Here is a 56,116-nt window from a genome sequence, read left to right as displayed (position 1 = left end):
GGATTGCATGTGCAATGATTGCTCGTGCAAAAGCAACTGGGTCCGGATTCCGCAACGTCTCCATACCGTTCACAAGCGTATCGCTCGCTCGATCCACGAAGCGCCGGTCCTGCAGCGTGCCGAGGTTGACCGTGCCGCTCCCGATATCAATCACCCGCACGATGCCGAGGCTTGGAACAAGGAGTCCTGCTGCCACTCCTTCGGCCGCCACTTCGCATCGGCGGATGACAATGACGCGCCGCTCCCCGTTGATGGTGATCTCGTGCCGGCCCTGCAGCATCTCCTTGATCTGAAGCTTTTGCTCCGGCGTATGCGTTCGGATGGGCTGCCCCACGACGATCTGATGCTCCGATCCAGGTGCATACTGGTGAAGTGCGATCAGGACGCGCAGGCGAGCATCCGGATGTGCCTTCGAATCGCCCTTGGTGCTTTCCGCCAACTCGCTTTCATACATCGCCAGAGTCCCAGCAAAACCGCGCTGCCCACCGTATTCCCATTCGAAGTCATGCTCACCGTGGGTTTGCTGAAGATTTCGTTCCCGCCAGTCATAACCGATGGGGGAGGGGAACTGTTTGAACTGCCGACCGTCGTACAGCTTAACCGCGCTGCCGCCGGCGTCGATGCCAATGATACTCATGCTGTCATCCCCTTCTGGCGCTACTGGTGGCCCTAGTCGGTTTTGAAACCGAGTTTGTAGGGTCACTAGTAGCGCTACTTGATATGTCACTAGCCTATGGGGATGGCTTGGTTAAGTTTCGCAAGTTTGGGAAAGAGCATGTATCTTTTTTGGTAGACTCGGCCATCCTAAGACCGAAGAAACATTTCGGAGGGTGACATAATGGCTGGGTTGGGGAAAGAAAGAACCGCATTCGGCGAGTATTTAGACAAGATCGGGGTTTTGCAGGAAAGAATCAGCGAGGAAAGTGGACTTACTCGGAATACCATATCAAGAGCCTGCAACGATCTGGATTATGTCCCTAAGAAGGCAGTGCAAAAGATTCTTGTCGAGGCAGCACGGAAGTTATCCGGACGATTTGTCAGCAGTAAAGATTTCTGGGCATAAAAAATGACCTCCTTCGAAGGAGGTCATTTGTCGGATAAAAGAGGGGCCAAGTCAATAAAAGCACTTTCCCCTCCAGCAAGTAAAATGCCGCTCTTGGCTTTTAGCTTTAAACCTTTGACGCCTTTAGGAATTTCGAAGGCAAGTAATCCGGTTCTGGTGATTCCAGGATTAACTGTTTCAGATTTGAGATATTTATCACTAGCCATGCTGACAAATTCATATTTCCTACCGTCTTCATCTTGCAGCGTAAACAAAGTCGGACTTAAGTCACGAGCTCGGATATCACGGTTTGATATCGATAATTTCAGAACAAGAAATTGCTCATTTGTTTCCTTCTTGTCAAATAAGCCACCGTTAAGCTCCTGTTTGGTCTGCACAGAACTAATCTCAAATCCGAGTTTCCCTGCAGCTGATGAAATTGATTTAACGTTATCTCCGTTCGATGTCGATGTGTTGATTAGTTGACTTATAACAAAGACGAGTACCAGGAAAAACACTACTCCTAGCAAAATGGCTCCAGATTTTCCGCTCTTTTCATCGTCAAGAGCTTTCTGTGCATCTGTTCTAATGTCGTCCTTTTCCATAACCGTGTTCATCACCCCCATCAGACGGTATTCGAGATACGCCAAAAGATTCCTTTTAGATGCAAAAAAAATCCCCCACTAGCCTTCGTGGCTGGTGGGGGATTTGCTTTTATTCAAGGGGGATTCCGGCGCACGTCCTAAGGGCATTTGCCATTTGATTGTACCGACCGGGGTCTCGTCCGTCAGCCTTGGCCTTGTGCCATGCAGGGGAGAGCCAGTTGTAGATGATTTCCTGCGCATTGCTCTTGGGCAGTCCGGATCCGGCCGACGCGGCGCGAACGTTGGCCGCCAGACGCTCGAAGTGTCCAGCCTCCTCGCGCAGCCCCTGCTGTAGCGCCGCGTGCCGCGCTGGCTGGATATAGGAGATGATGACGTGGTCGCAGACGTCTGCCGGTAGTTTGGCCGCCGCCGGCACCGGCCGGACCTGTATCGTCATCTCGGTCGTCACGTCTCGGATCAGGTCGCCGAGTGTCTTGCCGCCAGTCGCAAGTGCCTGGTCGATGTCCGACTTTCGGGCCGGGTCCAGCTGCTTATGGCTGACGATGTGAGTCGATGGCGTCTTATTCCATTTAGTACAGCACATCGCGAAATACCAGACAAGGCGAGCGTAGGCAGCGGCGAAATTAATCGTACCGCCGTAGCATAGTTCAATCCCCAGGGCGGCATGGTTAGCATCGTAGCCAAACAGCTCGTTGTCCGTGGTTACATTGCGGATGACGTGAAAAGCCTGCTCCGCCGGATCCGGACCGGTGCCGGCGGGGAGGATTTCAAGGATGCGTTTGTCGTCGATGAAGACCTGTGCCGACGCCGATCGGTCCGTCTGCGTATTGAAATAGGAAAAATGGTTTTCGGCGGAAGCTCCGGGGTTCCCGGTATCGTGGGCAACTAAAAAGGCCGGGCTTCCGGTGACTAGCCGGATGCCTGGCCTGACGTTGGGGCGCTTATTGATGTAACGCCGCTCGATCTGATATTTATTACTGTCCATGTTGCACCCCAACCTGCGGGGTGACGATGCCCGCCTTGAGCTCGTACAATGCCTTTTCGATCGCCGCCTGAATCTCCTTGTCCTTGAGCGCATCGACGATTGGAGCCGGCAGGTTATCCTGTAGGTACTGTCGCGCCTCCAGGAACTTGTCTCGTGCTCCAGGGCTGTCAGCCGTTGCCTCGACATAAGCAACGGCCTCGGCGGCCATTTTGTGCAGCACAGCACGCTGCTGCTCGGTCGTGCGGGCATCCAGCCACGCCTCCACGCGCTTACGCGTCATTGCTACCCATGCGACCACAGCGGCGGCCAGAAGGCCGATAATGGACTGGACGACTGCATCGATTGCGGGTTGAATACTCATTTCGAATCATCCTTTCTCCCCATCCTCCGAAGGAACAGGTACAGGTCATATTTCTTGGTCTTGGTCTGATAGGCGAGCAGCAGCAAGCCGACAGCCGTGCCGGATGTAGCAATCAGCCAGCAGAGCAGTTGCGCCAGCTCAACGCCTGGCGTGCGAAAGCCGAAGACTTGGCTGGCGCGGATCCAGATGGCGACGAGCATCTTAATGTCATAGGCGGCCAAAAAAAAGAGCATCGCCAGCATAAATGCGCTGACCACGCCTGTGCGGAACCGCTCATGGAAATATTTTCGATGTGCGGCGATGATGTAGGTTGCCATGGTGATTATGACCGTGTAAACGATCAACAAAGCCACATCAATGATATGGAGGAGCATGGCTCACTCTCCCTTGTCGTGAATAAGATATCGTGCAAATCCATTCTTCGCGATTTCTTCTTGCAGCTCCCTCGAAGCATTCCGGTAACTTTTAATACTTAGGCTGACTCTTTCAGACGCTTCATCGAGATTGCTCGACATTGCCCGGAATGTGGGGAGGAGCTCCAGCAGCTTTTTGAGCATGTCGGTTATCCTCCTTTGCCCTCGTCCTTTTTATATGATTTAACCACATCAAGGAGAGGGCCCATCATGCCGGCACGTTCGTTGTCCAAAATATCCTGCAGACGGTCCCGGTCCTCCTCTGCTTTATCGAGCAAAGAGCGCGGAACCAGGCGGCCGCTTGTCAACATCCACAAGAAGGCAAGGACAACCCCTAGCAAAATAAGCATGAGAATCAACGAGAGGCCATATTTCTCAGCCATCTGCGCAATCCTCTCTGTGGCATCCAGTTGGGTTTCATCCACCCCGGCTCACCTTCTCTCTCTATTGAGGGATAATTTGCCCTTGTTCCTCTTCCGAATCCATGAGATCAATAATGTAGAACAGGTCTGCTTCGCGGTATTCATTCTTCTGCTTATTCGGCGAATATGGAGGATTAGCCGCCATCAGGAGGGCGTAATAATTCCCCGTGATGACATACCTTTTGCCGCCAACATTGACCTCGTTTTCATCGAAAAATCCAACCGTGACGTCGACCGTTTGAGTATCCTTGTTTTCATAGATGATCGTGAATGTCTCGTGATGCACCCTTGTCGGAATGTTCGTTACCGTCTGCTTGTTGTAGACCTTCAGTGATGGCCTGCTCATGCTTTTTCCCTCCTTATGTCAATCCGATCGTGACGCCGCTTTGGACCCAGTACGTTCCGTCGAACTGGAATTCGATGGTGTTGATTTTGTTCGGTCCTGTGTCAGGAGTCCAGTTCCGCTTGTAGAAGGATTGGAAGTATACGTTCCGTCCCCCGACGCTGTCCTGCTTCAAGATGAACTTCATCTTCATTCCTTTGTGTGCGCGGATCGGTTCAACCATCGTCAGGTTATTGGTCAGGCTGATCGTGATCGTCCCGCCGTTGTAAGGGTCTGGAGTGACAATGGATGAGTAGTCGATGGTCTGTACACCGTTCTGCCCGTTAACAGTGATAGAATTCCCATTTGACGTACTACTTTCGACAATATGGCCGTTTGCATTGTTGCTGGAAATCAGCTTAACTGTGTTGTTCCCGGACGTCCCGGCGAATTCGACGCCGTATCGCTGCGGGAAAACTCCTGTCTCGCGGTTCATTGTGGTTACGTCAATGTTACAGTTAGAGCTGCTGTCCAGTCTGACGCCATTCCCGCCGCCGTTACGTCCGTTTGAATCTGCGATGCATCCGGACAATGTCACCTCTTTGGTTCCAAGAATCAAGAAACCGTGCCCGGCGTTGTCCTGGGCTTCGCAGGCCGTTAACGAGATGCGCGGCTGTCTGATCATGAATCCGTAGGTATTCCCCGCCAACGCCAGCCGGCCAGAACCGTACGCCTTGCAGGCCGAGAATCGAGAATTCGGGCTCGCAATTCGGAACCCCGACATACCTGCCGCTCCGGTCGTACATCCCTCGTAGATAGAATCCGTTCCCGCAAGATCGAATCCATACATATCGGCACCAGTGACAAATACCCGTTTCGCATTGAGCTCGCGAACGTTTGCCGTCGTTGCAATACCTGACTTCTTGGGGATGTAGATGATGACGTTCTCGATGGTGTGAAGGGTGTCATAAAACGAGAATTTCCCGTCCGTGTTGTCGTAAAAGATAGCGTTCCCGCCTGCGCCATTTTGGTTGTCCTTGTTGCCGTGAATGAACAAGTCTCGAAGCGTTGTGTGCTCTACCGATGTGTTATCGAAGACAATAAAATCCACATTGCTGTTCGGCGCCTGGATAATTCGACTTCGCTTCCCCACGCCGCGCAATGTGATTTTTGTCTTCAGCCTTACCTGGGTGGCCTGGAACTGAACATCTGGAGGAATGAAGACGGCGCCGCCTCCGTAATTGTCATACAGAAAAGTGATGGCATCGTTGATGGCCTTGGTGTAATCGACGCCCGCGTAAGTCTTGAACCACTTGATATTCATCTCGCGATCCGCAAATTCTGTATCCACTTTGTTGAAGTTGCCGCTAATCTCCGCCCGTTTCGGACTATCGGTCCCGATCCAGTCGTCCATCCCCATCCGTGGCGTTTTAAGTGATGCCATTTCTTCTAAGCACCTCCTCGACTGGAATTAAAAACGTGGTCTCAAGTTGATCCCATGAAGGGATTTGCTCAACCTGATTCCACGTAAGAGAAACTTCTTCGATTTCGTCCCAAGGAAGGAATGTTGGAATGATTTCATAGTCAAGGTGAGCGGGCAACGTGCTGCCCACGACTTCATCCATCTCGACAATGTCTTCCGGTACCCCACGAACGCTCAAAATAGTGGTGGTGACTTTGTAATCTGCCGGAGATTGTGTCACCAGGCTGCCGTGAAACCGATTGACCACAGTCTTGAATACATCCGAAGTGATCGGTTCAGGGGTCTGCCTTTGACCAGCAAACATGTCCCTTCGCAATTGCTCAATCTTGGCCAGCAGCCGGATCATCTCCACCGACTGAATCACCTGAGCCTTAGAAAAAAGGCTCGAACCTCGCAAGAAATCCGGAACATAACCCCTAATGGCTTCTGAAACATCTCGATCAGATACGAACGTTTCAACTTCGGCACTTCCCGCCGACTTTCCCGACATGATGATGTAACGGGAAGTGGTTGGAGAAGAGACGGCTGCGCTCCCTCTCGACTCACCGGTAAACGTCAAGATGTTCAAAATCTCTGCTGTTGCCGAAGCTGAACCATTAGAAGAACCTGCTGAGATCATAATCACTACCGGAGAAACGTCATTCAAGGATCCTGCCCCTAAGGAAGTACCAGAGACGGTAACAATTAGAGCCGTTGCAGCACTTGCACTTGATGCGCATGAAATACTGCCGCTGACTTCATAGACGGCCATTGATCAGCACCTCAATCCTCTGTAACGATGATGGTCCCAGCGCTGAGTTTCAGTTGGTTGGAAGTGCTGATGGACTGTGTAGGCGTGACTGTCCCGTAATACAGCAGTTTGCCGGCGGTCGCAGCGTCAAAAATACCGAAATGAGTTATCGTGCCCCACGCAGCCGTCGCTACCGGGAATAGGACGTCTGCAAAGTTGCTGACAGACCCGGTTGTAGCTGAAGTGAATGTAACCGCCTGGCGGGCGTAAGATCCCCCAGAAACCTCGGTTCCAGTGGCTGCATCGGTCGGATCGCTCGTAAACAGACCGATGTACAGGGCGGATGGCGGCGTGTATACGGTACCGCGCAATACGTGATTCAACAGTTGATTTTCAAGCCAATCTGTTTTACCTGCCATGCTTGATCACCTCATATAGTTAGATTAATGGCACCCATTACAGGCACTTGGTCTTGCTGCAGCTGAAGGTTTCCTGTCGTTCCGTTAATCATCAATGTGCCGTATTCATAGTCAGAGACGCTATCAGCCGATAGAATCGCTTCTCCGATCCGATTCATCCGGACAACCGTTTCATCATAAGCCAAGTCCTTGAGGTAAGAGGCGGTGGCATCCTTTACTTGAGGAATCGCCTCGGCCAACGTTCCGCCATTCGCAAGAATCAGCTTGGCAGACACATCGATCAGCACTTCGGATACCCCGACTACCGTGACGACCGCGTTCACCGTTGCCATCGACTGAATGAGGGCATCCGCTGCAGCAACTGCAGATGCGCCTGGTGTCCGCTTTTCTGCCGAGATCAGAACGACCTTTACCGTCCCCCCTCCAGCCCAAGCGCGAAATACCCTGGCATCGGCAATTCCCGGAACGGTCTTGGCAAGCTGCTTGTATTGGGCAGGATTGCCGCTGACAGCCGGCTGGTCACGCTTTTCGATCGCTCTGGCCAGCAGCGCTTCTTTGCTCTCCACATCTGCGCCACCACGAGTTTCTTCGAGATTGGTCACTGTGACCCCTGGGATAGAGCATTGCGTAATTGATCCGGCCGGCACGTTGCCGGATGTCCCAGCGATTCGAGCTATGACGTTAAGAGACAAGACTCCGGAAACAGGAATCGTGGCTCCCGTCCCTTGAATGTCAAAGACCGTGCCGCTTTGGGTGGAAACGGTGGCGCCAGCTGTGATCGCAGTACCAGAGGGGCCATTGATCCGGACATTACCTTCAGATTTGACCGATGGCTTCCTGGTTACGCCCTGCTCAGCTGCGATCATGTCGACTTCCTCTTCTGATGCGTCCTCTGCACTACCTGCCCTGACTCGTTTGATCCGTTCAATCTCCTCGTAGGCCTGGGCCACTTCGAGAGCTACCGGCGCGAGGGCGTCATAGGTGAATGTTCCCTCACCTTTTGCTACGCCGCTCGTCGTATTGCCAAGCATGCGGGCTAAGAGCGTCTCATAATCTGTAGCCATCTATCCTTACCTCCCCATAGACCGTTTCTGCAGTAAAGCTTAGGTTAAGAACGTCATCCGACTGTTCGATTTCAAAATCAGAGAACGCCAAAACGTAAGGGCTGCTCAAGGCTTCCCGGATGAACCTCTCCGCTTCGGACTTATCCGGCGCGCTGCGCTGACCGAGAAGGCTATCGAGCTCGTGCCCATACTCCCAGCTGTAGGCAAGATAGCGGAAACGTTCGGTCCGCATGGTTTTGTACATCCAGATTTCAAGCGCCGGCAGCCCTTCCAGACGGACAGGGTTTCCGTCGACAAGAACAAAATCATTCGTCGAAAAGTCCCAGGCATATTCCCGCCAGATCGGCAAATCTGCTTGAGCCGTCTGGTCGATGGCCGTTCCGGTTGCTTCCTCCGAAATGCCATCGATAAAAGGGAATGGGCTATCAGCCATCTGCAGGCACCACCCTCGTCACTGCCCAACGCCCTCCGACCGGCTGAAGCACGACTTGCTCGCCGTTCTGATGCGTCCAGTTTGGCGGGATATAGAGGTCATCAGCCTCCAGTGTGAGATCGAAGGAAAATACGGTGATTGGGGACGGCCATGCGCTGGTCACGATCCCGAGAGACGCACCGGTCCGCTCCGCTTCCTGCTTTGCGACCTCACGGATATACGAAGTTATCCAGGCTATATCCCGTACTCCCGGCGCCGCTACTGCTCGCTTTGCTGGATCCACTGTCCACCTCTCCCCCTTCCTGCTCATCCATGAGATTTTGAAAATTGACCGTGAGCGTGATCGTTTGCATGCCGTTTTCCCAGACATGCTCGTCGCTGTCCACGTAAAAAAGACCCACCAAGCCGGTGAGTTGGTCCTGAATTCTGACGGCATTGCCTGTAATGAGATCGACCTGCCCATTGCCAAAAACAGTAACGTTCGCCGTCCTTTCCGCCCCTTTCAGCATGGCACGAGCAGGAGTGTAGGGGTCCTTTTTTTCTTCTTGTTGATAAATCTCTTGGAGCCGGCCGTATCGCTTCAAATTATCCGCTGCCGTGACCTCGCCAACATAGTTGTCGTTCTTGTCAACGATTTTGACAGCCGTCACAGCGTCCTCAATGCTCTCGGTGTACGAAGCCTCCGTGAGATTGGTATCAGCCGTCAGCATAACTGCCGCTGTTCTGGCGCCCTTGCGGATGACGCTTAGCCGGCCTGCTGACATGCGGGGGATGTATTTATGCCCTGTCGTCTTAGAAGCACCGGTGTAGCCGATCATGACGGCCTCATATGCACTCCTGTTGAGGGCCGTGAAGCGCTGGTTCCCTCCGGCATCCTCCAGGTATCCGACTGGCACGCCGATTTCAGCGCAGACTGTTCGTGCCACCGAAGCCGCCGTCGCCGCTTTGAATATTCGGTTGACCTTGGACTGCGTCAGATACCTAAGCCCGTCATAGGCTGTGTACTCGATGCTGCTGCCTGAGAGCGACTTCGACATCTTGAAGAGGTACCCTCGGAAAATCTCCTTGCCGTCGTCATCGTAGACGAAGATCATCTCCCCGAGCTCCATAGGCACCTTCGGAATGTTTTTGTCATTCGGTGCAAACAAGACAGAGAAAGTCACCGATCGGGCAGCCGTTGACTTGTCTCCGGACCAGGAGAGCCGGAGGAAGAGACCGGAAAGGTCCGTCTTCACCCCGGCTCTGGAAACGTGCTTAAGGGAGATCATATTTTCAACACCTGCCCGATCTGTAACTTACGGTCATCTGTAATCCCGTTCTTCTTTTTGATTTCCGGCCAACGGCTGCCGTCGCCGTAGACCCTCTTGGCAATCAAAAATCCGGTATCGCCTTTTTTGACGGTGTATGTCTTCGGCGGTGTTTTGGTCGATGTGCGTGCCGCACTGGCGCTATTCGCCGAGGCAGTTATCGCTGGGGCTGACGCGGCCTGCTGGGCAGTGACAAAGCGGTATTCTCGTAACGTCAATGTAAAATAGACGTCCAGCGGTCCCGGACGATGACCGTAGGCGAATTCCTCAATTGCCATTACTTGATTGAGGCTGAGCCCCCTCGCCGTGATGAGCAGGCGCAGAGGCTTGCCGCTCTCCTTCCAACGGTTGAGGGTGTTGACGAAAGTGACCGGCGGCGGGAAGTCCTTATAAACGCACAAGCCATCGTCTTGAATGGGGAAATAGCTTTCTAGTGTGATGCTATTTAGCTTCCGCTTGCCCATTACCAATACCTCACCAAGGTTGTGGACGTTTACTGTGCTATGAGCCATTCCGGTTTGCAGGTCATATGACGTTGGCGGCACCGGTAGCCGTAGTGTCTCCGTGCCGTTGTTATAAGACAAAACTACATCAATCGGCATTTACTGCTCCTCCATTCAAACTGACCTGCTCAATGGCTTGTCTAAGCATTTGGGCAAGTCGCTGGAAGTCGGATTCATCTCTTACCACTGGGTTATGGATGTTGACTGTGATTGATTGACCGCCTCCGCCGCTCTTCCGCTGGTTCGCTTCCTGGGCTGTAAGGACTTGCTCTCCTTGATGCAGCAAGGTCGGATAGTTGTCGTATGGAACTCGAGCTTTCCCCCAGGCGTTGGCCGTTGGCCTGAATCCAAACCATCCAGCAGCCCCGTTCGTCAAAGAATCCTTCCAGGAACTAAGCATTTCCTTCCATCCATTCACAGCGGTCGAAACTGTACCTACTGCGGCTCCGAAAGGTCCAGATACTCTTAAGGCCAATGCCCCCGCAGCAGGGCCGACAACCTCGAGATTGTCCCAGATCCCTCTAGCAAGTCCATCAATAATTCCTTTACCAGCGTTCATACCAAGAGTTTTTGCCGTATCAATAATAGGCTGAGAATTGGCTAGTGCCGCTCCTATGACATCACCTATTTTTGTACCGACCTCGACCAAAACACTTTTACCTTCCTTTTCGTACCAACCGTTGAATTGCTCACGTAGCTTTCCAAAAGCAAAATCTATCTTGGCCGAAAAAGACATTTCTTGGAACTCGGTATTATTGACAAATGTTTTCTCTATATAAGCCCAGGCCAACTTCCCCTTCTCGACAACACCCTTCGCCAACGAAGCCATCATCTTGCTGCCGGCATCGAACATTTTTGTGGCGCCGCCACCACTCAGATAATCGGCCCATCGCTTGAGTTCTGGCTTCAGGTATTCGAGTGTTCGTGTGCCCATATTGGTTACGCCGGAGCTCATTGTGCCTGTAACCGTCGACCATAGGCCATAGGCAGATTGCCCGAGTTTATCGGCGCCGCCGCGGAACATCTGCGTCAGTCCGATTCCCGATCCATTTTTGAGCTTGGACCAATCGCCGCCAGAAGCCTTAATTTGCGCTTGGCTGATTTTAAATCCAAACTCCTTCATCCGCTCCGTCTCGCCCGTCGCTAGGTCAGCAAGGGCTTCGATAGAGTCGCTAGGAGTCTTGCCAGGGGTAAGAGCCGTCATATCCTCAGCAAGCCTCAGAAGGCTCATAGCTGGCTTGGTTTTGCCCCCAGCTATACCGAGGGCCCTTGTGCCGGTGGAAATGACCTCGTCCGTATCGAACGGGGTGATGTCCGCATTTTTCCGGAGATCAGCGATGAATCGTTGCGCTTCCTCGCCGGCCCATGATTTCCCCTGCTTGGGGTTATTGACGCCAAGGAAGTGCGTCATAGAAATCATCTGCCGCTCCAGCATAGAGGCGCCTTCGAGGCTCTTTTTGATTAACGCGATTCCGCCCGCAGCAACGATTCCTCCCCCGATCAGTAACGGCTTGCTGAGCATCCCTACGATGCTCGTCAATCCGCGGAGCCCTGTTGAAGCCATATCCACGGCTCTAACTGAAACCTTGAAAGGCGCTTTAGTCATCCACTTGAGAGTGTTGACCGCCGGCTTGATCTGGGCACTGAAGCGCTGTGCATGAGCCGTCACCACTACCGCAGCGTTACGGATAGCCTTGGTCCGCTGTTCCACCGCCTTGATTGCCTTCATGGCTGGTGAATTATTAATCCTAATCTGCCGTTGTTTTTTGGCTTCGGCATCCAGCTGCTTCTTTACCGTCTGAACGGATCGGTTAAACGAATCGGTATTTTTCTTGACCCGCTGCATGACAGCGGAGTAATTGTCCCGCAGGCTGATAACCGATGTAAGTCGCGCCACCTCTACTCACCTCACATTACTGGGTACACCGGCCAGGCGGAACCTTTTTCAAGGCGTCCCCGCTCTTCCCGCTCATACTCGTAAAAAGCCCGGATGAGCAACTGCTCCCCGGGCGGCATGTTATATATTTCGCTCGGTCGAATGCCACGCCGGGACCAGTAATAATAAAGCATCCCGGTGTGCCCATCCGACTCTATCCGTTTTTTACTTCAGTCACCGCATCTTCGCCAAACCCAGAAAGATCAGAGATTTCCGAGTAAAGCTGAAAAAGTTCGCCTGGAAGGAGGAAGTTTGTCTGAAGCAGCAGCTCTTTCGGTGTCGCTACTCCCTGATGCTTCAAGAGCTCACTAGACTTCAGCGAAGGATCAAGCAATCCCTTGATGACTGTATGCGCACGGATAGAACCTTGGTCAATTTCGCCGTCACTGGCGGAGATTTCAGAAATTTCCTCCTGTTCTTCATAGGTGAGCGCCTGCAGCGTGAAAATGACAGCCTCGCCGGCGAGTGCAGAGAGCCGCGGAAGTTCGACCTTCTTTGTTGGCCTGACCACTTTGGTTCGGTCAATTTTCAGCAGCAAATCGAGTGTAGACATTTAAATTCCTCCGCCCGTAATAAGATCATTGGTTTCCCATTTTGTGAATGTGAATGGCGCTTCCGTCTCACCTTTAACGCCGGCTTCCCAGTCGGCCAAGGTGAGGTCGTTGAAACTGGCATCCGAGACAGTAACCCTTTCGGCCCCGAATGCTGCTGGATCATTCAACGAGCTCAGGATGGTCGCTCTAGGCAGAATGCCTTTTTGGATGGCGGCACTGTACTTCTTAATCATCCGCGAGTTAACCTTGTGCAGCCTGACACTGCCATTTCCTTTATAGCCCATGAATTTCGAATCGACGCCCATATTCCCCGCCAACTGCACATCCTCTTTGTTGAACTCAAGCTTGGCTTGGAATGCTTTGACCTCAGCGACATAGTCGCCATCGATCCAGAGTTCGCCACCCGTACCGCTGATAATCCTTTCGCCATTAAAGCCTGCTGGCATGGTTCATTCCCTCCTAGAGGTAAATTTGCATATCGAAGTCCTCAATGGCGTCGAGTGCTCGCAGCGGGCCGCCAATGAACACCTTGTCGCGAGTGTTTTCTTCTTTCACTTCCTGATCCGTCAGGAGTGCTACCACGTCAGCTCCATGGATCGTCTTGAGGAATGCCCGTTGGGCGGCTATATTGATGTCTGCCCGGCTAAGCCCAGGATCCAGAATGCCCTGGAGCTCCAATTCCCCGTAGTACGCATTAATGGCATTGAGCAGCAGAAGCTTATTGGTGTACGAGTTGGAGACCTTGCCGATATAGTTGTCCTCGATCGTTTGCTTGATGTCCGTGTATGTCTTATTGAACACCCGGACCAGTTTGATCTTTTGCCAATCGGCACCAAACGGATCGGCCAGCGTCGTAAGGGACGTTACCCCTCGAGCAATCTTGACCTTTTCGCCGTCATTGATCAGGACCAACTTGCCGGCGGCAATGGCTGTATTGGCCTCGGTTTTCGTAAGCTTCGGCACATCCGTCACATCTGGCAGCACCTGATAGGTTGGGGCCACGGTGAGCGATAGGCCGGCGAGCAGGCCGGCAATCCGGGCCAGGAAATTGGTCGTCGTGTAGTTGGTGGCACCAACATAGATGTTGTCGGTAGCAAAATTCACGATAGCCGGGTGGTCACCGGCATGGTTCGGCAGCACGAACATGATCTTCCGATCCTTAGCGTCCCACATGCCCTTCGCCCATGTAGCCGCTGCGGACACATCTCCAGTGGCGATCCCGGGGACAGTTCCGACGTTCCAAGGGATGGTTTCCAGATAGTTGTACGCAGCGGAATAGTCCGACGCGGTCGATGGTATTACGACGACCTTCACCATTGCAGGCGTGCCGATCATTGCTAGAGCGATATGGTTTTTGTTGACCACCGTCAGTCCGGCCGGAATTTCATCGCCTGGGCGCAGCTTGTACTCAACGACGCCTGCCGAGACGGACGTGTCCTTGAGTACAATCGCCAACACGCCCGCGCCGCCCTGCTGAATCGCTGCGGTGGCAATGGATTTGAACACGATATTTACATTAGGCAAACCGAGTGCCATTGGTCATCCTCCTTCTTGGTCCAAGTGGACCTCTTGCATGGTGTCGTACTCCGGCAGCTGCCGGTTGGCCTGACCCTCCAGGACAACGGTGATATAGACTTCTTCGTCCCTTGGCCCGCCGTCGATGCTTGCGATCGTGTAGACAGCACCATCAGGGGCTTTCAATGCAGGTGATTCCTGCAATGCCGTCATAAGGCGGTCCGAAACGTCGATTTGATCGAATGCGTCCGGTTCTTGCCCGCGGGCGAGTTTGGGGAAGTAGACGATCTGCCAGGTCATCCGCTGCTGCCGGTAATTTAGGTTCAAAAACTCGCCCGAATGGGTCGCCAATTGCACGAAAAAAGACGGCTGTTTAAAGCCGTCCGGAACCGTGTTGACGTATGTGGTCGTGACCTCGGGAATCGTGTCCTTCAGGAGGCGCCTTATGGCGTCCAGGCTGCTACGAAACATCGAAGCCCGCCTCCTTCCCGATCTCCCGGATGAAGTCGTCGACCATTTCAGGAATGTCTCGGTTCGTCTTCTCCAACGCCCGCTTGAAGAAATGAGTACCGGGGACAAAGCCGAGATTCTTCTTGGTTCTCCGAATCCGGCCGTTCTTCATCTTCTTGCGCGTCACTTTTACCAGCTTGTGGCCATCTTCAACCATGCGAGCGTACCAGACCTTGGTACCGACCTCGATCGTCTCGCCGGGATCGACGAAGAGAATCCATTCCTTTTGTCCCTTGTAGAGCTCACGCTTAAAGGATGCCCGGAGGCGACCAGAGCTTACCGGTACCTCGGCCGCACAATTCTGCAGATGCTTCTTCCCGACATCATAGCGCAGCTGGTTGTAACGCTTTTTGTCTCGAGCCGCATGCCCCAGTGCCTTGGAAAGTTGGTCGAGACCTTCAATTTTGAAACTCATGCGGAACCCTCCCGCTCCACCTGAACCTCTGTGTGGTGATTGTTGGGCCGATACGGCTCGCCCGCCCGGTACTCCCCAGCACCGTTGACTTTGACCAAGTCGCCGGCCTGTACGTTTGCTGCTGCAGGCATATAGAGCATGTACACTTCGGTAATGGCCGTATCAGGCTCCCCTCGCGTCGCCTGGATACTTTTTCGCGACAGGCGGCAGGCGTAGGAGTTGACCGCCTGGTAATCGTCTTCCCCATTTAGAGGCGTGTTGTATTCGTCTTTCTGTGGCAGCGAGCGCCAGATGGTGCAGCGCTGCGGCAGCATGCCGGGGCCCATTACACCGCCCACCTCCCAACATAAGGCGAGATGAGCGCTTGAATATGAGGCGGCAAGGAGCCACTTTCTTTCGCCACCTGGTATTTCACCGAGTAATCGGCAATACGCTCGGATTCAAACGCTGTCGAGCCCTTGAACAGGTCCATGGCATACATAATGCAGGCCACCTCAAGCGGGCGCGGCAGCGTGACACTGTCTTCATGATCAGCATCAGCCGGCAGTACATATCCCGCTTGATAGGTCACCTCGACATTCTCGATTCCAGACGCCCAAACGCCTCCCGGACGCAAGAGCATGCCCTTTTCGGGCAGAATTTCCGCATCGGTGACGAGCGTTCCGCCTACCTTAACGCTGGAAACATCCATTATCGGGTAGTTTTTCAGCTCCAGATAGGCCTGACTGCTCCCGCTCCGCCGTTCCGTGTACTCCTGCAGGCGGAAAGATCGTCTGCAGTACGCTTCAATGGACTGGCTCGCGGCTTCAACCATCAGCTGCAGGAGATCATCCTGCGATTCGTCCTCACTCGGGATCTGCAGCTTCTTTTTGACCTTGTCCAGGGTCGTCAGCATCGTTGTCACCGGCCTTTGTCTCCGTTTCCGGCTTTTGGGCCTCTTTCGGCTTGGAATGGAGCTGAATCATCCCATTCGGGTGCAAATACCGCCCAAAACCGAGGTATTCGACGCCTTCAGGAAGCTTCTTTTCATCCGCTTTCCCGTCGGCTTTGGCGTGTCCGCACTCGATCCATGCTGCAGCGAGCTCGGCGTCCAACTCCACCTGATCCCCCGGGGCGAGGGACCAGTCTGCGGAGCTGATGGAGACCAGCATTTTGACCTTTTGAGTCTTCATTTCATCACCTCCATGGCGTTTTTATCAAAATTAGGTCGCGGAGTTGGCGTAGTATTTCAGCGGTCCGCCGGCATCTTGGAGGGCGCCATCGTGACGGCTGAAGGCGATGAAGCCGACTTGACCGGATTCAGCGTATTTCTCCGCCATCCGGATGATCGTCACGTCCATGACGTCGCGGATGAAGTATTTGCTGAAATCGCCGAAGAGAACAGACTTGGCGTTAGCGGCCATAGCAGGCATGTCGCTGTTGATGATGTACGAGTAGTTGAGGATCGAGTCCGGCTGGTTGAGCGCGACTCCCGGAACCCAAAGCAGCCGGCCCGTATTGTCTTTCAGCTTCTTGATCGCTTTGAGCGAGCTGTCCGCGAACATGAACTGGGAAACGCCGCGGTATGCGGGGTCCACGCTGTGCTCGAGGTCGATCAGATCGTCGACAGTGATGGACGTGGTTTGGCCGGTAGCGCCCACCTTGCCTTGAGCAGCACCAGTGACAGCGCCTTGAGGCTGACCGACACCCGTGCCGACCGTGAAGTGCTCATTCGTACCGCGTCCGAAGCGCTCGGCGATCGCTCGGCGCAGATACGCCTCCAGGTCGAAGGCGCTGTCCTGCAGCAGCTCGATGGAGATGAGGATGGTCTTGGAGCTGTATTTATAGGCGCCCAGGACCTTTTGTCCGAAGCTCGGGTCCGGTCCGAGGCCGGCAGCTGCGTTTTCTGCGACGATGACTGCTTTGTTGCCCGTGTCATCGACATTTGGAATCGGCAGCGGGTTGCCGCTGGCCGTCCGGAGCACAGTTGCTCGGGACTGGCGCATGCCGCCATACCATTTCATGGCTTCGATCAGGCCGTTGTAGAAGCCCTGAGGGACCGTGTAGCCGGCGCCGGGAGCCGAGGTGGATGTGGAGAGCGCCCGATGTTCCTGCAGCATGGAACGCTGCTCGCTGGTGATTTCGCGGCCTGACATCATGTCGAAGAAAGCGCTGCGGTATTCTTCGGTCTCGATGGCCTTTTTGCTCCGAGATTCGGCGCCGCCAGCTGCCGGCGGTTGGGTGGCCCTGGACTCGAGCTCTGCTTGCTCCTGGATGAAGCGCTCTTCGCGGTCGATCGTCGCCTTCAGACGATCCGACTCGGCCATCAGCTTGTCGTACTGCTCCTGCTCAGCGGCGTCGAAGCCGCGCTTTTCGCTGGTCGCTTTGTCGTGAAGTCCTTTTGCCTGCTCCCAGAGCTTGGCGCGATCCTGCCGCATTTCGATGATCGTGGTTACTTGTGCTGCCATGAATGATCAACCTCCTAAGGTTTGTAAAGATGGAGTTGTCTTGCGCGCTGCTCTGCTTCCAGATCAGGCGTTGCGGGACTTGCCGGCATAGGGATGGTAGGGCGGGACTTGAAAACCTCTTCCTCCGATCGTGTTCCGACGCTGGATGAAGGGTAGGCAGGGCGAGTGACGGGGCTGACTTCGATCAATTCGGCCTCCGTGACGGTCCTGATGGGCATATCCGGGTTCGTTTCGTCCCACTCTTCCTTCACAGCGCGAAAAATAAAAGACGACCCTCGCACGTCGCCGCGCTCGATCGTCTCCAGGTATTTATCCGCCCAGGAAGGGGGCTCGATTTCGTAACGCAGGCCGATTTCATCTTCCTCCACCTGCAAGGTCGAAGGCGTGCGCCCCAGAATCTCCCGCTCGTCGTGCTGCCAGGCAGCGTAAACGTCGGCCATCCGGTTGGTAAAGGCACCTTTGCGGAACTGCTCTTGAAACATGCCCCAGATAGGGTTGGAAAGCTGATTCCAGCGAACCGCGTAACCGATGATCTTGGTCGGCTGGCCATCAATTTTGCGGACTTCCGGCTTGTTTTCCGGGATCAGGATTGATCGGATTTCCTTCTGTTTGTCCAGACTATTCACCTCCCTTCCCCGTGGCGCCTACTGGGGTCATGTTGCCGTTGACCAAGTACGCCTCGCCTTCTGGCCCGTCGATCGGATTCATATCCTCCATCTCGAGCCATGTATTGGCGTTGATGATTCCGTTTTGCCTCATGATGTTGAGACCTTCCTGCCGGCTCTTGTAGTCGCCGCGCATGAGGCCGTTGACGTTGAACAAGGCTTCGTATTTCTTCCGCTCCGGCCGGGTCAGCAGCTTGAGTTTGATTGCCTGTTCCCACCGAACAACCCATGGCCGAATCGTGTGCATCACGAATTCGATGGATTGATGCTCAATGTTGTTGTTCGTCGACCGCTCCAGGTCGCCGATCATGTGCGGCGGCACGCGGAAGATCCTTGCGATCTCGCCGAGTTGGAACTTTCGGGTCTGCAGAAACTGCGAATCCTCGGGAGGCAATCCGATCTGCTTGTACTGCATGCCTTCCTCGAGGATGGCGATCCTGTGCTGTTTCTGCAGGCCGCTGTGCATGTCATTCCATTGATTCCGGAAGCGATCAATCGCCGCCTGATCGCCGATTTTCCTCGTGGTTTCAATCACTCCGCCGGGACGCGCTCCATTCCCGAAGTAGGTCGCTCCGTATTTCTCAGTCGCCAGCGTGAGGCCAATGGCTTCGCGCTGCTTCGAAATGGGCGAGTATCCCTTCAGTCCATCGAACCCGAGGCCGGGAATATGAAGCACCCGGTATGCAGGCAGCACAACAGCGTCTCCGGTCCTCTGGATGATGGTGTGGAACCATATCGCCCCATTGGCGTCTCGGTTGACCCAGGTTTGGTCCGGCCGCAGGGGCCAAAGTCCAATCACCCGGCCAGCTCCGTCCCACTCGATTTCCGCATAGGCGTTCCCCCATGTGGCGAGATGACCCATCAACGTCTCGATGAACACGAACGCCGTCATCTCTTCATTCGGAGAGTCATGCAGGATGGAATGCAGCGGGTGGCTGTAGGCCACTTCCTTTCCGCCTTGTTTCCGCTGCTGGTACAGCTGCAGAGGAAGAGAAGCGATCGTTTCCGCCAGGATCCGGACGCAAGCGAAGACGGCCGTCGAGTGGAGTGCCGTGGTTTCGTTGACAAGGATGCCGGAGGAAGCCGGTTCGCCATCCATCAGCCAGTCCACCAACCATGAATCGGGATTGGCCAGCGTGGCAGACCTCTCTTCCAGCACCGCTTCGGCTGCCTGCCGCTGAACCCAGTTGCTCAGAAAAGGAATTCTCAGGTTGTTCACCTCCCTCCCTATGTTGTGATCAAGCCGCGGAACCGGTACACGGAGTCATTGCTTTCCTGGTTCACATACAGCGAATGCGCCGTGATCAGAGCCGCGACGGGGTCGATCCGGTTCTTGGACTTTTTCTTGTCCAGCATGATGTTCTCGTGGTGATCCTCCCTCGTGACTGCATTGCCCATCGCCCAATCCAGCACCGGGTTATTCCCGTGAATGACTCGTCCTTGGTAGACAAGCTCGCGAAAGTTTTTCGTTGGCTCAGACAGATGATTCATCCGCTGCGGCACCTCGACCATTTCATAATCGCGATCCTTCATCTCCTGTGAGATCAGGCCGGCTGACCAGTCGTCGTAACAAACCTCCGAGATGATCCAGCGATTTTCCCGCTCCTGCTCGTAGACATACTCCTGAACCAAGCGATAATCGACCACATTTCCCGGCGTGACGGTGAGATATCCTTGTCGGACCCAAAGGTCATAGTCGACATCATCCTTCTGCTTCCGGTCGGCCAGTTTCGATTCCGGGATAAAGGAATGGCTCAGAACAGCCACTCGGCCATCATCTAGGTCGAATTCAAAGCCCACGCTGGTCAAATCGATCTTCTTGGCGAGGTCAAGACCAACGCGGCAGCTGCGTCCGGTCAGGTCCGGCATCGGCTCTTTGCCGCACGCTGCCCATAAGTCCATCCGCATGTAGCCATCTTCCCGAGCGTTCAGCCACATGTTGAAGTTCTTGGTGAAGACGCCGCGCTGCTTGTCCGGGGAATCCATCGCAATGCTCAGCTCGCTCCGCAAGAAGGCAATGCCCGATTCGCTGCTGGCTAGGAGAGGATTGCATTTGATCCAATTCCGGTCATCCTTGATGTCGTCGTCCTTGTCCATCTGGGCGATGTAGGCGAAATACTCCTCGTTGACCACTTCGCCCTCGAGAAGCTTACAGCAGTATTGGTATTCCTTGTAGCAAGGCGCGTTGAGATCAAAGCCGGCCGTCGTGATGATGAACAAGAGAGGCTGCCGACGCATGCCCATGCCCGAGACAATGACGTCGTACATATCGCTGGTGGGATGCGCGTGGTATTCGTCGATGATGCCGCAGTGCGGGTTGAATCCGTCGAATTTCTTGGTCTCTTTGGACAATGGCTGCATGCGCCCATTGCTCTTTTTGTGGACCATCAAGCTCTTGGACTTGGTGAATTTGATTCGTTTTCGAAGCGACTTGGACTTCTCGGCCATCTGCTCCGCCGCGCCGTATACGATCCGCGCCTGCTGCCGGTCCGTCGCCGCCGTATAGACCTGAGGGCCACCTTCTTTGTCGCCGGCGAGCATGTAGAGTCCGACGATCGAGAGCGTGGTGGACTTGGAGTTTTTGCGGGCTACCTGCTCATAAGCCTTCCGGAACCGCCGCAAACCAGTTTCACGATGCACCCAGCCGAATATGCTGCCGACGATGAACTTCAGGAACGGATCTAGCGTAACAGGGTCGCCGGCCTTTACCGTCAACCCATCCTCGACGTGGCAGCAGAACGAGGCAAAATAAAAAACACGCTCAGCGCGTGTCGGCTCGAAGGTGTATGGGAAGTCCTCGGTTCCCTGGCGGCCCAAGTCTTTCAAGTGCCGCTCGCAGGCGAGCCGTACATACTTGCCAGCAACAATCCTGCCCTCCCGGACGTCGGCTGCGTACTGCGTCACATCGTCCAGTTGGGCAAGTACGTTGTACATCAATCGAACTCCCCTCCGAACTCGTCTTCTTCCTCCGCCTTCTCGTCCTTTAGGGCGATCCGGGTCCGGTCGTAGACAGTAAATCCGAAGCTTGCCTCGTAGGCTTTCAGGAGCTTGATGGTGGTGTTCAGCTGCGTCAGCGCTGGATTCGCGACATGCGTCACACCACCGCGAGAGTTTGAGTTGACGAACCGGGTGCCGTTCTGCCGGACATCCTCCAGAAGCACAAGCCGGCGGGCATGCAAATCGCAGTATGTGGCCAGCGCCGTCACGTCAAGATTGGTGAGCAGTTCCGTTTTCTCCATCTGCTTGACCAGATGCCGGAACATTTTTTTGCCTTCATCATCCAGCCACGTCGGGGGACGAATCTTATCGCGACCGAGACGAGAATTCATTTTCTCCTCCAGCTCGCGCCGTTTTTCCCGCTCTTCCTTGGTGATATTCCCCTCGACTTGATCAACCGGCTTCTTCGGTCGGCTCATAAGCGGCCCCCTTTCGTACCCAAAATGTTTTTTCAGGAAAAAAATTCACACGAAACTGGACGCGCGGTCTATAATGGACACTTTAGCAGACTAAAGCCCCCCTCCCCCATTTTTCGACATTTTTCAACATTTTGGGAAAGCCGGACTCAGCCCGGCCGTTCACGACCTACCTCGTTTCTTCCTGACTCGAAACAGCCTCTGCGCCGCGCTTTACGATTCCGAGGCCTCGTTCGATCGCATTGCATGTCGCTTTGATCCGGGCATTGATCTCGAGCTGCGTGCTGGCGTTGATCATGCCGATCTGCCGGAGCTCTTCCAGATAGTTGAGGCGCAGAGAGTTGAGAGTGATCATATCCATCTCGGGGGCACCTTGCGGCGGTGGAGGCTTAATCGCAATCTTGCACGCTCTATCCATCCCCAGATCTAGCCAGCCTGAGGCCAACGTCGGCCCTCCGCACTTCTCGCAGGAAACACCGTCACGGTTAGACCGCTCGACTTGTTCATGGTTACAGTTGCAGCACACGAGCCGTATCTTCCTACCCATTCCCGAATCCTCCATCCTCAGTGGCCGTCTTGATATCGTGGTGCCTCTTACAAAGCGGCTGATGGTTCTTCGGGTCCCAAAACAGGACCAGGTCGCCCTTATGCGGTTTGATATGGTCGACCACCTCAGCCGGCGTGTATGCTTCGTCTTTCAAGCAATGCTTACATAGCGGGTACTCCTGCAAGAACAGAGCGCGATATGCTCTCCATCGCGCATCATATCCTCTCTCAGCTGCCGTCCCACGATGCCGCTCTTTCTGGGCGCGTCTTTGCTTTTCGTGCGCCGGGCAATAGCCGCTTGCAACAAGTACAGCGCAGCCTGGCTTGTTGCAGCGCTTTTTATTCCTCGTCGGCAATTTAGATCAGGCCTTCCGCATGCCAGGCGTCGAAGTATGCCTTGTAACCCAGCTCTTCTCCCGTACGGGTCACGGATTCGCCGTTCCATTGGAACGTTTGCGGCCCTAACAGGGCTACGTATTTGTCTGGTTTACCTGTGTCTTCGATCGAGGCGCCGAAGAAAGTGACGAATGTCTCGATGTCGACCGATGCCCCCAAATCTCCCAATATGATTTGACCGTCAACGATCTTGGACCCGAGCTTTTCGTTTACCCATTCCGTTGCTGATGCTGCCATTTTTTATTCCTCCCCTTTACATAAATGTTCTGCGTTTCAGCACAAACGTTCTAGCAACGGTGTCGTTGTTCTTTACGTAATTCCGGTAATAACGCATCCTTGATTCGATCGATCCGCCAGCACTCGTCGCATTTGTGAGCGTAGCCATCCCAACGGTGTGGAACTTGTTGCCGGTGTTCACATCCGAAAATTGATGTTCGACATACCATGATGTCGTAGCTCCCGAATTCTCGGCCGTCGTGACGAAAACCGATCTATATCCATCCGTGTCGTTCCAAGTCGGCTCCGTGTACGCAGCTCCTGCTGCCAAAGATATCGTCACAAGGTCGGGTAGTTCTTTCGTCATACCAACGAACCGAACGTTTCTGCTGCCGTCAGGGTTGATGCCATCGCCTTCGTTGGCAATCGTTCCATTCGACCGATATAAGTCGCCTCCACGAGCCGAATAGCCATTATCCATGTTGTATCAACCTTCCTATTGTGAAATTCGGCCTTGCCGTCGTTCCTGTCGATTTCTCGGCTGCGGAGGATAGTAGTAGCCATGAACGGCCTGCCGCAAAAACCAACGAATGAACCTCTTCATCTATTCACCTCCCCATTTAGGCATAAAAAAAAGCCCCGATGTGGGGCTTGCCGTGTTTTATTCGCGCTCTTCTTCTGGAATTCTTTGGCCGAAAATAAAAAGGTCATGAGCCTCAGGGTCATCTTTGATCTTTTGTATGTATTCATTCGCTTGCTGGACAGCCTTTTCACTTCTCAAGGTAAAGAACTGTCGGCCATCTTGGAGAACAAACTTCAGCAGTTCAGGCTCCTCAGGGTTCTCTTCTTCAATGTAGTGGACGTCCTTGATATAAACGACATGAAAATTCCCATCTTCATCTTCCATGAAATTAACGGCTTTCTCTGGTCCTGTATACCCAGTATTGTAAAGCCTTCGTTTTTCAACAGTCATTTCCTCGCCTCCCGCCTCGTACTTTCGACGCATACCCACTAATTCCCTTTAATCGATGATGCCGATCGGCGCTCAGCTAAGGCAGCTTATCAGGCTCCCTCTTTGGTGCAACACCCTCCCGGTTGGGTCGATCAACAGCATCGATTAAAGGGTGACGATTACTTGCGCTCGTCACAGGCGCTCCCGAGCCGAACCTTGTCCTGTTGGGATCACAGGTGAAAGGAGGAAAGGTTGAGCCGATGGGAATGTCGATAGCGACTTCCCAAGGACTCCGCAGGCCGGCGTGAATGATGCTCCGGGGGAACGGAGATGAGCGGGTTCCCGGAATCGAACCGAGAAGGGGCCGGCACCCGCATGTCGGCCCCGCTCCAACTGAACCGAGTGGCACTCGGCCGTAAACGCTGGAGCAGAGCAAGCAGAGGCTGCCCGGAGCAGCATGCCGTATATGTGAGGCAAGGCCCGCAAGCGCAGGCTCTTGCTTGTCACCAGTAAAAAGGAGACGGCCAAAACAAGGCCCTAGAATCGATTCTGCGGTTGCCCCCATCCGAATAGAGGCACCGGACGCTAGAACGCGAATTTGGGCCGTTTCTGGCCGTCTCAGATAACATTGCGCTCGATGGCTAGACCCACAAGCGTTTGATGCATGGCATCCGGTGGAAATTCCCACGGCAAATCAGGTACGCGATCACGAGAGGAGCTTTGCACCGGAATGTAAAAAGCCGACCTCATAGGGCCGGCTGAAGGATTAGAGCGTTCACGCTCCGTCGGTGTCTCTCTCGATATCTCACTGATACAACTATAACACGGTTAGAGGACAATGGTTTACACTTTTACCCTAATTTTTCACTTACTTTCCCAACTAAAACCCATCAATATAGTTATGTGATTTGCACTATTCGACATATTGGATTTCCATATAATTCATACTTTCAAATTATTTATTTGCATTCGCAAATATAGCTGGTTTATACTCTCATCAGAACCCTCCCGGAAGGACTGATTGCATGCCTTTTTCATATAAGCCGCTTTGGCATAAGTTGATTGAAAATGACTTGAGCAAGACTGAGTTTCGTGAAAAGCTAGGTCTATCCACCGCTACCCTAGCCAAGCTAGGTAAAGACGAATATGTGTCTATGGAAATAGTGGACAAGATTTGCTCTCACTTTAATGTGCAGCCTGGACAGATTATGGAGCATAAGCTTGGACTGAAAGAATGAACACTGAAAGCGGAGGTTTGATGGATTATGTTTAGTGCTGAATATCTAAAGAGCCTCGGTATAGAGTTCATTCTCAACTACAATCGTAAATCCCGTAAGGATGAAGAACTAGAGAAACGAACTGGCGAAGACACGCTCATGGCAATGCGGGAACTCATGGATCGCATTTTGTCTCCTTTGGGGATTCCATATGAGCAACGAGATGAAATTGGGTCTGGCGATAAAATTTCCACTCGACCTGTGTTCCAGGGAATTCTTCGAGAGCTTCAAGAAAATAAATACCAAGCTATTGCTGTTAAAGAGATATCTAGGCTCGGGCGCGGATCTTACTCAGATATGGGTGTCATCTACGACTTAATCGTTGATAAAAGAATCTTCATCATGACAACTTGGCGAATTTACGATCCGAAAAACCCTGACGATTTGCGACAAATACGGTTTGACTTATTTATGTCCAGGGAAGAATTCGAGAGCACCCGCCAACGTTTAACTGGTGGTAGATTCAATAAAGCACTGGACGGGTGTTGGATGGCCGGCAAGCCTCCTTTTGGATATGACCTGGACACGAAGACACGCCGACTGGTAATCAACCCCGAACAAGCATTTGTCGTCCGATACCTGTATGACCTTTGGGTGAATGGTGTTCCCATCGAGGACAAAAAAGCAGACGTGAGGCATCGTGCATTGGCGACTTACCTCAGACAGCAAGGCGTAAAAACATCTACGGGAAAAACTCACTGGAAGACAGACATCCTGGAGAAGATGCTTGATAACCCCGTTTACATTGGTATCGTCATTTATCGTCGCACGGAAACCTTAGCTGATGGCACAGTCGTCGAACGTCCGATGGAAGAACATGTAATTGTTCCGTATGCTCATGAGCGCATCATTGATCTCAACACCTGGCGTAAAGCCCAGGCCAAAAACAACAATACCGATTACATCCCAAGAGTTAAGACGGACGTGGCCACCTATGAATTAACCGGCCTGTGCGTATGCCAGTCTTGTGGAGCAAAAATGGTCCGCAATGCTCAATTGCAAAAATACCAATCACGCATTGAAGGAAAAGACACTACTTACCACCAAAAGGAGTTCCTCGTCTGCCCTAATGGCTGCTGGCGGCTTAAATACCAACCCGTCGTCGAGCAGTTGATTGAAACCCTGCACTATTTCAGGGATCTCACTTCAGAAGAAGTCGAGAGCGTGCTTGTGCCTATACTCGCCGACAAGCCAGCTCCTAAAGGCATCAACCCAATCCAGGACATTGAACAGTATGTCGCTCGGAGATCAGCCGAGTTGAAGACCCGGATGAAGTTCATCCGCGAAAAGTATGAGTTAGGAAAATACGACGATGAAGAATTTGAAGAGAGCAGAGCGGAGATTCGAGCAGAACAAGAGAAATTGGACAGAATGGTTTTTTCGCAGGAGTTTGAAACACAGAAGGCAAAGCCCACGATATCCATTGATCAAGTTCGCGGCAGCTTTGATTCTGCTTTGACCGCATTCAACTTGGCCGTGGACACTCAGGATAAAAACCAGGTGCTGAGAAGCGTTTTTGAAAAGGTTTATGTTGAGCGCACGGAAAAGGGCAGCGGGAGCCGGGCTTCAAAATTCGTTGTTTATCCAGTAATCAAGCACGATTTCATCTATTCTGATCTTTTAATGTTATGAGTACCCTGACGTTAAGACGACAAGGGATATCGCGCAGCTGCTGTTCATCAGCGAAAAAACTGTGAGGAACCATATCTCCAACGTGATGCAGAAGCTGAACGTGAAAGGCCGTTCGCAAGCGGTTGTCGAGTTGATCAAGCTTGGGGAACTTACGATCTGACCTTCGTCAGGCCGGAGAGCTCTCTTGACGAACCTTCCATGCCGGATGCGTTTTCGCATTCGGCGGGAAGGTTTTTTAAGTTGCAGGAGAACCTCCGCTGCTTCGGAGCCTGCCCGGCATGCCGCCCTTCAACCCTCTCGGGATGCGGGCAGCAAAAAAAGGCGGCAGCTCCGCAGGAATGCGGAACTGCCGCAAGAAGACCTTTCGGCCGGGGGCAACTAGGATGAGGCGGGGATGCCGGAATGAATCCGGAAGGGAGGGATGAAGCTGGCGTCCTTCATGATCGTCTTGGCCGCTTCCGGCGGACTTCCGTCCGAAGGATGCAAATAAACGATTTTTCCATTCAGCAGTCCCATGTCCATCGGTGCAGGAAAATCGGGATGGTTGAATCGGCGAATCAGCAGATCCAGCATAAGGAACCCTCCCATTAAATATGTAAACTTATCTTACGCGTTGTGGTTGATTATATCCCGAATTCCAATTCGCGTCAACTAATCTATCATACAAGAACCGGATAGAAGAAACGGCACAAAAACGGCCTTGAACCCTCCGCCCCGGCGCTTAGCCGCTGCGGCATGATTCAAGGCCTTTCCGTATCTTGAAGCCAATTCGGCCTCCAACGAGTTTTCCTTCTTTAATGAAGCTTTATTTCACCGCTCCAGCTACCAGACCGGAGACGATATGGCGCTGCGCCATGATATACACGACCAGAACGGGCACGATGGTGAACAGCAGCCCCGCGAACAACGGACCCCATTCGGTTTTGTACTGCATTTCGACCTGCATGGCGGCGAGTCCGATCGGCAGCGTGTACTTCGTTGGATCGATGACGAGAATCGTGCCGACGATATACTCGTTCCATATCTCCAGCACATTGATGATGCCGACGCTGATGATGCCCGATCGCGACAGCGGAAGCATGATGCGGAAGAACGTTCCGAAATAGCCGGCTCCGTCGATGGCGCCTGCCTCCTCCAGCTCCTTGGGGAGAGTCCGGAAGAAGCCGATCAGGACGAAGATGCCGAAGGCGAGCGTATTGGACGCATACACGAGAATCAGCCCGAAACGGTTGTTGGCGAGGCCGAGGTCGTTCACGAGGAAGAACAGCGGAATCAGAGCAAGCGCGAACGGAACCATCATGGAAGAAATATAGACGGTATACAGCACTTTGCTTCCGAAGAACTTGTAGCGGGCCAGCGTGTACGCCGTCATAGCCGCAAGAACGAGCCCGAGCACGGTCGAGCCCGCCGTGACGGCGATGGAATTGATGAAGTATTTGCCGAAGTTGTAGTTGGTCCATACATATTCGAAGTTCGACCACAGCAGCGGGAACTTCGGCAGCGACCAAGGCATGTTGAAATAGAACTGCTGGTTGTTCTTGAGAGAGTCGGTCAACGTCCAGAACAGCGGATAGATGACCGATATTCCCCACAGGACGAGGAAAGCATAGAAGATCGATTTGAACACCGGATGAACGGTTCTTTGCAGCATGTAGTCCCTCTCCCTCCATATGATCTGATGCTAGCTGACTTCCACCTGTTCCTTGCGCAGAAGCCATTGCAGGAGAAGGGTCGTGATGAGCGATGTGATGAGGATGACCGTGCCGATCGCGGCTCCGTATCCGAAATGGGCCTGCTTGAAGGCTTGCTGGTACAGGTAGGAGCCCATGACCTGGGTCGAGTTGTCGGGACCGCCGGCCGTCATGATCGTCACGATGACGAAGGAGCCGTTGAGCGTCGTCATCATGATGTTGATGACCGAGATTTTCATCTGCTCCCAGATGAGGGGAAGCGTAATATGCCGGAACTGATGCCACTGCCCGGCACCTTCTATATCAGCAGCCTCGTACAGAGAAGCCGGAATGCTCGTGATCGCGGCAATCAGCAGGATCATGTAGAACCCGATGCCCGCCCAGACGGCAGGCGGCAGCAGCATCCAGATCGTGTGGCTTTCGAAGCCGAGCCAGTTGATCTCCACCTTGCTGCTGGTGAACAGGGACAGGAAGCCGTTCAAAAAGCCGATTTGAGGATTGTAGATGAAGTTCCACAGAATACCGACGACAACGGCGGACAACACGTTCGGAATGAAGAAGATGGAGCGGAAAAAGGCGGTTCCCTTCAGGCGAAGGCGGGTCAGCGCCACGGCGAAGAAGGTTGCGATCGCCATGATGCCGATTATTTTGCCGATGACAAGGAAATAGTCGTTGCCGATCGCTGTGAGCATGATGGGATCGTCGAAAATGTCCTTGAAATTTTGCAGCCCGACGTAATCCTTGTGCTGCGACATTCCGGACCAGTCAAAGAAAGAATTGTAGAGCGCCTGGATCAGCGGATAAATCGTAAACACGCAGAAAAACAGAAATGTCGGGATGATGAACGCCGCGATAAAGAGGTTTCTCTGCAGCTTGGCTTTTCCGATATTCATCTCAACTCACCGCCCCTTAAATCGGAGCATCCCCGAGACAGCTGTCCCGAGGATGGTCCTCAATCTGACTTGCCTTGACCTCGCAAATGATGGACGTGGAATGTCGCCTCTGCCGGCGGATAATCGTTCCGATCGCTGTTGAAGCCGGGTTTCCCTGAACTGGATTCATCGGAAGGAAACCCGTCTTCAAAGGCGAACACTATCGTTTCTTCACGATTATTCCGCAAGCTTGGGCAAGTCCGTCCTTGTTCTGCTCGGTTATTTTTTTACTTTTTCCACGACTTTCACAACACGGTCGACCCAGCCTTGAGGATCGATCTTGCCGATCGTCAGGGCGTCGGTCGCATCCTGCATCGCCTTGTCGACGTCGGCGTTGAACGTGACCGTCGGCACGACGACCGTTTTGTCGCTCGTCAGGTAGGCAGCCGCTTGCTTGACGAAGTCAGGAGCGTTGGAGGCGCTGATGTCGCCCTTGATGTTGGAGGGAGCGCCGCTCAGCTCGGCGAACTTGGAAGCTTGGGATTGCGAGAAGATGAACTGCAGGAACGCTTTCGCCGCTTCCTTGTTCTTGCCGTTTTTCGAGATGGCGACGGTGGACGTGGACGTGTTGGCCACGACTTTTCCGCCGGCTTTTTGCGTTACGGAAGGAATGAAGCCGAATTTGAAGTCGGCCGGAACGTCCTTGGACATTTCGTTGGGCAGCCAGAGGCCGTTCGGAATGAAGGCGTCCTTGTTTTGCAGGAACAGCATCTGCGAATCCGTATGGTTGATGGAGATGGACGTCTTGTCGATGAAGCCCTTGTCGCGCAGCTCGACGATTTTGTTCAGAGCTTCCAGGACGGCCGGGCTCTTGAACGCATCGACATTGCTGTCGCCCATGTCCTGGAGCAGCTTGTAGTCGTCGTTGTTCGCCGATACGATGGCCGGGTACAGGATGGCGCCGTTGATATAGTACGGGTATTTGCCTGTATGGATGAACGGCGTCGTGCCGGCAGCCTTGATCTTCTCGGAAGTGGCGATGAAGGAATCCCAGTCCGTAGGCTCCGTCCAGCTGTTCTTCTCGAACAGGGCTTTGTTGTAGAACACGCCCCATGAGTTCAGGACGAGCGGAATGTTGTATGTCTTTCCTTCGTAGGAAGGAGGCTGCTGCGCCAGCAGGTCGAGGATTTTGACGCCGTCGACGTTTTTGGCGTCCTTGATCCAGTCGGTGAGATCCTCGAGCTGCCCGTCCTCCGCCAGCTGGCGGTCGTTGAGCTCAGGTCCGTCGATGTAGACGAAGTCCGGAGGCGTGCCCGCAATCCATTTCGGTTTGTTCTGCGTATTGATCTGCGGGCCTGCGTCTTCGACGATTTTCAGGTCCGGGTTCGCTTTCTGGAAATCGGCGATGACTTGCTTCCACCACTTGTCGCCGTAACCGCCGACGAAGTACTGGATTTCGAACGTGCCCTTCAGACCGGTCGTCGCGGGGGCGTCGCCGCCTGTGTTGCCCGCTGCATTCGCGGCCGAATTGTCGGCAGGCGCGCTTGCCGTCGGCTCAGGAGAAGCGCTTGACGCCGTGTTGCCGTTGTTGTTGTTGCTGCCGCAGCCGGCCAGTACGGCCAGGGACATCGCGACTGCCATTGCGGTTGCCGCCGTTTTCTTTACCGTGAAAGTCATCTAGCATAACCCCTCCCAAATTGGAACGTTTCCCGCACCAGGACCTTGCTGCCGTTTTCCTTTGCTTCAGGTGCTTATCTGTATACTAACGGGAACAGGGCTCCCTCTCCATGGAATATCTTCCGTAAATCCATTAGTATTTTATGATTTTTTCATTCAAAATTTTGAAGGAAAATTGAATATTGATTCTGAAAACGAAAAAAAGCCCCTTTTGAGGGGCTTGATTTCAGGTATGAAAGGAGCTTGATCGGGCCATCATGAGTTCTTGGCCGAATCGCCGCTACCCGGTTTCTTGATCCGCTTCCAGCGCGACTCTCTGCAGCTCGTCGAGAGCGGCTTTGGGCGTATAGCGGCCCGACAGGACGGCGCTGCCGAGCTTGCGCGCCGTATCCATCACCCTCGCCCATGCCGGCTTTTCGATTGGGATGAACTGCGCGCTGGCCAGAGCATGCAGATCCGCCCTCATGGCGGCGTCGGATGCCGACATCGCCTCGCCGGCAGAACGGGTGACCGGCACGAAGCCTTCCTGCTCCACCATACTGACGTACTGCTCGTCGCCGTAGAGGAACTGGATGAATTGGGAGAGCGCCTGCTTGTCCGTATGGGCGGTCTTGAAGGAAATCAGGACGTCGTGGACGCCGAAGGTCATCGGAGGCTGTCCCTCCTTGACCGGAATCGGGCCCGAGCCCCACTTCAGTCCGGGGAATTCCTTGGGCACGACGGAGCTGAAGTAGTTGCCCGATATCATCATGGCGAGTCCGTCGTCTCCGAGAATGCGCTGCTTCTCGTCCCGGGTCGTCACCGTCGGCTCCTCGTCCGTCAATCCTTCGTCATAGATCTTCTTGAGGAATTCCAGCCCTTCCACGTTGGCCGGCTGATTGATCGCCCACTTGCCGTCCTTCAGCCAGCCGCCTCCCGCGCCTATGAAGAAATAGGACAGATTGGCATGGATCTCGTTGTCGGTCATATCGATGCCGAATCCTCTCGCGGGCGTATATCGGCGGATCTTCCGGGCGTCATCCGCGAGCTGCTCCCAGGTATGCGGCGGCCCCGCAATGCCGGCCTGAGAGAACAAAGCCTTGTTGTAGTAAAGGCTCCTCACGGAAGCGACATAAGGAATCGCGTACTGGACGCCGTTGTAGCGGTCCTTCTCCAGCAGGAAGGGATACAGATTCGACCGGAAGGATTCCGGCAGGATATCGGCCATGTCATTCAGCAAGCCCCGCTTGGCGAAGTGCGAGTAGAAATTCGTATTCAGCAGATCCGGGGGCTCGTTCTGGGCAAGCATATTCGTGTAGACTCCGTCCAGGATGTCCCAATTGACGACCTGGAGCTCGACGTCGATATCCGGGTGCTCCGATTCGAACCGGCTGACGATGCCGTCGAGAATCGGCTTGGTCGACGTGCTGTATTCGGAGGTGACGAATTTAATCAGAGCCCGCTTCTCTTCAGGCTCCTTCACCTCGGACGCATTCTGCTTTCCGGAGCAGCCGGAAGCAACCAGCAGCGCCGAGGCCGCGCAGGCCGCCGCTGCCCGGAAGCAGCTGCGGCGCCAATGGGGAGTCTTCATCTCGGTTCAACTCGTTTCGGACTATTCTTAATAGACGAAAGGAAACAGCAGCTTCTGGTTCTCCGGCGCATACATGTTGGCTCGGGTAATCGTGGCGGAAGGGATGTCGACCGTCGCGCTGCCGCCGGAATCGTCAAGAGCAGCCTGCACGCTGAGGAATCCCATGTTGAACGGATTTTGAACGATCAGGGCATGCATGGCTCCCTGCTCGAGCAGCTGGATCTCGGGAACGGAGCTGTCGAAGCCGATGAGCTTGACGCTGCCGCTGAGACCGGTTTCCTTCAGCGCCTTGGCCGCGCCGGCCACGCCGATGTCGGTGAGCGCGATAATGCCGTTCATCCCCGGGTAGGCGGCCGTCAGCGACTTCACGGTCCGATACGCCTGCTCCTCGGATTTGCCGACATTGATCATGCCGAGGTTGTAGGCCGAGCCGGCCGGAAGAGCTTCCATAACTCCGTCCCTGCGCTGCATGGCGACCGTTGACTTCTCATCGCTGGTCAAAAAGGCGTAGACCGGCCTTGTCTTGCGTCCGGGAGCGAGGATGCCCGCCGCTTCCCTGCCCTCCTCGACATGGTCGCTCGATACATAGCTGTCCGCCTTGTGATGCAGGAGAGGCGTATCCATGATGATGAGCCTGATGCCCAGACGGGAAATCTCCTCCAGCTGCGGCGCCAGCGCATCCTCGTCGATCGGAGCGAGCACGATAGCCCGCGGCCGCTGCGCGATCGCTCTCTCCAGCAGCCGCGCCTGCTCGTCGGAGTCGATGCTGCGAAGAGGGCCGGACAGCTCCGGCGTAACCTCCAGCTCCTTGGCCGCGGCCAAAGCTCCCGAGCGAACCGTCTGCCAGTAATGGGAGTTGGCGTCGGTCGTTTTCATGATGAAGGCGATGACGTTGTCCTGCGGAGACGATTCGCCCCTGCCGAGTCCCGTCCAGACGACCAGAACGACGAATCCGAGCAGCAGAAGCGGCAGCCACAGCCGCTTGGTTCTCATGACAGTGCCCTCCTCAGCGTACTTGCGGAATCTTGATTGCGACGGTCGTGCCTTCGCCCGGCTCGCTCTCGATGGAGACGCCATAGTCGGAGCCGAACGCGAGCTCGATCCGTTCGTTGACGTTGCTCACCCCGATATGATCGCGGTCCGAGTCCCTGCGGACAGCTCCCATGATCAGCTTGATCGTCTCCTCGGACATGCCCTGGCCATTGTCGGCCACCCGGAATTCGATGCCGTTGTCCGCCTGCCGGGCAGAGATGGCGATCATGCCTCCCTCCGGCAAATTCTTGATCCCGTGATAGATCGCGTTCTCCACGAACGGCTGCAGCAGGATTCTCGGCGTCTTGAAGGCATGGAGCTCCCTCGGGACGTCGATGACATAATCGAGCTTGTCGCGGTAGCGCATCTTCTGGATCTGGAGATAGCTGTCGATATGCTCCACCTCCACCCGGATCGGGACGAGCTCGTCGTCCTTGGCGATGCTGGCCCGGAACAGCTTGGCCAGAGCCGATGTCATCAAGACCACTTCCTCGTTCTTCTGCTGCTCGGCCATCCAGATGATCGAGTCCAGCGTGTTGTACAGGAAATGCGGATTGATCTGGGACTGAAGAAGCCTGAGCTCCGTCCGCCGCTTGATCTTCTCGGTCTGGACCCTCTCGTCCAGCAGCCTGCGGGTCTGCCCGACCATCATGTTGAAGGCGCGCCCGAGCTGGCCGACCTCGCCCGCTTGGCCGACCTCCGCCCGCACATCGAAGTCTCCCCGCTCCACCTGCCTCATGACGGCTTGGAGCCGCCGGATCGGGCGGGTGATCCGATGGGAGATGATGAAGGAGATGATGAGGGTGACGGCAAGGCCGGCGGCCGCCCACAGCAGGAATGAATTCCGCATCGCGGACGGATTGGAGATCAGCTCGTCCTGGTAGGCGACGCCGACGATTTTCCAGCCGAAGCTCGTATCGTGGATCGTATAGATGCGTCCGCTGTCCTTGTCCACGAAGCTTCCTTGCCGAGACGCCATGACGCGGCCGATCTGCTCCGTGCGAAGCTTGCTGTAGATGAGCTGCTGCTGCGGATGATAGACGATGTTCCCGCTGTCGTCGACGATGAAGACGTAGCCGCGCTGGCCAAGCTTGACGTCGCGGCAGATGTCGTTGATGACGTTCAGCTTGAGGTCGACCAGGGCGACGCCCTGGCCGGTCATGCCGTTGATGCTTTTGAGCTCCCGGCTCAAGGAGACGACCCAGCTGTACTCCCCTTGCAGGACATTTTGGACATGGGGCGGAGAGATGACGGACCTTCCGCCTTCCTTCACCGCCTGCTTGTACCAGTCCTGGTCTTGGGGCGGGACGTTCGGATTGAGCTGGGTCAGCCTCCGGTCGGACACCACTCTGCCGTTGTACCCGAATACCATGATCGATGCGATATCCTTGCGGGTATACAGCAAGGACTGGAACAGGTCCGAGATGTTCTTCTGATAGGAGCGCACCTCTTCGCGGCTGATGAACGGATTGCTCGAGATATAATACTTGACGTCCTTGTTGGTGAAGATAATGAGGGAGATGTTCTCCATATTGTCGATGTAGGATTGGATATTGTTGTTGACCTGGGTAATGATCTCGCCCATGTAGGCTTCCGAATTGGTGATGACCGCATCCTCCGAGACGTTGTAGCTGATCAGGCTGGTGACGGCGATGGCGGCCAGGATCAGCAGGGAGAACGCCGTCGAGATGGCGGCATGGATCGTCTTGGGATAATAATCCAGCAAGCGCCTGCCTCTCATGGCTGCTCCCTGGATTTCTCCCGGTATTCGCGCGGCGTGAACCCGGTATGCTTCTTGAAGGAGATGCTGAAGTAGTTCGGATCGGCGTATCCGACCCTGGCCGCGATTTCATACAGCTTGAGAGGCGTGTTGCATACAAGCTCCTTGGCCTTTCCGATGCGGATGCGGGTCAGGTATTCCACGAACGTTTCGCCCGTCTGCTGCTTGAACACCGTGCTGAAATAACTCGTGCTCATCAGCACATGCCGGCAAATATCCTGGAGCGTGATGCGCTCGTCCGCGTAATGCTCCTCGATATAGGCGATGGCCTGTCCGATCTGATTGCGCATCGTCTGGCTCCGGTTGTCGGACACGGTCTCGATCGCACCGACCGCGATTTCCTCGAGCCATTGGCCGACCTCGTCCAAGGTGCCGAGCCTGTACAGCTCCGAGAACAGCATCCGGTGCCTGCTGACGATGCGCGTCTCGTCGATGCCCATCTCCTGCATCGTGTTCATGAGCAGGACGATGACCTTCTGGATCTGCAGGTAGCATACGTCAAGCGGCGCATGGGATTGCTTCAGTCCCGCGATGAACGGCCCAATGAGGCTGCGGATTTCGGCCGCGGAACCGGTGCGGATCGTCCCCGCCAGCAAACGGCTCCATTCGAGGCTGACCGATGCGGGCGCCGTCTCCTTGCCTTCGAGGTCAAGAATGCTGAGCACTCGGTTTTTGCCGTATTGAAAACGGTAATCCAGCGCGGCCGAGGCGCTTTTGTACGAATCGGGAAGATCATGCGGCCCTGCGGCGGCGCGCCCGATGGCGGCCGTGACCGTATAGCCCAGATACCGTTCGATATGATGGCGCGCCTCCTCCGCAGTCCGCAGCGCCAGCTCATGGAGCAGGCTCTCCGGCTGGCCTCCGATCAGGGCGGCGATCCGGTCCTCGCGGGTCCGGAAGACGACGCCGCCCTCCCTGGAGATGATTTCTTCGATGATGTTGAAGCCGGCGAAATGCAGCAGCTCCACATCCTGCTCGGAAGCATCGGAATGCCTCGGAGCCCCGTCGTAGTCGTACAAGGTGACCAGATAAGGAGGCTTGAGATCCGGTATGCCGAAGTAGGCCAGGCGCTCGGCCATGTTTCGCGCTCCCGCCCCCGTGGCGGCGAGCCGCTCCAGAAACCGCTCCCGCAGCAGCGGCAGGCTCTGGTTGAGCTGGCTGTACAGCCTGCCGACATCCTCGCCTCTGCGCTTCTCCTCTTCCATCTCCTCGTGGACCTTGTCCAGCAGCGCCCTCGTCTCGCTGGCCGTGATCGGCTTGAGGATGAAGTCGTGGACCTTGAGGCGCAGAGCCTGCTGCGCATATTCGAATTGGTCGTATCCGGTCAGGATGATGATCTTGATATAGGGATACCGCTGCAGAATCTGCTCGCTCAGCTCAAGGCCGTTCATGAACGGCATGTTGATATCCGTCAGCACCAGATCCGGCCTCAGCGTCTCGATCGCTTCAAGCGCGTCCCGCCCGTTGGTGAAGTCTCCCGCCAGCTCGAACCCGTGGCGGGGCCAATCGATGATGTTCCTTAAGCCTTCCCGGACGACGGCTTCGTCATCCACCAGCATGACCTTGTACATGGATGCCTCCTGCAGCACGGATGAAAAATGGGTAGTATGTACTCCATACTGATGACCGCAGCGAAATTTGTCAATTCTAAGGAATGCGGCCAGATCCGTTCGTCCAAGCCGAAAGGCCGCCTCGCGGCGGCCTCCGGACGTTATTGGAACAGATGCTCGTTTTTGCTTCCGCGCGTTCCGTTGTTCATGTCCGCGTTCGTGCTCATGCCCTTGTAGGAGGAGTTGCTGGCCGATTCGGCCGGGAACACCCGCTCCACCATGGCATTAAACTCGGCCACGAAGCCCTTGATCGGATGGCCTTGCTTCACGTCGTTGGCGTAGCCTTGCATCCGGCTGAAGAAGTCCGGATTCGCAGAAACGTACACATTCTGGATGCCGGGATGGTTCTTATGGACGATGTCGGCGACCTTCGCCTTGAACTCGCCCGTCAGCTCCCGGTCCATATACCGGTTGTTGTTGTCGGACAAGCCGTTCATCATATGGCCGCGGTTGTTCGTGGAAGCTCCCGTGCCGTAGGCGTTAAAGCCGTTCGTATACGAGCTGTACCCGTTGGAGCCGGGACGATCCATGAACGTGCCGTAATTGGACTGGCCGATGACGCCGCCGGTCAAATCCCGGGCGCCGCGCTTGACGTCGTTCGTCAGCGCACGCGCTCCCATGCCGACGTCGTTCGTCAGCGTACGGGCTCCCATGCCGACGTCGTTCGCGAGGCTGCGCACGCCGCTTCCAATATCGGCTCCCATCCGCTCCATTCCGCCGACGATGCCTTTGCCGTCGCTGTACCCTTGGGCCGTACGGCCCGTCGAGGTCAAGCCGGTCACGCTGTGCCCGTCAAGCCCGATGGCGACATAAGCGTTCTTGTCCGACGTGAACACATGAGCCGTCCGCACCCCCGGCAATTTGTTCAGCTCATCCGACAGCTTCTTGTTCGTGGATAAATGATAATTTTGATGATTGCCGACGATGTTGTTCCCGTTTTGCTGGTTGCCCTTCACGCGGTTCATTTCGTTCATGCCGTCATCGGCAAAGCGCTTGCTGAGCAGATTGTAATTGCCGGCCGCATTGTTGCGGATGTTTTTGTTGCCCAGCTCACCATGGTGCGTTCCGCATCCGGCCAAAGCCGTACTGATCACGATACCGGCAGCAAGCACTTTCCAGGGCTTTTTCATTCGGTTACCTCCAGTAGAGTCCAATGGTGTCCGCAGCCTTGTTCAGGTACGGCTAGATTAGCTTCTCCCGACACGGCGAAGCTATCCCGCTCAATGGTTCCCATCCTAGGCGGATGCGGGCTTGACCGCCTGTCCCGCTCCGTTGAGCCCCGGCATGCGAAAAAAGCCGCAAGCTCCCGTCGAGGGCTGCTTGCGGCTTCCAGGATCTCTATTCAAGGCTTGGCGGCTTCAGCCCCGTTCAGCACAAGCTTGTAGCTGATGTCGGCCTTGAGCGAGTCGGACACCGCGCAATACTTCTTGCTGCCCATCTCGATCGCCTTCCACACCCGGACTTCCGATATGTCTCCGTCCACGCGGAAGGTCAGCTCGATCGCGGTGAAGCCGGTCGGAGCTTCCTCCTTGCGGGCTCCATCGGCCTCGATCTCGATGCGCTGGATGGAATCGAGGTAATGGTTGAGGATCATGGTGACGTCGATTCCGATGCATCCGGCGAGGCCGGCCAGCAGCAGCTCCATCGGCGTAGCGCCCTTGCCTTCGCCGCCGTACAGCGGCGTCGCGTCCATTCCGACCGGATAGCCGGACTCTCCGACGGAAGTAAACGCCCGCCGGCCGTTCCAAGTGGTCATGACTTTCATTGTGCATACCCGCTTTCTCGTGAAAGTAGTGGTGCTGCCCCTTAGTGCTCGCTGAGCTGATTCAGGAATTTCCGGGCCCGTTCGGACCCCGGACTGCGGAAGAACGCCTCCGGCTCCCGCTCCTCGACAATGATGCCCCCGTCCATGAATACAACCCGGTTGGCCACCTGCCGGGCGAACTTCATCTCGTGGGTGACGACGACCATCGTCATCCCTTCCTGGGCCAGCTGCCGCATCACTTCCAGCACTTCGCCGACCAGCTCCGGATCGAGCGCCGATGTCGGCTCGTCGAACAGCATGACGGACGGCTCCATGGCGAGCGCGCGGGCGATGGCGACGCGCTGCTGCTGGCCCCCGGACAGCCGGGACGGATATTCGTCCTTTTTGGCCGCCAGGCCTACCCGCTCAAGCAGCCGACAGCCGATGCGCTCGGCCTCCTCCCGCGGCAGCTTCTTGACAGTCAGCAGCGACTCGATGACATTGCCCAAAGCCGTCTTGTGGGGATACAGGTTGAACTGCTGGAAAACCATTCCTGCGTTGCGCCGGATCTCCCGGAAGCCCGCGCTCTTCTTCCTCGCCGGCATGTCCGAATCCACGCGGACGCCGTTCACTTCCACCGAGCCGCCGCTGAGCTCCTCGAGCCCGTTGAGACAGCGCAGCAGCGTGCTTTTGCCGGAGCCGCTAGGTCCGAGAAGGACGACGATTTCCTTCGCCGCAACCCGAAGATCGATGGTTTTCAATACTTCCGTTCCGCCAAACGATTTCGACAGCCGGTTCGTCTGGATCATCATTCGGTTCGCGCCTCCTATCTCAATAAACTTTGGACAGCCGTTTCTCGATCGCTTCGAGAATGGCCGAGAACAGAGTGCTCATCACCCAATACATCGCCGCCACGCCGAGGTAGAACGGCATGTACACATAATACTGGGCGACCAGCAATTGAGCGGACCGCAGCAGTTCGGTTACGGTAATGACCGAGACAAGCGACGTTTCCTTGAGCATGCCGATGAACGTGTTGCCCATCGGAGCGATCGCCACCCGGGCCGCTTGCGGAAATATGATTCTTCTCAAAGCTTGCCAAGGGGTCATGCCGGTCGCGTAAGCCGCTTCGGTCTGCCCCTTTGGAATCGCCAGTATCGCCCCCCGGAACGTCTCCGACAAATAGGCGCCGACATTGATGCTCAACGCGACATAGGCGGCTGTCAGCGGCCCAAGCGTAATTCCGTAATCGACAAGCCCGTAATAAACGATAAGAATTTGTACGAATGCGGGCGTGCCGCGAACGACGGAGACGTATGCGCGCGCCAGCCAGCGGATAGCAAGGTTCCCCTTCAGCCGGGCAAGCGCAACGACGATGCCGATCAGCAGGCCGAAGAACATGGCTACGACGGTAATCAGCAGCGTATAATAGGCGCCCTTCACCAGGAAGAGCCCGTTATCCCATACCAGATTCATGAACGCTCGAAGCTCCTTTTGATCCCATGGGGTATCGCAGAGGATCATGACGCTGCCGCATCACAGCCCTCTGCGCCCCTGCCGCTTATTTGGAGGCAGGCTCCTCGCCGAACCATTTCTTGAAGATGGCCGTGTACGTTCCGTCGGATTTCATATCCGTCAGAGCTTGATCCAGCGCCGCCAGAAATTCCGGGTTGTTCTTGCGTACGGCGATTCCCGCGGAATCGGATTTGATCGCTTCTCCAACCGCCTTCACTTTGAATCCGTTTTTGTCCACGATCGGCTTCAAGGCGTACAGATTGTTGATCGTGGCGTCGATCCGGCCCGCATTGAGGTCTTGGAGGGAGGTGATGACGTCGTCGTAGGTTTTGATGTTGAACTTGCCGACCTTGGGCAGCACTTCATTGCGCAGATAAGCCTCATCGTTCGTGCCGAGGCCAACGCCGATGTTTTTGCCTTTGAAATCCTCAAGCTTCGTGATGGAGTCGTTGCTTTCGCGGACGATGATCTTCACTTGGTTCGTAATGTACGGCTGAGTGAAGTCGATCTGCTGCTTGCGCTCGTCGGTGATGGTCACCTGGCTGATGATGACATCGATCTTGCTTGCCTGCAGGCTCGGAATGAGGCCGGAGAAGTCTTGAGGCGCGAATTCCGCCTTCACTCCAAGACGTTTGGCGACATCCTTGGCGATGTCTGCGTCAAAGCCGTCGATTTCCTTGTTATCGTTCATGAAGTTGTAAGGCGCGTAGGTGCCCATGAGCCCGACCTTCAGCACGCCGGCAGCTTTCACCTGAGCGAGGAGATTGTCGTCTCCTTCCGATGGCGCTGCGCTTCCGGATTCGCCGGCAGGAGCCGGGCTTGCGGCATTTTGGGCATTGTCGTTCGTCTTCGCTCCGCAGCCGGCCAGCGCGAAGGCGAGCAGCATGAGGATGGATGCAGCGAGGTAAAGCGATTTCCTTGGTTTGTTCCGCATTGGATTTCTCTCCCTATACTCTTTTTGTTATGGTGTCCGGCTCTGACCGGATCATTCCGCTGCCGGACCGTTAAATGCCGAGCAGCCCGAAAAATTCGAATCTGGCCGTCTCGGACGCCAGCTGCTCCGCTGTCTTGGAGCTGATTCCGCTGCCCGGCGCGTTCAGGCCGAACAGCCAGCGGGCAATGACGCCTTCGATCAGGCTCATGATGAGGGCGGCCCGGACTTCGGCATCGATCTCGGCAGGCAGCATTCCAAGCTCGATCGCCCGGCGGATGTTTTGCAGGAAGGCTCTTTCCATCGCAGCGCGCGTCTCCGCGATTTCCTGACGGATCGGCTCGATGGCTCCGATGCCTCCGAGCAGCATCTCCATGAGGTCCCGATTGGATTCCGCGAACAGGAACAGCCTGGCGAGCAGGGCCTCCGACACTTGCACCATGTCCTGCACCGTGCCCGTCTCCCGGCGGTACCCTTGCGCGATGACTTCCAGCAGCTGGCGGCGTCCGTCCAGCACGATCTCCAGCGCGATCGCTTCCTTGCTCTTGAAATGCCAGTAGAACGTGCCTTGCGCCACGCCTGCTTCGGCTACGATATCCGAGATTTTCGTGACATGGTAGCCGTCCTTGGCGAACCGCCTCAGGGCGATTTCCATGAAGCGCCTGCGCCGCTCGCCGCTGGCCTGCGAATCCTTATCCTCGTTCAAGATGCTTCTTCACCTCTCCCGATTGACTAGTCAGTCAGTTATGTTTTAAATCCTATTGGATTGCTTAGGTATTGTCAAGCGATGCCGCCGATTTGCCCGATCAGCTTGTAATCGGAGCAAGCTTCTACGGATCGAAACGCAAAAAAACCCGACCATGAGGAGATCGGGTTCAGCATTCCATTGAATTCCTATCTGTCTGCAAGAGCCGCTTGCGGCGCAGCTCTTCCATGGAGCCTATCTCCTTCCGGCAGCTAGCCCAGCTTGTTGTTGGACGACTGCCTGAGCAGGCATTTATGCGGAATAACGATCCGGACCGGCACGGAGTGCTGATTCTCCGCGTATTCGACCAGCAGCTTGACGGCGAACATGCCCATCTCCAGCTTGGGGACATAGATGGTGGACAGCGGCGGAGACGTGAACTCCGAGATGCTGATGTTGTCCACGCCGAAAAAAGAGATATCCTCCGGAATCCGGAGGCCCCGTTCCGTCGCCGCCCTCATGGCGGCAATCGCCATCATATCGCTGGCCGCAAAAATGGCGGTCGGGGAATTGCCATTGTTCTCGAAAGCTTCTTTTGTCAGCTCGTAGCTCAAGGCGACATCCCACTTCACATTGATGACCCATTCATCCTCGATTGCCAGGCCGGCCTCGATCATCGCATCGCGATAGCCGAGGAAACGCTTCTCCTCGCGAAAATCGCCGTCAAGCTCCGGACCTCCGATGTAGGCGATCCGGCGATGGCCCTGTCCGATCAGATAACGGACCGCCTCCTTGGCCGCTGCCGCCCGGTCATAGCTGACTACCGGAACTTCGGGATCCGACAGATCGATTCCGACGATCGTTTTCACGTTCCCCTTCAGCCACTCGTAAGCCTCCTGATGGATGCGCTCCACGACAAGCATGCCGTCGATCCGGTTGTCCTTCACCAGACGCTTGAGCTCGTCGATTCCGGACTGCTCCTCGATGCTGTAGACGAACTCCAGGCGCATGCCCAGTCCGGCGAGCGTCTTCTCGATGCCTTCCAGAATGATGGAGAAATAGGGGCTGTTGTATTTGTTCTGCGGCATGGCCACGACACAGCCGATATTGTAGGCGTATTTCAATTCGGATTTCTTGGTTTTGTTCTGGCGCAAGGAGCGGTATCCGACCTGCTCCGCCGCTTCCCAGATCTTTTTGCGGGTCTCTTCGCTCACCGATCGGTTCGAGTCGTTTTTCATCACCCGGGATACGGTCGAAATAGATACGCCTACCCGGTCCGCAATATCCTTTAGTTTGGCCATATTGATCCTCTCTCCACAATGAATCTATTTATCTGCTCTATCGTTGGTTTGCTCAAATAAGTTGCGGCAAATATAGTGTATATTTCTCACATAGCGATGTCAAGAATTCCTATCGAGTAAATGGAAGTTGTAAAGAGAGGATTCTTCCCCGATTTAGGAACCGAAATAGATTGATTCAGCCAAAATTTTCCTTTATAATTCCACTTGATGGACGCAATTTTTTGTTACATTTGCGCCAAATTTTACGGACAGGAGGGAATCCTTGACGAACGCTTCAACGGGCCGCGACGGCTGCCGGCAGAGGCATCCTTTATGCGCCCAAGCTTCTGTAATTCCGCAAGGCCTGCATTCGACCCATTCATCGAAGGAGAGGATTTCGTTGAACATGAAGCGGTACAAAGCCAGTCTAGCCCTTCTGCTGTGGACGTCCCTGCTGTTTGGAGCTTTATCGCCATCGGTTTCCGCGGCGGATCCCATCGCCCCGCTGCCTCGTCTAGGCATTTATTATGGCTGGCCCTCGCTCGTCAATGGCGCCGCCGGCAATCTGACGACCGCCGCCAATACGTTCAAGCAGTTCGACGTCGTTGTGTTCGGCGACGGCATCGAGCACGCCAGCCACGGCGACCACGCCAATACGACGGCGATCATGGGCGACCTCAAGGCGGCGGGCAAAAAGGTTTTCGGTTACGTGGACCTTGGCGTCAGCACCCAGAATCTCAGCCTTGCGACGATCCAGACTTACGTGGACGAATGGAAAAGCATGGGAGCCTTCGGCATCTTCCTCGATGATTACGGCTTTGATTACGGAGTTACGCGCGCCAGGCAGAACGCCGTCCTGACCTATATCCACAATGCCGGGCTGAAAGCCTTCATGAACGCCTGGAATATAGACGAAGCGATGGGGAATCGGGATGAGACCGGCGCATCCAATCCGCCGAGCGTGACAGCGGGCGACTATTATCTGGCGGAGAGCTGGCTTGTTTCCGGCAACGCCTATCAATCCGTCTCCGCCTGGTCCGCCAAGGCCGACAAAGCCCTCGCCTATTATCGGAGCAAAGGGGTCGTCACCGCGGCCCTATCGACCAACGCGCCCGGAGCGGCAGCACCCTCCGACAGCTCCACGGATAGATTCAAAATGGCATGGTGGGCCGCAGCCATGTACGGCTTCCCGTTCCAATGGACCGACCTCTGGTATTCGGCCAGCAATAATACGCTGAACGTGTACAGCAATCCGAGCGGCTCTTACGGGACTTCATTCCTTTCCGACCCTGTCCACCAAAGCGGCTCCTCAGTCAATACGCGGACATCCAATACAGGCACGATTACGGTATCCGGCGACGGCTCCTCCACGGGAACAGGAGGTTATGCAGCAGCGGGCAGCTCCTACCCGTCCATCGCAATCGACGGCAATGCATCCGATTGGAGCGGGATCGCGGCGGCGGCTTCCGGAACGACGACCGCACAGATTCTCAAGGCAGCCAACGACGCTTCCAGCCTCAAGCTGCTCGTCCAAGGCAGCGGACTGAACGTCAAAAGCCAGTTCTACATCAATGCGGACAACAATACGGCAACAGGCTACAGCCCGTCCGGGTGGACAGCCGGCGGCGCCGATTACCTCGTCGAGAACAACGTCGTCTACAAAAACTCGGGAACGGGATGGAGCTGGACTGCCGTCCGCACGCTAGCCGCGACCGGTTCAGACCTGGAGTTCAGCAAATCGGCATCGGTCATCGAGCTGAAAATTCCGCTGTCCGCACTAGGGCTGGCCCCTGGAGCGGTTGTCCGTATCGGCTACATCAAAAACGACTCGGCAGCCGACAGGCTCCCCGGCGCCAACGGGACCATGCCGAGCATAACCTTGCTTCCTTGAAGGTCGGATGTCGGCTGAAATAGCAGGACGCTGTAGCGGCCAGTGCAAAAAAACCGATCGTCTGCCGGATCCTTGCTTCCGGCAAACGGTCGGTTTTCTTCGCTTCAGCAAGCCTTTTACAGGCTTCGCCAACTCATTCAAGCGAGCTTATTTGACGATTCCATTCCTTCCCGATCGGTTGTGAAAGCTCCAGCCAGCGGGACAGCAGCACGGCCGCTTGAGCTCGGCTGACGGTTCCCGCCGGCTCCAGTGCGGCAGCCGCCGTTCCGTTCATGAGCCCGTTCCCTACCAGGAAACGCAGCGCGGCCCGCGCCCATACCGCAGCGCTGTCCCGGTCGGAGAAGGCATCCAGCACATCGCCTTCCGGCTGCCGCAGCGCCGCCGGGCTTCCCGCGGCTTCATACGCCCTTTGCAGCATCAAGGCGGCTTCCTGTCGGGTGACGGCATCCCTCGGCATGAACCGGCTGCCGCCTATAATGCCGAGCTTCGCCAGAGCTTCCGCGTAACCGGCGTAATACGCGGTAGAAGCCGCATCCGTGAAGCCCGGCTTCGTCTTCTCGGGCTGGACATCGAGCGCCTTGGCCAGCATCACGGCGAACTCAGCTCGGGATATGCCGGATCCGGGCGCGAACCTTCCCGCCCCGATCCCCTGCACGATTCGCTTCGCTGCGAGAGAGCGGATGTCCTGCAGGGCCCAATGCCCTTGCGGAACATCCGTGAAACGGATGTCCGCAGCCAGCAGCACGAAGGTGGCGCCGCCAAGCTGCCGCAGGCCTGCCCGCCATTCATTGCCGGAGAGCCCGCCGCCGAGGTAAGCCGGTTCTCCTCCGGCTTCGACGGAGTAAAGGCCGGTCAGCTTCGGATCGGCTCCGGCAGCGGGCTTCATGCTCAGGATGGCGGGCTCGTCCAAGCGGGCAAGCGGAATGATGACGCCGCCTTCCTGCCGAAGTCCAGCCTCCAGAGCAATCGCCTCTCCCGCCGCATGATACGAGCTGCCTTCTGGAAGCTGCCGCGCCGACAGGCCCGAAGCCAGAGCGGCCGCATCGGCGGAATGCCACTTCAGATACAGGTCCGCATCACTCAAGCCTTCCCGGCCCGACCATTCCTTGAGCTGCCGGATCAAGCCAGCGGGCAGAGCGAGGCTGAACCGTTCCGCTGCGAATGTCAAAGTCATCCCGGCGTCGACGGCCAAGGCAACGGGAATCCGAAGCTCCTTTTTGCCGGCCTCCAATTGGACGGCAACGATTCCGTCCGCGCTCGCCGGCAGGTAGCCGACCCGCTGCACCTCCGGTTCGGACGCCGGAGGCGACGCTGATGGAGCCGGACTCAAGACCGGCGGAGGCGTTTCCGCCGGAGTCGGCGTCGGGGTTGGCGTTGGCGTCGGGTTTGGCGTTGGCGTCGATGACGATGTCGGCGTTGGCATCGATGTTGGGGTCGATGTCGGCGTTGTCTCCGGACTCTTCACCTCCAAGCGGTCAAGCGAATGCCAGCCGTCCTCCCGGCCTCCATCAATCGCGAGCGTTAGGCCGGGTTGGCCGGTATCCGGATCCAGAATGCCGGCAACAACTGTATAGGCTCCCGGGCGAAGACCTTCGGGAACATGCAGCGGCAGCTCCGTCTGATGTCCGCCCGGAAGCCACTTGCGGATATCCGCTTCCGCCTTCGTCACGGTAGCAGGAATGACGCGGCCTTCGGCATCCGCCAGCGCGACTGCGACCGGCCAATTCAAGTAGAAGGGAGCCACGCCCTTGTTGGTCCAATCGGAAGCGATGGAAATGCTCCGGCCCGCCACCGCTTCGTAAGGATGCTTGACGGATTCCAGCACGAACCGGTACCCCATCGTCTTCAGCATGGAATCCATGTTCTCCTGCACTTCCCCGGTCACGCTGCCGGCACCGACCCTGTAATCCGCCGGAGCGGAAGGCCCCAGCCAGGACGTATGGGAAGCGCGCGCTTCCCGAAGGGATTCCATGATGGCGTCATCACGCAAGGAGAGCAGCGGATTGCCGCTTGTGAATTCGCCTCCCGAATAGTTGCTCTGCCAGAAATCCGGCATCCGGGAAGCGGCCTTCACCTCGGAAGCGTCCTGTCCGGGATCCATATAAAGCCCGATGTCCGACCATCCTTCCTTCGTCCAGGACAGCCATGATTGCGTAGAGCCTTTGTCGCCGAACACGTCGTTGAACAGACCGAGCTTGTTGTCGGCCGCGATCGGGAACGGCTTGCGCATGCCGAGCAGCTTATGGGGGAAGCTGTCCACGTACGCCTGGACATACGAGTCGGATATGCCGAGATTCGGGAATTTCCCCGAATCCTCCTCCGGCCAGTTGTGGAATTCCCCCCAATGCCCGAGCGAGCCGATCTGGATGAACGCGATGCGGGGATCCCGGTCATACCGCTTGCCCAGCGCTTCGATGAGCCGCTTGTGCTCCTCGATCAAGACGGAGCTGCTGTAATTGGGCGCAAAGCCGGAGCCGATGGAAGCGGTCTGATATGATTTTCCCGCCCCGGACGCTCCCTCGCTTGCGACTAGCTCGTCGTACAGCCAGTCCGGAATATCTCTGTGAGGACCATCGCCCGGAAGGTCGAGCACAACGCGCAGGTTCACCTTTTTCCCGAGGCTTGCCCAGTAGGCGAACTGGTATTTGTCCTCGATTCCCGCCCAGTCGTAACGGCCTTTCTCCGGTTCGAGCTCTTTCCAGGTCATGCCCGCATATACAAGGCTGTGAGGCTGGACGTAGGGCTCGCCGGACGGCTTGTCCCCGTCCCTGGACCATGCCGCCCAGCCCATGTACGGATTGTTCAGCACCTCGAAGCTTTCCCGGGGATAGAATGCTTGCGGATCGCGAGGCTGCCGGACGGAAGCGCGCACGTCGAGCAGCGGCGATCCCGGCGCAGGCAGCGAGACCGATTGCTTGGACACATAGGCGGCGCCGATCCGGCTGGAGGCATCCGCCCCGATCATGCCCAGATACACATACGCGAGATTATGATCGGGATAGGACTCGTTCCACGCTTTTCCCGCCGGAATCCAGCCTCCCGAACCGTCGTAGCGGTACAGCGAGTTGCGGCTCAGCTTGTAGTCGATGCCGCTGCCCGGCCACTCCGCCGATTGCCAGCCCGTCGATGCGTCGGAGTCGCTGTCGATGAAGAACTCATTCTGCGTGTTCAGATCGGTCCCCTGCGCCAGCAGATACAGCTTCTCCTCGTCCCGAACGGCTCGGAGCGTTGTCGTCCCCAAGCCGGACATCGCCCTGTTGTCGACGGAAGCCCACTCCTCGTCCCGGCCGTCGACGATGATGCCCGTCCCGCTCTCGGTCAGCGCAGCGGCCATCGCAGCCGAACCGGCAGCCGGAGCGTAGTCATCCCCGACTCCCAACGCCACCCGGACCGTGCCCGAGCGCCCGGGCCAGCCCGCCATATCGACGGTTTCCTCCAGAATGCTTTGACCCGGCGGGGCATATACGGAAGAGACGACGCTTTCGGCCGCTCCATGCTCCCTCCACTCCCAGCCCGAGCCCGCGCTTTCGTACACGATGCCGTTCTGGACCAGGTAATCGGCGCCGGTCGCGCCGTATTGCCAGCCCTGGTACCCGGTCGCGCTGTCATTGTCGCTGTTGATGAACAGATTTTTCTCCCCCGACAGATCGGTCCCGTGCGCCAGCACGTGGAGGTTCCCGTTCTTGACAAAAGCAGAGAGATCGTTCAAGACGCCGGTACCGGAAGCGGCAGCCCGCACGCCTGTCCATTCGGAATCATTTCCGTCCACCTTCACCCGCGGCAGGGACGGAGTGACCTTGGCGGCGGCTCCAGAGGCCTTGGGCGCATAGCGGTCGCCGCCATTGAAGCCGATCCGAATCGGGGCCGCAGCCTGAAGCCCGAGCAGGGAAAGGGGAATCGAGGCCTCGAGGATGCGGTCGTCGCCTGCGTCTCCCTCCCGGTAGCTGATCCCTTCGCCCTCCAGTGCGGCCCAATCCCAGCCTCCCCCGCGGTTGGCATAGAGCTCGCCGTTCTCGAAGAGGAAGTCGAAGCCGCTTTCCGGCCATAGCCAATTGGCGTTGAAGCCGGTCGCCTTCTCCCGGTCCGTATCGAGGAAAATATCGTTGAAGTCCGCCGCCTTGCCCTTCGCGAGAATCGAAAGCGCCTCGTTGTTTTCCGCCGCGTAGAGCTTCGTCAGACCGTCCTCCGATTCCGCTGCCGGGAGCAGGCCGGACCAGTCCTCCGCCTGCCCGTCCACGACGACATCAGGATCCGGACCGTACGCTTCGGCCTCCGCGTCTGCCGCCAGCATCGGCTTGCCCGGATCGGGCAGGAAGGAGTTGTCCGGCATATGGCTGTAAGCGACCTTGATCGGACCCGGTCTCCCGCTTCCCAGCAAGGAGAGATCAACCGCCGTCTCCAGCGCCGAAGCCGTGCCGGCGGCTTCCGCAATCCCTGCATCCTCCCATCCGCCTTCCCGATAGCGGTACAAGCGGCCTCCTTCAATCTTGTAATCCACGCGGGAGGAGTCGCTCCAATGCTTCACGAACGCCCCCTCTGCCGCGTCTCCTCCTGCCTGGATATAGAACACGCCATCCTCCCGCACGTCAGAGCCTTTGACCAGCATATGCAGCTTGCCTTGTCTCTGCACCGCCTTCAGCATCTGCAGCGGGCTATCTCCGGACACGGCGTCGGCTTGGATGCCGTCCCACTGTCCGGGAGCTCCGGTGAACCGCTTCGTTTCGACCTTCCCTTCCGCGCGCGACTCAGCAGGAGCAAGACCTCCGGCCAGCACCAGGCAGGCCAGCAGCGACACGGCCGTTCTTCTTCCTTTGGCGAGACTCCCTTTCCACGCCATCAAGATTCCCCTCCCCTTCAACCCGAATGGAAACCGAACCCCAAAAAAGGCTGAACAAAAGACGACGGGCTGATGCCTTTGATTGTCATCAAAAGTCAGATTCATCTTCCCGCCGCCTTGTTCAGCGTATGATCGGCCAGCTATCGCAGGCTTGCCCTTACTTGCCGTAAAGGGATTTGATCTCCCCGAGGACATCGTCCAGACTGCCTTTGCCGGACAGCGGCTGGGCGAGCTTCTGAGGAATGATCTCCCATAACAGCTTCTCCTTGCCGTCGAAGAACGGCGTCGTGATGGCGAATTTCTGGGCGTCGATGAACGTGCTCTTGTTGTAGCCTTCATCGGTTCCCAGATAAGTGTCCGCCGCCTGCTTGTTCGCCGGAATCGACTGTCCCTGCTTGGCGAGAGCGACCTGGCCTTCAGGACCGGCGAGCCAGCTCAGCAGCGCCCATGCCGCCTTCTCGTTTTTGGAATACGGACTGAGCGCGTTGCCCGCCACCTGAACGACCGTTTTCGTTTCCTTGAACTTTGGAGGCAGCACCGTATCGAATTTGATATTCGCCTTCTTGAATTCGCTGGCCGACCAGGAGCCGGCGAAGCTCATCGCCACTTTGCCTGTGGTCAGCGTGAGGAAAGGCTCCTTGGACAGCGATTGGCTCTGGCTGGCGGTAGGCGTCACATGCTCTTTCGTGACGAGATCGCGGAAGAACTCCAGCACCTTTTTGTCCTCCGGACTGTCGATCGCCAGCGACTGGTCTTCCGTGACCAAGGCGCCCCCGGCCGAGATGAGCTGCGGCTCGAGCACGGAGTCGGCAGAGCCTGCCGGATCCATCGTCAAGCCCCATTGGACGATGTTCTTCGGATCGAAGTCCGGATCCTCGGCCGTCTTGCCGTTTTTGTCGATCGTCATTTTCTTGGCGATGCCAAGCGCTTCATCCCATGTCATCTCGGCTCCCGGATAGGCGGCTCCGGCAGGATTGCTCTTCTTGTCGTCAAACAAGCCCTTATTGTAGTAGAGGACGATGGTGTTCGCGTCGCGGGGCAGCGATACCTGCTTGCCGTCCACTTGATGGGCGGCCAGGACGCCCGGCTCGAAGTCGCTCAGGCTGAAGTTCGAGGAAGAGATGAGTCCGGTAAGGTCTTTAAGGGCTCCGAGCTTCGCATATTTGTCCACATAGGCGTAGCTGATTTTGTAGACGTCGGGCAAATCCTTGGACGACGCCTGTGCCGTGAGCGAAGTCCAGTAGGTTCCCCAATCCTTGCTGACCACTTCCACCTGGATGTCAGGATAGGCTTCATTGAACGCTTTAAGCAGCTCTTTCGTCTGCTCGGTCTCGACGTTGGTTCCCCACTGGGAATAGGTGATCTTGCCTGAGATTTTCTCCCCCGAAGGCTCCGCTCCGTTGGAAGGAGCCGCCGCAGGGCTGCTTGCCGGCGCATTGGCGGAAGAATTCTCCTCCGGATTGCCGTTGCTGCCGCATGCCGCCAGCATCATGGAGCCCATCAACGCGATCGCCGTCAAACCCGCATACCTTTTTCTCGTCTTCATCCTGAACCCTCCTCATGATTTTCCGGTTGCTGCGTGTTGCTTCGTTCCGATTGCCGCCTGTCTATCCCATGATTTCTTCATGCCGATGCCGGATCATTTGATTCCGGTCATCACCACCCCCTCGATGAAGTATCTTTGGGCGAAGAAATAAATGCAGCCGATCGGAAGCAGCGCGATGAAGGAGCCTGCCGCCAGAACAGGGAAATCATGCGAGGTCTGGCCGAGTATCATCTGAAGGCCGACGCTCAGCGTCTGCAGCTTCTCGGATTGGATGAAGATGAGCGGAGAGAAGAAGTCGGTCCACGAAAACACGAACGAAAAGATGAAGGCGCTCACGACGATCGGACCCGAGAGAGGCATGATGACCTTGCGGTAGATCGTCCAGGAGCTTCCTCCGTCCACATAGGTAGCCTCGTCCAGCTCGCGGGGAATGGTCATGAAGAACTGCCGGAACAAGAAGATGAAGTACGGATTGGCGAGCGTCTGCGGCACGATCAACGGAAGCCATGTATTGTACCACCCAATGTCCTTGTAGAGCAGGTACAGCGGGATGAGCGTCACTTGGGCGGGGATCATCAGCGTGGCGAGCACAATGCCGAACAGATAGTTGCGGGACACCGCCTTCGTTCTGGCGAAGCCGAACGCGATCAGCGAGGAGAACACGATCGTTCCGGCGCCTACGGATCCGGCAATGGCAAAGGAGTTCACGATCCAGCGCCCCATGAGCGGCATCGTGTCGAACAGGCGGGAGAATGCGCCGAGCGTAAAGGGATCGGGCCAGAATTTGGGAGGGAACTGGAAGGTCTGCTCCTGGGTTTTGAGCATGGTCGTCAGCAGCCACAGCAACGGACCGCTGAACACCGCCAGACCGGCAAGCAGGAACAAATAGTGGAAAAACAGCTTGGATGTCCGCATCATGCTCATGTCCCTTTCCCCTTGTCCACTTCGTAATAAACCCAGCGGTTCGAGGTCTTCATCACGATCCAGGTCAGGACGAGGATCAGGAGGAACAGAATCCAGGACTGGGCCATCGCATAACCGAACTTCATATCTCGGAAAGCCGTGTTGTAGGTGTTGAGCATGTACGTCGTCGAGGAGTAATCGGGGCCGCCATTGTTAAGCAGCTTGGATTCCGTGAACATCTGGAAATAATAGATCATTTGCATCACGAGCGAGAACAGGATCGTCGGGGAGATCATCGGCAGCGTAATCGTGAAAAACCGGCGGATGCCGTTGGCCCCATCGATTTTGGCCGCCTCGTACAGATGGCCCGGAACGCCTTTGAGCGCCGCCAGAAAAATCAGGACCGGCCCGCCGGAGCTCCAGATGCCGATCGTCACGATCAAGGGCTTGCTGAGGGATTCGCTCCCCAGCCAATCCACCTTGTCCAGGCCGACCGAGCCGAGGAGCTGGTTCACGAATCCGCTGTCGATGCCGAACAGCAGCAGCCAGATAATGACGGTCGCGACAGGCGGGACCAGATACGGCAAGTAATACATCGTGCGGAAGAAACGGACGCCCTTCACCTCGACATTGAGGATGACGGATACCAGAATCTGAAAGACAACGGTTACAGGAACGGCAATAAAAACGAAATACAGCGTGTTGCCGAAGCTTTTCAGAAAAATGGTGTCGTGCAGAAGGTTTTTGTAGTTGTCGAATCCGATCCATTTGGGGGAGGTCACCGAGTTGTAGTCCGCAAAGCTGTATACCATGCTCATGCCGGCAGGGCCGACGAAGAACACGAGGAAACCGACAATCCATGGAAGGATAAACAGAAAGAATTTTGCCTCTTCTCTCCACTTGGAGGTCATGCCATCACCCCTCTTGATCCGATATTAGGCTGCTGTCAAGAATCCAGCTCGCTTATGTAGACGTATCTTTCTTCCTTGATCGACTTTTCCGCGGCCAGCGCCACCAGCAAAGCATCGCGGCCGACCAGGCCTCCGGCGAACGGCTGCTCTCCTGTACGGACCGAGCGCAGGAACTCGAGCCGTTGCCGCTGGCTTCCCGTATGTCCTCCTCCCACCGAATCCGAATCGGTGTCGATGTCGAGGTGGACTCTCGTCGTGTCCGCCGGACCGAACAGATCCACCGTCTTGTCCTTCTTGACGATCATCTGTCCCCCGTTGCTCCCGAGAAGTCCGATCTCAAGCCCTTCATCCATCAGGTTTCTCGGCTTCAAATACATGCACAGTCCGAGATTCGCCTTGCTTCCGTTCTCGTATTCGACCGTGACCCAGGCATGGTCGACGATGGTAGTCGATGTGATCGTCCTCGGAGCGTAATGCGTGTAGGAGTTCGTAATGACATTGGGCTCCCCGTCCTTGATGACATGCTGGCCTCCGGAGGCGAATACCCTTCTCGGCCTGGAGCCGATCATCCAATTGAAGATATCGAAATGATGGCAGTCCTTCTCGACCAGCGCCCCGCCCGACTTCGCCTCATCGTAGAACCAGTCGACGGGCGGGAACGGATCCCGGAATTCCTTGCACCACATCATGGTCACTTCGCCGAGCGCGCCGGCTTCAAGCTCGCTGCGCAGCCTTCGATAGACATTGGAATAGCGGTAGGTCAGTCCGATTTGAAGGATGATTCCGGCAGCCTCCGACTCCCGGATGATGTCATCGCATTCAGAAAGCTTCGGCGCGACAGGCTTTTCCAGGAAGACATGCTTTCCCGACCGGATAAACGGAAGGGCCGTCTCATGGTGCATGTAATTGGGAACGGAAAGGACGACCGCGTCATAGGTATCCATCTTGTCCAGCAGTTCCCGGTAGTCCGACACGATTCCGGGCCGGTTGTTCCGGATCTCGGGCAGCACGCGGTTCAGATTGGATTCGCTCGGATCCGCGATCCAGACGATTTCGCATTCCTCGATCCGATCGAATCCCGTCGCATGGCCGGCGCCCATGTCCCCGACACCGATCAAAGCCAGCCGTATTTTCGCCATCTTTGAAATTACCCCCAAATATTCACTATTATTTGCGCCAAAATTTGTGTTCCTTTGGTAAAATATTAGTTCACATTTTCGTTTCCGTCAATAGTGCATTCCGGATTTTTTTGAAGGGATTGTTGCACAGCGACCGCTTTTTACGCTTAGGAAAACCGCCCCTCTCACCAAACCTAATATTTGCGGCAAAAATTGTCCATGTCATAATCAACCGACCTTTGATTTCAATCCTATCCGCTCTCTATATTCAGGTGATCAGCAGACTGCAAGGGCCGCAAAAAAGCAAGCCTCCCGTCCATTGTCGGACAGGAGGCTTGCTTGGAAGACGCAGCGGATTTATCCGCATACGATGGATTCATGGAGACGACCGAGCAGCGTGTTTCGATCCAGGCTCCTTCAACCGCTTCCGTTTTGCAAGGGTCATTCCAGTTCCTTCTTGATCACGTTCCATATTCCGCTGTCCATGAACGAGCGGCTCCAGGTAGCGACGCCTGCCAGCCCGTATTCGTTCGCTAACGCTACTCTGGCTTTGATGGAAGTACTGTCTTCCAGCCAAATCCGCTTCAATTGCCCGTCCTCCCGGTACTCCACGTAATTCTGTCCGGTTTTCCGGTCATAGGTGGGATTCAGCTTGCGAGCGGCCACCAGCTCGGCCGCCTTTTTCATTCCGAGCGCTTTGGAAGTGACCTTGCTCCCTCCCGAGCTCTTCGGCGTCTCTGTCCAGACACGAGTATAAAGAGGCATGCTGAGAACGATTTTGGACGGCGGAATGCCATCCTCGTCCAGCAGCCTTTCGACCGATCGCCTCACCCAGGACAGCGATGCGACCGAACCGGATTTCGGGCTGGAAGCCCAATGCTCGTCATAGGCCATCAGCATCATGAAGTCCACATAGGGGATCAAGGCCGGCCGGTCGAGGAACAAGGACCAGTATTCGCTGTCCGACTTCGGGGTGACATCGACGGAGACGACGAGGTTGCATTCGCGAAGAAGCGGCGACGCTTCCTTGATAAACTGGACGAAGTTTTCTCCATCGTCCGTTTTCACGTTTTCAAAATCAAAGTTGATTCCTTGCAGTCGATACGTTTCCGCGTATTGAAGCAGCTGCTGGATCATATGTTCCCGCGACTTTTTCGTCGACAATGCGATCGACGTCCGATTCGGCTCGAATCCGTTGCTGAACATCGCCCAGATCTGGAGATTGCGCTCCTTCGCCCACCGGACATAGTCCAGATCCGCTTTGCTGCTTATGTCTCCGGTTCCGTTGGAGAGCTCGAACCAGGTCGGACTCACCACATTGACCCCGTCCAGTTCCGGAAGCCGCTCCGGATCGGGGGATTTGCCGTAGACGGCTTCCCAAGTCATATTGACTTTGGCGTTCCCGGAGCTGAACGCTTGGCTGCCGGGGGCCGCGCCATTCGCTCCAACGCTGCCGCTTCCGGCAAGCGGGCCGACCGGGAAAATATCATCGCCGACCGCAGGGGAAGCGGACACAGGCGTCTGGGATGGCAGCTCCCTTCCGCCGGCAGCGTCGGCCAGGCTTGTCCGATCGCCGGCAAGAGCCTGTTCGGCCGCCGGACTCCTCCCGTGCAAGAGCGGCATTAGCTTGAACGGCATGACCGGCAGGGCGAGAAGATGGAACAAAATGATCGTGCATGTGGAAGAAAAGATGAAATACACGAGAAATAGACGGCTCAGCCTGCGCTTGGCCGCATGGTGATGATCCATCCTGCATCCCTCTCTAACTCTCTGATCCTTTCTTCCATTCTATGAACCTGTCCGGGTTCTCATGACGCTGGGACGCAAGAAGAAGCTTCGCCATCCCAAAAAAAAGACTTCCCCTCTCGATTGAAGAGGGAAAGTCCTACATTCGCCAGCTTGCTCGGACAGGCCGCGATAAGGCGTCGGCAGCTTCGTCCATCCGATTCCTTACCGCGTC

The 56,116-nt window shown here is 55.9% G+C and carries 59 protein-coding genes and 1 pseudogene (2 of these 60 only partly in view); 5 read left to right on the top strand and 55 right to left on the bottom strand.

Annotation, left to right across the window (positions count from 1 at the left end):
• Nucleotides 1-637: the 5' portion of a ParM/StbA family protein gene (locus CIC07_RS08365; protein ID WP_094247972.1), read on the bottom strand. The gene continues 179 nt to the left of window position 1, outside the view; 637 of the gene's 816 nt are visible here — the first part of the coding sequence; its start codon is at nt 635-637; its stop codon lies beyond the left edge, outside the window.
• A gap of 201 nt (nt 638-838) precedes the next feature.
• Here CIC07_RS08365 and CIC07_RS08360 point away from each other — a divergent pair, with 201 nt between their 5' ends.
• On the top strand, nt 839-1,063 hold the full coding sequence (locus tag CIC07_RS08360; RefSeq protein WP_094247971.1) for a helix-turn-helix domain-containing protein: 225 nt from the start codon (nt 839-841) through the stop codon (nt 1,061-1,063).
• A gap of 23 nt (nt 1,064-1,086) precedes the next feature.
• Here CIC07_RS08360 and CIC07_RS08355 read toward each other — a convergent pair whose 3' ends face one another.
• From CIC07_RS08355 to CIC07_RS08200, 32 genes are all read right to left on the bottom strand, one after another.
• Nucleotides 1,087-1,647, bottom strand: coding sequence for a DUF4352 domain-containing protein (locus tag CIC07_RS08355; protein ID WP_157741876.1), 561 nt, complete (start codon nt 1,645-1,647; stop codon nt 1,087-1,089).
• A 109-nt stretch (nt 1,648-1,756) separates the two neighbouring features.
• Complete coding sequence (locus CIC07_RS08350; protein WP_094247969.1) at nt 1,757-2,632, bottom strand: peptidoglycan recognition protein family protein; 876 nt, start codon at nt 2,630-2,632, stop codon at nt 1,757-1,759.
• A complete protein-coding gene (locus tag CIC07_RS08345; protein WP_094247968.1) occupies nt 2,622-2,993 on the bottom strand; it encodes a phage holin in 372 nt (123 codons plus the stop codon). Before CIC07_RS08345 ends, CIC07_RS08350 begins: the two co-directional genes overlap by 11 nt.
• Nucleotides 2,990-3,367 carry a hypothetical protein gene (locus tag CIC07_RS08340; protein WP_094247967.1) on the bottom strand — a complete coding sequence of 126 codons (378 nt, stop codon included), beginning with the start codon at nt 3,365-3,367 and terminating at the stop codon, nt 2,990-2,992. Before CIC07_RS08340 ends, CIC07_RS08345 begins: the two co-directional genes overlap by 4 nt.
• Before the next feature lie 3 nt (nt 3,368-3,370).
• Nucleotides 3,371-3,550 (bottom strand): hypothetical protein, encoded by a 180-nt coding sequence (locus CIC07_RS08335; RefSeq protein ID WP_021877617.1) that lies wholly within the window; start codon nt 3,548-3,550, stop codon nt 3,371-3,373.
• A 5-nt stretch (nt 3,551-3,555) separates the two neighbouring features.
• Nucleotides 3,556-3,831: a hypothetical protein gene (locus tag CIC07_RS08330; protein ID WP_094247966.1), complete on the bottom strand. Its 276-nt coding sequence runs from the start codon at nt 3,829-3,831 to the stop codon at nt 3,556-3,558.
• A gap of 19 nt (nt 3,832-3,850) precedes the next feature.
• Nucleotides 3,851-4,174 carry a hypothetical protein gene (locus tag CIC07_RS08325; protein WP_094247965.1) on the bottom strand — a complete coding sequence of 108 codons (324 nt, stop codon included), beginning with the start codon at nt 4,172-4,174 and terminating at the stop codon, nt 3,851-3,853.
• Between the two features lie 13 nt (nt 4,175-4,187).
• A complete protein-coding gene (locus CIC07_RS08320; protein WP_094247964.1) occupies nt 4,188-5,594 on the bottom strand; it encodes a right-handed parallel beta-helix repeat-containing protein in 1,407 nt (468 codons plus the stop codon).
• The gene (locus CIC07_RS08315) at nt 5,581-6,384 is read right to left on the bottom strand and encodes a hypothetical protein (RefSeq protein ID WP_157741875.1); all 804 of its coding nucleotides are present in this window, start codon (nt 6,382-6,384) and stop codon (nt 5,581-5,583) included. Before CIC07_RS08315 ends, CIC07_RS08320 begins: the two co-directional genes overlap by 14 nt.
• Before the next feature lie 11 nt (nt 6,385-6,395).
• Nucleotides 6,396-6,782: a phage tail fiber protein gene (locus tag CIC07_RS08310; protein WP_094247962.1), complete on the bottom strand. Its 387-nt coding sequence runs from the start codon at nt 6,780-6,782 to the stop codon at nt 6,396-6,398.
• A gap of 11 nt (nt 6,783-6,793) precedes the next feature.
• The gene (locus tag CIC07_RS08305; protein ID WP_094247961.1) at nt 6,794-7,846 is read right to left on the bottom strand and encodes a baseplate J/gp47 family protein; all 1,053 of its coding nucleotides are present in this window, start codon (nt 7,844-7,846) and stop codon (nt 6,794-6,796) included.
• A complete protein-coding gene (locus CIC07_RS08300; protein WP_094247960.1) occupies nt 7,830-8,279 on the bottom strand; it encodes a DUF2634 domain-containing protein in 450 nt (149 codons plus the stop codon). Before CIC07_RS08300 ends, CIC07_RS08305 begins: the two co-directional genes overlap by 17 nt.
• Before the next feature lie 209 nt (nt 8,280-8,488).
• Nucleotides 8,489-9,547, bottom strand: coding sequence for an XkdQ/YqbQ family protein (locus CIC07_RS08295; protein WP_094247959.1), 1,059 nt, complete (start codon nt 9,545-9,547; stop codon nt 8,489-8,491).
• On the bottom strand, nt 9,544-10,188 hold the full coding sequence (locus CIC07_RS08290; protein WP_094247958.1) for a LysM peptidoglycan-binding domain-containing protein: 645 nt from the start codon (nt 10,186-10,188) through the stop codon (nt 9,544-9,546). The genes CIC07_RS08295 and CIC07_RS08290 overlap by 4 nt, the downstream gene beginning before the upstream one ends.
• The gene (locus tag CIC07_RS08285; RefSeq protein WP_094247957.1) at nt 10,178-11,986 is read right to left on the bottom strand and encodes a hypothetical protein; all 1,809 of its coding nucleotides are present in this window, start codon (nt 11,984-11,986) and stop codon (nt 10,178-10,180) included. The genes CIC07_RS08290 and CIC07_RS08285 overlap by 11 nt, the downstream gene beginning before the upstream one ends.
• Before the next feature lie 193 nt (nt 11,987-12,179).
• The gene (locus CIC07_RS08280) at nt 12,180-12,578 is read right to left on the bottom strand and encodes a phage tail assembly chaperone (RefSeq protein ID WP_094247956.1); all 399 of its coding nucleotides are present in this window, start codon (nt 12,576-12,578) and stop codon (nt 12,180-12,182) included.
• Nucleotides 12,579-13,025 carry a phage tail tube protein gene (locus CIC07_RS08275; protein ID WP_048744846.1) on the bottom strand — a complete coding sequence of 149 codons (447 nt, stop codon included), beginning with the start codon at nt 13,023-13,025 and terminating at the stop codon, nt 12,579-12,581.
• Nucleotides 13,026-13,038: 13 nt separating this feature from the next.
• Nucleotides 13,039-14,115 (bottom strand): phage tail sheath subtilisin-like domain-containing protein, encoded by a 1,077-nt coding sequence (locus tag CIC07_RS08270; RefSeq protein ID WP_094247955.1) that lies wholly within the window; start codon nt 14,113-14,115, stop codon nt 13,039-13,041.
• A 3-nt stretch (nt 14,116-14,118) separates the two neighbouring features.
• Nucleotides 14,119-14,565: a phage tail terminator family protein gene (locus tag CIC07_RS08265; protein WP_094247954.1), complete on the bottom strand. Its 447-nt coding sequence runs from the start codon at nt 14,563-14,565 to the stop codon at nt 14,119-14,121.
• The gene (locus CIC07_RS08260) at nt 14,555-15,019 is read right to left on the bottom strand and encodes an HK97 gp10 family phage protein (RefSeq protein ID WP_094247953.1); all 465 of its coding nucleotides are present in this window, start codon (nt 15,017-15,019) and stop codon (nt 14,555-14,557) included. Before CIC07_RS08260 ends, CIC07_RS08265 begins: the two co-directional genes overlap by 11 nt.
• Nucleotides 15,016-15,345, bottom strand: coding sequence for a DUF3599 family protein (locus CIC07_RS08255; RefSeq protein WP_094247952.1), 330 nt, complete (start codon nt 15,343-15,345; stop codon nt 15,016-15,018). Before CIC07_RS08255 ends, CIC07_RS08260 begins: the two co-directional genes overlap by 4 nt.
• Nucleotides 15,345-15,914: a head-tail connector protein gene (locus tag CIC07_RS08250; protein ID WP_094247951.1), complete on the bottom strand. Its 570-nt coding sequence runs from the start codon at nt 15,912-15,914 to the stop codon at nt 15,345-15,347. The genes CIC07_RS08255 and CIC07_RS08250 overlap by 1 nt, the downstream gene beginning before the upstream one ends.
• Nucleotides 15,865-16,191 carry a hypothetical protein gene (locus tag CIC07_RS08245; RefSeq protein WP_094247950.1) on the bottom strand — a complete coding sequence of 109 codons (327 nt, stop codon included), beginning with the start codon at nt 16,189-16,191 and terminating at the stop codon, nt 15,865-15,867. Before CIC07_RS08245 ends, CIC07_RS08250 begins: the two co-directional genes overlap by 50 nt.
• A 30-nt stretch (nt 16,192-16,221) precedes the next feature.
• On the bottom strand, nt 16,222-17,466 hold the full coding sequence (locus CIC07_RS08240) for a phage major capsid protein (protein ID WP_094247949.1): 1,245 nt from the start codon (nt 17,464-17,466) through the stop codon (nt 16,222-16,224).
• 14 nt (nt 17,467-17,480) lie between these two features.
• Nucleotides 17,481-18,092 carry an HK97 family phage prohead protease gene (locus tag CIC07_RS08235; RefSeq protein WP_094247948.1) on the bottom strand — a complete coding sequence of 204 codons (612 nt, stop codon included), beginning with the start codon at nt 18,090-18,092 and terminating at the stop codon, nt 17,481-17,483.
• Nucleotides 18,085-19,350, bottom strand: a complete 1,266-nt coding sequence (locus tag CIC07_RS08230; protein WP_206109142.1) for a phage portal protein — start codon at nt 19,348-19,350, stop codon at nt 18,085-18,087. Before CIC07_RS08230 ends, CIC07_RS08235 begins: the two co-directional genes overlap by 8 nt.
• An 8-nt stretch (nt 19,351-19,358) precedes the next feature.
• A complete protein-coding gene (locus CIC07_RS08225; RefSeq protein ID WP_094247947.1) occupies nt 19,359-21,065 on the bottom strand; it encodes a terminase large subunit in 1,707 nt (568 codons plus the stop codon).
• Nucleotides 21,065-21,547, bottom strand: a complete 483-nt coding sequence (locus tag CIC07_RS08220) for a phage terminase small subunit P27 family (protein ID WP_094247946.1) — start codon at nt 21,545-21,547, stop codon at nt 21,065-21,067. The genes CIC07_RS08225 and CIC07_RS08220 overlap by 1 nt, the downstream gene beginning before the upstream one ends.
• Nucleotides 21,548-21,713: 166 nt before the next feature.
• Nucleotides 21,714-21,905 carry a hypothetical protein gene (locus tag CIC07_RS08215; protein ID WP_094247945.1) on the bottom strand — a complete coding sequence of 64 codons (192 nt, stop codon included), beginning with the start codon at nt 21,903-21,905 and terminating at the stop codon, nt 21,714-21,716.
• A gap of 542 nt (nt 21,906-22,447) precedes the next feature.
• Complete coding sequence (locus tag CIC07_RS08210) at nt 22,448-22,723, bottom strand: hypothetical protein (protein ID WP_094247943.1); 276 nt, start codon at nt 22,721-22,723, stop codon at nt 22,448-22,450.
• Between the two features lie 16 nt (nt 22,724-22,739).
• Nucleotides 22,740-23,183, bottom strand: a complete 444-nt coding sequence (locus CIC07_RS08205; RefSeq protein ID WP_094247942.1) for a hypothetical protein — start codon at nt 23,181-23,183, stop codon at nt 22,740-22,742.
• Between the two features lie 180 nt (nt 23,184-23,363).
• On the bottom strand, nt 23,364-23,675 hold the full coding sequence (locus tag CIC07_RS08200; RefSeq protein ID WP_157741873.1) for a UBA domain-containing protein: 312 nt from the start codon (nt 23,673-23,675) through the stop codon (nt 23,364-23,366).
• A gap of 1,004 nt (nt 23,676-24,679) precedes the next feature.
• Between CIC07_RS08200 and CIC07_RS08195 the strand changes: the two genes are divergently transcribed.
• From CIC07_RS08195 to CIC07_RS08185, 3 genes and pseudogenes are all read left to right on the top strand, one after another.
• Nucleotides 24,680-24,892: a helix-turn-helix domain-containing protein gene (locus tag CIC07_RS08195; RefSeq protein ID WP_094248374.1), complete on the top strand. Its 213-nt coding sequence runs from the start codon at nt 24,680-24,682 to the stop codon at nt 24,890-24,892.
• A gap of 27 nt (nt 24,893-24,919) precedes the next feature.
• Nucleotides 24,920-26,563, top strand: a complete 1,644-nt coding sequence (locus CIC07_RS08190) for a recombinase family protein (protein WP_094248373.1) — start codon at nt 24,920-24,922, stop codon at nt 26,561-26,563.
• Between the two features lie 13 nt (nt 26,564-26,576).
• Nucleotides 26,577-26,723 (top strand): annotated as a pseudogene (locus CIC07_RS08185) (LuxR C-terminal-related transcriptional regulator); the annotation flags it as partial.
• A 218-nt stretch (nt 26,724-26,941) separates the two neighbouring features.
• Here CIC07_RS08185 and CIC07_RS08180 read toward each other — a convergent pair.
• The 15 genes from CIC07_RS08180 to CIC07_RS08110 form a co-directional block, all read right to left on the bottom strand.
• Nucleotides 26,942-27,136: a hypothetical protein gene (locus CIC07_RS08180; RefSeq protein ID WP_076358299.1), complete on the bottom strand. Its 195-nt coding sequence runs from the start codon at nt 27,134-27,136 to the stop codon at nt 26,942-26,944.
• 232 nt (nt 27,137-27,368) lie between these two features.
• Nucleotides 27,369-28,214 (bottom strand): carbohydrate ABC transporter permease, encoded by an 846-nt coding sequence (locus CIC07_RS08175; protein ID WP_076358300.1) that lies wholly within the window; start codon nt 28,212-28,214, stop codon nt 27,369-27,371.
• A 30-nt stretch (nt 28,215-28,244) separates the two neighbouring features.
• Entirely contained in the window at nt 28,245-29,147 is a 903-nt protein-coding gene (locus tag CIC07_RS08170; protein ID WP_048744186.1) for a carbohydrate ABC transporter permease, read from the bottom strand.
• 258 nt (nt 29,148-29,405) lie between these two features.
• A complete protein-coding gene (locus CIC07_RS08165; RefSeq protein ID WP_083688396.1) occupies nt 29,406-30,803 on the bottom strand; it encodes an ABC transporter substrate-binding protein in 1,398 nt (465 codons plus the stop codon).
• 280 nt (nt 30,804-31,083) lie between these two features.
• Nucleotides 31,084-32,373: an extracellular solute-binding protein gene (locus CIC07_RS08160; protein WP_076358301.1), complete on the bottom strand. Its 1,290-nt coding sequence runs from the start codon at nt 32,371-32,373 to the stop codon at nt 31,084-31,086.
• Nucleotides 32,374-32,400: 27 nt separating this feature from the next.
• Nucleotides 32,401-33,366: a substrate-binding domain-containing protein gene (locus CIC07_RS08155; protein WP_076358302.1), complete on the bottom strand. Its 966-nt coding sequence runs from the start codon at nt 33,364-33,366 to the stop codon at nt 32,401-32,403.
• 13 nt (nt 33,367-33,379) lie between these two features.
• Complete coding sequence (locus CIC07_RS08150) at nt 33,380-35,131, bottom strand: cache domain-containing sensor histidine kinase (RefSeq protein ID WP_234993011.1); 1,752 nt, start codon at nt 35,129-35,131, stop codon at nt 33,380-33,382.
• 11 nt (nt 35,132-35,142) lie between these two features.
• Nucleotides 35,143-36,756, bottom strand: a complete 1,614-nt coding sequence (locus tag CIC07_RS08145) for a response regulator transcription factor (RefSeq protein ID WP_076358304.1) — start codon at nt 36,754-36,756, stop codon at nt 35,143-35,145.
• 140 nt (nt 36,757-36,896) lie between these two features.
• Nucleotides 36,897-37,925: a YhcN/YlaJ family sporulation lipoprotein gene (locus CIC07_RS08140; RefSeq protein ID WP_076358305.1), complete on the bottom strand. Its 1,029-nt coding sequence runs from the start codon at nt 37,923-37,925 to the stop codon at nt 36,897-36,899.
• A gap of 212 nt (nt 37,926-38,137) precedes the next feature.
• On the bottom strand, nt 38,138-38,560 hold the full coding sequence (locus tag CIC07_RS08135) for an OsmC family protein (RefSeq protein ID WP_076358306.1): 423 nt from the start codon (nt 38,558-38,560) through the stop codon (nt 38,138-38,140).
• A 41-nt stretch (nt 38,561-38,601) separates the two neighbouring features.
• Nucleotides 38,602-39,348, bottom strand: a complete 747-nt coding sequence (locus tag CIC07_RS08130) for an amino acid ABC transporter ATP-binding protein (protein WP_076358531.1) — start codon at nt 39,346-39,348, stop codon at nt 38,602-38,604.
• Nucleotides 39,349-39,370: 22 nt separating this feature from the next.
• Entirely contained in the window at nt 39,371-40,015 is a 645-nt protein-coding gene (locus tag CIC07_RS08125; protein ID WP_076358307.1) for an amino acid ABC transporter permease, read from the bottom strand.
• Nucleotides 40,016-40,100: 85 nt separating this feature from the next.
• Nucleotides 40,101-40,988 carry a transporter substrate-binding domain-containing protein gene (locus CIC07_RS08120; protein ID WP_076358308.1) on the bottom strand — a complete coding sequence of 296 codons (888 nt, stop codon included), beginning with the start codon at nt 40,986-40,988 and terminating at the stop codon, nt 40,101-40,103.
• Between the two features lie 70 nt (nt 40,989-41,058).
• Nucleotides 41,059-41,640 carry a TetR/AcrR family transcriptional regulator gene (locus CIC07_RS08115; protein WP_083688474.1) on the bottom strand — a complete coding sequence of 194 codons (582 nt, stop codon included), beginning with the start codon at nt 41,638-41,640 and terminating at the stop codon, nt 41,059-41,061.
• A 302-nt stretch (nt 41,641-41,942) separates the two neighbouring features.
• A complete protein-coding gene (locus CIC07_RS08110) occupies nt 41,943-42,971 on the bottom strand; it encodes a LacI family DNA-binding transcriptional regulator (RefSeq protein ID WP_076358310.1) in 1,029 nt (342 codons plus the stop codon).
• Between the two features lie 385 nt (nt 42,972-43,356).
• Here CIC07_RS08110 and CIC07_RS08105 point away from each other — a divergent pair, with 385 nt between their 5' ends.
• Nucleotides 43,357-44,841, top strand: a complete 1,485-nt coding sequence (locus tag CIC07_RS08105) for a hypothetical protein (RefSeq protein WP_139334441.1) — start codon at nt 43,357-43,359, stop codon at nt 44,839-44,841.
• Nucleotides 44,842-44,974: 133 nt separating this feature from the next.
• On the opposite strand, the gene CIC07_RS08100 is transcribed toward CIC07_RS08105, so the two are convergent.
• The 7 genes from CIC07_RS08100 to rpmG all read right to left on the bottom strand — a co-directional run.
• Nucleotides 44,975-49,678, bottom strand: a complete 4,704-nt coding sequence (locus CIC07_RS08100) for an S-layer homology domain-containing protein (protein ID WP_076358312.1) — start codon at nt 49,676-49,678, stop codon at nt 44,975-44,977.
• A gap of 157 nt (nt 49,679-49,835) precedes the next feature.
• Nucleotides 49,836-51,224 carry an ABC transporter substrate-binding protein gene (locus CIC07_RS08095; protein WP_076358313.1) on the bottom strand — a complete coding sequence of 463 codons (1,389 nt, stop codon included), beginning with the start codon at nt 51,222-51,224 and terminating at the stop codon, nt 49,836-49,838.
• A 93-nt stretch (nt 51,225-51,317) separates the two neighbouring features.
• Nucleotides 51,318-52,148 carry a carbohydrate ABC transporter permease gene (locus CIC07_RS08090; RefSeq protein WP_076358314.1) on the bottom strand — a complete coding sequence of 277 codons (831 nt, stop codon included), beginning with the start codon at nt 52,146-52,148 and terminating at the stop codon, nt 51,318-51,320.
• The gene (locus tag CIC07_RS08085; protein WP_076358315.1) at nt 52,145-53,038 is read right to left on the bottom strand and encodes a carbohydrate ABC transporter permease; all 894 of its coding nucleotides are present in this window, start codon (nt 53,036-53,038) and stop codon (nt 52,145-52,147) included. The genes CIC07_RS08090 and CIC07_RS08085 overlap by 4 nt, the downstream gene beginning before the upstream one ends.
• A gap of 35 nt (nt 53,039-53,073) precedes the next feature.
• Nucleotides 53,074-54,177: a Gfo/Idh/MocA family protein gene (locus CIC07_RS08080; protein ID WP_076358316.1), complete on the bottom strand. Its 1,104-nt coding sequence runs from the start codon at nt 54,175-54,177 to the stop codon at nt 53,074-53,076.
• 420 nt (nt 54,178-54,597) lie between these two features.
• Nucleotides 54,598-55,905: a glycosyl hydrolase family 18 protein gene (locus CIC07_RS08075; RefSeq protein WP_094248372.1), complete on the bottom strand. Its 1,308-nt coding sequence runs from the start codon at nt 55,903-55,905 to the stop codon at nt 54,598-54,600.
• Nucleotides 55,906-56,106: 201 nt separating this feature from the next.
• Nucleotides 56,107-56,116 carry the final stretch of a 50S ribosomal protein L33 gene (gene rpmG / locus CIC07_RS08070; protein WP_021879594.1) on the bottom strand. 140 nt of this gene lie beyond the right edge of the window, so only the last 10 of its 150 coding nucleotides appear in the window; its start codon lies off the right edge, out of view — the gene reads right to left on this strand; the stop codon is at nt 56,107-56,109.

Source organism: Paenibacillus sp. RUD330, assembly GCF_002243345.2.
Lineage (GTDB): Bacteria > Bacillota > Bacilli > Paenibacillales > Paenibacillaceae > Paenibacillus_O.
Note: the sequence above shows the minus strand (reverse complement) of the source record. Positions and strands in the feature narration are given on the sequence as shown.

Bases quoted from the DNA above. Each gene is read 5' to 3' on its own strand.
- CIC07_RS08360 (WP_094247971.1), top strand. From the start codon at position 839: ATGGCTGGGTTGGGGAAAGAAAGAACCGCATTCGGCGAGTATTTAGAC.
- CIC07_RS08355 (WP_157741876.1), bottom strand. From the start codon at position 1,647: ATGGAAAAGGACGACATTAGAACAGATGCACAGAAAGCTCTTGACGAT.
- CIC07_RS08350 (WP_094247969.1), bottom strand. From the start codon at position 2,632: ATGGACAGTAATAAATATCAGATCGAGCGGCGTTACATCAATAAGCGC.
- CIC07_RS08345 (WP_094247968.1), bottom strand. From the start codon at position 2,993: ATGAGTATTCAACCCGCAATCGATGCAGTCGTCCAGTCCATTATCGGC.
- CIC07_RS08340 (WP_094247967.1), bottom strand. From the start codon at position 3,367: ATGCTCCTCCATATCATTGATGTGGCTTTGTTGATCGTTTACACGGTC.
- CIC07_RS08335 (WP_021877617.1), bottom strand. From the start codon at position 3,550: ATGCTCAAAAAGCTGCTGGAGCTCCTCCCCACATTCCGGGCAATGTCG.
- CIC07_RS08325 (WP_094247965.1), bottom strand. From the start codon at position 4,174: ATGAGCAGGCCATCACTGAAGGTCTACAACAAGCAGACGGTAACGAAC.
- CIC07_RS08320 (WP_094247964.1), bottom strand. From the start codon at position 5,594: ATGGCATCACTTAAAACGCCACGGATGGGGATGGACGACTGGATCGGG.
- CIC07_RS08315 (WP_157741875.1), bottom strand. From the start codon at position 6,384: ATGGCCGTCTATGAAGTCAGCGGCAGTATTTCATGCGCATCAAGTGCA.
- CIC07_RS08310 (WP_094247962.1), bottom strand. From the start codon at position 6,782: ATGGCAGGTAAAACAGATTGGCTTGAAAATCAACTGTTGAATCACGTA.
- CIC07_RS08305 (WP_094247961.1), bottom strand. From the start codon at position 7,846: ATGGCTACAGATTATGAGACGCTCTTAGCCCGCATGCTTGGCAATACG.
- CIC07_RS08300 (WP_094247960.1), bottom strand. From the start codon at position 8,279: ATGGCTGATAGCCCATTCCCTTTTATCGATGGCATTTCGGAGGAAGCA.
- CIC07_RS08295 (WP_094247959.1), bottom strand. From the start codon at position 9,547: ATGATCTCCCTTAAGCACGTTTCCAGAGCCGGGGTGAAGACGGACCTT.
- CIC07_RS08290 (WP_094247958.1), bottom strand. From the start codon at position 10,188: ATGCCGATTGATGTAGTTTTGTCTTATAACAACGGCACGGAGACACTA.
- CIC07_RS08280 (WP_094247956.1), bottom strand. From the start codon at position 12,578: ATGTCTACACTCGATTTGCTGCTGAAAATTGACCGAACCAAAGTGGTC.
- CIC07_RS08275 (WP_048744846.1), bottom strand. From the start codon at position 13,025: ATGCCAGCAGGCTTTAATGGCGAAAGGATTATCAGCGGTACGGGTGGC.
- CIC07_RS08270 (WP_094247955.1), bottom strand. From the start codon at position 14,115: ATGGCACTCGGTTTGCCTAATGTAAATATCGTGTTCAAATCCATTGCC.
- CIC07_RS08265 (WP_094247954.1), bottom strand. From the start codon at position 14,565: ATGTTTCGTAGCAGCCTGGACGCCATAAGGCGCCTCCTGAAGGACACG.
- CIC07_RS08260 (WP_094247953.1), bottom strand. From the start codon at position 15,019: ATGAGTTTCAAAATTGAAGGTCTCGACCAACTTTCCAAGGCACTGGGG.
- CIC07_RS08255 (WP_094247952.1), bottom strand. From the start codon at position 15,345: ATGGGCCCCGGCATGCTGCCGCAGCGCTGCACCATCTGGCGCTCGCTG.
- CIC07_RS08250 (WP_094247951.1), bottom strand. From the start codon at position 15,914: ATGCTGACGACCCTGGACAAGGTCAAAAAGAAGCTGCAGATCCCGAGT.
- CIC07_RS08245 (WP_094247950.1), bottom strand. From the start codon at position 16,191: ATGAAGACTCAAAAGGTCAAAATGCTGGTCTCCATCAGCTCCGCAGAC.
- CIC07_RS08240 (WP_094247949.1), bottom strand. From the start codon at position 17,466: ATGGCAGCACAAGTAACCACGATCATCGAAATGCGGCAGGATCGCGCC.
- CIC07_RS08225 (WP_094247947.1), bottom strand. From the start codon at position 21,065: ATGTACAACGTACTTGCCCAACTGGACGATGTGACGCAGTACGCAGCC.
- CIC07_RS08220 (WP_094247946.1), bottom strand. From the start codon at position 21,547: ATGAGCCGACCGAAGAAGCCGGTTGATCAAGTCGAGGGGAATATCACC.
- CIC07_RS08215 (WP_094247945.1), bottom strand. From the start codon at position 21,905: ATGGATATGATCACTCTCAACTCTCTGCGCCTCAACTATCTGGAAGAG.
- CIC07_RS08210 (WP_094247943.1), bottom strand. From the start codon at position 22,723: ATGGCAGCATCAGCAACGGAATGGGTAAACGAAAAGCTCGGGTCCAAG.
- CIC07_RS08205 (WP_094247942.1), bottom strand. From the start codon at position 23,183: ATGGATAATGGCTATTCGGCTCGTGGAGGCGACTTATATCGGTCGAAT.
- CIC07_RS08200 (WP_157741873.1), bottom strand. From the start codon at position 23,675: ATGACTGTTGAAAAACGAAGGCTTTACAATACTGGGTATACAGGACCA.
- CIC07_RS08195 (WP_094248374.1), top strand. From the start codon at position 24,680: ATGCCTTTTTCATATAAGCCGCTTTGGCATAAGTTGATTGAAAATGAC.
- CIC07_RS08190 (WP_094248373.1), top strand. From the start codon at position 24,920: ATGTTTAGTGCTGAATATCTAAAGAGCCTCGGTATAGAGTTCATTCTC.
- CIC07_RS08180 (WP_076358299.1), bottom strand. From the start codon at position 27,136: ATGCTGGATCTGCTGATTCGCCGATTCAACCATCCCGATTTTCCTGCA.
- CIC07_RS08175 (WP_076358300.1), bottom strand. From the start codon at position 28,214: ATGCTGCAAAGAACCGTTCATCCGGTGTTCAAATCGATCTTCTATGCT.
- CIC07_RS08170 (WP_048744186.1), bottom strand. From the start codon at position 29,147: ATGAATATCGGAAAAGCCAAGCTGCAGAGAAACCTCTTTATCGCGGCG.
- CIC07_RS08165 (WP_083688396.1), bottom strand. From the start codon at position 30,803: ATGACTTTCACGGTAAAGAAAACGGCGGCAACCGCAATGGCAGTCGCG.
- CIC07_RS08160 (WP_076358301.1), bottom strand. From the start codon at position 32,373: ATGAAGACTCCCCATTGGCGCCGCAGCTGCTTCCGGGCAGCGGCGGCC.
- CIC07_RS08155 (WP_076358302.1), bottom strand. From the start codon at position 33,366: ATGAGAACCAAGCGGCTGTGGCTGCCGCTTCTGCTGCTCGGATTCGTC.
- CIC07_RS08145 (WP_076358304.1), bottom strand. From the start codon at position 36,756: ATGTACAAGGTCATGCTGGTGGATGACGAAGCCGTCGTCCGGGAAGGC.
- CIC07_RS08140 (WP_076358305.1), bottom strand. From the start codon at position 37,925: ATGAAAAAGCCCTGGAAAGTGCTTGCTGCCGGTATCGTGATCAGTACG.
- CIC07_RS08135 (WP_076358306.1), bottom strand. From the start codon at position 38,560: ATGAAAGTCATGACCACTTGGAACGGCCGGCGGGCGTTTACTTCCGTC.
- CIC07_RS08130 (WP_076358531.1), bottom strand. From the start codon at position 39,348: ATGATCCAGACGAACCGGCTGTCGAAATCGTTTGGCGGAACGGAAGTA.
- CIC07_RS08125 (WP_076358307.1), bottom strand. From the start codon at position 40,015: ATGAATCTGGTATGGGATAACGGGCTCTTCCTGGTGAAGGGCGCCTAT.
- CIC07_RS08120 (WP_076358308.1), bottom strand. From the start codon at position 40,988: ATGCGGAACAAACCAAGGAAATCGCTTTACCTCGCTGCATCCATCCTC.
- CIC07_RS08115 (WP_083688474.1), bottom strand. From the start codon at position 41,640: ATGGAAATCGCCCTGAGGCGGTTCGCCAAGGACGGCTACCATGTCACG.
- CIC07_RS08110 (WP_076358310.1), bottom strand. From the start codon at position 42,971: ATGGCCAAACTAAAGGATATTGCGGACCGGGTAGGCGTATCTATTTCG.
- CIC07_RS08105 (WP_139334441.1), top strand. From the start codon at position 43,357: ATGAAGCGGTACAAAGCCAGTCTAGCCCTTCTGCTGTGGACGTCCCTG.
- CIC07_RS08100 (WP_076358312.1), bottom strand. From the start codon at position 49,678: ATGGCGTGGAAAGGGAGTCTCGCCAAAGGAAGAAGAACGGCCGTGTCG.
- CIC07_RS08095 (WP_076358313.1), bottom strand. From the start codon at position 51,224: ATGAAGACGAGAAAAAGGTATGCGGGTTTGACGGCGATCGCGTTGATG.
- CIC07_RS08090 (WP_076358314.1), bottom strand. From the start codon at position 52,148: ATGAGCATGATGCGGACATCCAAGCTGTTTTTCCACTATTTGTTCCTG.
- CIC07_RS08085 (WP_076358315.1), bottom strand. From the start codon at position 53,038: ATGACCTCCAAGTGGAGAGAAGAGGCAAAATTCTTTCTGTTTATCCTT.
- CIC07_RS08080 (WP_076358316.1), bottom strand. From the start codon at position 54,177: ATGGCGAAAATACGGCTGGCTTTGATCGGTGTCGGGGACATGGGCGCC.
- CIC07_RS08075 (WP_094248372.1), bottom strand. From the start codon at position 55,905: ATGGATCATCACCATGCGGCCAAGCGCAGGCTGAGCCGTCTATTTCTC.